Source organism: Mesorhizobium sp. M5C.F.Cr.IN.023.01.1.1, from assembly GCF_003997585.1.
Lineage (GTDB): Bacteria > Pseudomonadota > Alphaproteobacteria > Rhizobiales > Rhizobiaceae > Mesorhizobium > Mesorhizobium wenxiniae.
The window spans coordinates 1-42,802 of the sequence record NZ_RZSU01000056.1 but is presented as its reverse complement, the minus strand read 5'-3'; the positions used below and the strand labels follow the sequence as shown (position 1 = coordinate 42,802).

Below are 42,802 nucleotides of genomic sequence, written 5' to 3'. Positions count from 1 at the left end.
AAACGCGGCACATCGGCGGCGGTGATCACCTCGATATGCTCGACCCGATGCCGGCTGTCGCGCCTGCCATTCGCCTTTTGCGCTGCCTCGTAGCCGTCGAGCACGGCGCGCACTGCGCCGTCGCCAATCGAGTGCACCGCCATCTGCAGCCCGCGCCTGTCGACGGCCACGGCAACGTCGATGAATTGCTGCGGCGTGAAAAGCGGCTCGCCCACCCAATCCGGACGATCCGCATAGGGCTCGACCATCACCGCCGTCCATGAATCGAGCACGCCGTCGTAGAACACCTTGACCATGCCCGACGACAGCCATTCGCCATGGTAGCGCTCAGCCATCACTGAGGCTTTGTCGAGCATGTCGAGCGTCATGAAATTCTTATAGTGGAACGGCACCTGCACGCGGCACAGCAAGCCGCCTTCGGCCTCGATCTCGGACAGGATTTCGAGCTGGTGCAAATTGCCGTCCATGTTCTGGATCGACGTGATGCCGTGCCTGGCACACCATTCCAAACCGCGGCGCATGATCGCCCGGTCGGAGGCCTGCTCCGCCGGCGTCGGCTTCGGGTCCGGCTCGCCGCCGGTGGCCAGGCCGAGCCGCACGCGATCCTCGCCGGCCAGCGCGATCAGCGGCCCGAAGGCCTCGCCCTCACGCAATTCGCCACTGGCCAGCCCGTCGTCGCCCATGACGATCTCATTGCCGGGACCAAGCCGCTTGCCTCTAAGCAGGCCGGCCAATTCCAGCGCCTTGGTGTTCGCCCACATTGTGTGGTGGTCGGGCGCCGCCATAACGAAGGGCCGGTCCGGCAGGATGCGGTCGAGGTGATGGCGGCTGACCCGCTCAGTCGCCGACAGGATGGTATAGTCGGCGCCTTGCGCTTGCAGGACGGATAGATCCGGCCGCTTTGCTGCATAATGGCGAACAGCATCGCAAAGCGCATCGAAACCGTGGATGCCCATCAGCTGGAGGTGATCGAGCTCGGCCGCGCCGGCGAAAAGATGCATATGCGATTCGATGAAGCCGGGGACGACCGAGCCGCGCTCGGCGTCGATAACGCGCGTGCCGGATCCCTTGTGCTCCAGTACGGTCGCGCGATCTGCGATCGCAATGATTTCGCCGTCCCTGATAGCTATGGCTTCGGCGCGGGGAGTATCGGGATCCATCGTCAATATGCTGGCGTTCTCGACGATCAGATCGGCCGATTGCGGCATAAATTTCTCCCGTTTGAGCTTAGGCTAGCAGAGTATTGGCGCCTGGCAAGCCGTCCGCTGGCACTCGCAACAGCGGTCCGGAATGCCTCTTGGCGGCGCTGAAACTCTCTGCGACAAAGCAGTCCGTCAACGACAGATACGCAACTCGAAGAGCGAACCGGCCGCCAAAATGAAGACTGTTTTCTCCCCTCTCCACGCCGGCCACGCCGGCAATTTCGAACTCATTTCAGGCGCCATCGTGCCGGCCTTCGAAAAGCCCTCGCGCGCCGAGTTCATCAAGGCGAGGGTGGAGAGCGAAAAGCTCGGCCCGATCCTGCCACCCGAGACCCACGACCTCGCCGCCGCCAGGAGAGTGCATACCAGCGACTACATCGATTTCCTGCCGACCGTATGGCCGCTCTGGGAAGCGTCGGGCCGGACAGGTTCGGCCATCCCCTTCACCTGGCCGACGCGCGGCTTGCGCGGCGATGTACCACCCAGCACCATCGATGGGCTGCTTGGCTTTTACTCCTTCGACGGCGGCGCCACCTTCGTCAAAGGCACCTGGGAGGCGATCAAGTCGTCCTATGACGTGGCGCTGACTGCGGGCGCCCTGGTCAAGGACGGCGAGATATCAGCCTTCGCGCTCTGCCGCCCGCCCGGCCATCATGCCGGTGCTGCCTTCATGGGCGGCTATTGCTACATCAACAACGCTGCGGTTGCCGCGCAATGGTTCCGCGACCAGGGCGCCAAGCGCGTCTCGATCCTCGATGTCGACTACCATCACGGCAACGGCACGCAGGAGATCTTCTACGGCCGCGGCGACGTGCAGGTGCTGAACCTGCATGGCGACCCGATGACCGAATATCCATTCTTCCTTGGCCATGCCGACGAGCGCGGCTCAGGGCCCGGCGAAGGCTTCAATGTCAACTACCCCATGCCGTTCGGCACCGCATGGGACGCCTGGAATGCTTCGCTGGAGGACGCCTGCGCGAAACTTGCGGCTTACGCTCCCGATGTCGTTGTCGTCTCGCTTGGCGTCGACACGTTCGAGAAGGACCCGATCAGCAAGTTCAAGCTGAAAAGCGCCGACTATCCCAAGATTGGCCGTCGCATCGCCAAGCTCGGCCTGCCGACGCTGTTCGTCATGGAAGGCGGCTATGCCGTCGAGGAAATCGGCATCAACGCGGTCGGCGTGCTCACCGGATTCGAAGATCGGTAATGCATGTCGCCCATAGCCTGCCCTCGGGCGTTTTGATCCGAGGGTGCGCGGCGGTTTTGAGATAACGACATTCGTAAAAATTTAGTAGGCAGCGGTCGCATCGGCTGGCCCAAACTCCGCCCTCACCGAAGCGCTTCACGCCGCCTGCAAGGGTGGCCGCTGACTTGTTCCAGCGTACGCTATCCTGTTGTTGGACCATGATCTCCTTTGAAAAGGCCTTCGCCCTTTGCAAAGTCATGCTCTACCTTGAAGGAACGATATGAGGGCATCGATTCTGGAAGAAGGCAGCATTTGAAGTCGGGGAAGCATCGATGATCGACGACGAGCCGGACAGCGAACGCGTCTCGGCGCTGGCGCCGTTCCGGCACGGCATTTTCCGCGCGGTATGGTCCGCCAGTCTGGTTTCGAATTTCGGTGGCTTGATCCAGGGCGTCGGCGCCGCCTGGATGATGACCACGATCGCCACCTCGTCCTATCAGGTCGCGCTGGTCCAGGCCTCGACCACCTTGCCGATCATGCTGTTTGCGCTCGTTGCCGGTGCCATCGCCGACAGCTTTAACCGGCGCAAGGTCATGCTGATTGCCCAGATCTTCATGCTGGTCGTCTCGGTTCTGCTGACCGTGTTCACCTATCTTGGCTTGATAACGCCGTGGACGCTGCTCGCCTTCGCCTTCCTGATCAACAGCGGCACGGCGCTTTACAACCCATCGTGGCAGGCTTCTGTCGGCGATATGGTGCCGCGCGCCAAGCTGCCGGCTGCCGTCGCGCTCAACTCCTTGGGCTTCAACTTGACGCGCAGCGTCGGCCCGGCGATCGGCGGCATCATCGTTGCCGCCGCAGGTGCTGCAGCGGCTTTTGCCGCCAACGCTTTGAGCTATGTCGGGCTCCTCATCGTGCTTGCCCGCTGGAAGCCGGACCTGCCAGCCTCGACACTGCCGCGCGAGACGTTGGGGGCGGCGATGGGCGCCGGCCTGCGCTACGTCGCCATGTCGCCCAATATCGGCAAGGTGCTGGCCAGGGGTGCGGCTTTCGGCTTCAGCGCCGGCGCGGTTCTGGCGCTGCTGCCGCTGGTGGCGCGCGATGTCGTCAAGGGCGATGCCTTGACCTACGGCATCATGCTCGGTGCGTTCGGTATCGGTGCCGTCGGCGGCGCGCTGATCAGCGTCCGGCTGAGGCAGATCCTGTCCAGCGAGACGATGGTGCGCATGGCATTCGCCGGCTTCGCGCTTTGCGCCTTCAACGCCGCCGTCAGCGACCACGCCTGGCAGACGTCGCTCGGGCTGCTCATTGGCGGCGCCTGCTGGGTGATCGCGCTGTCGCATTTCAACGTCACGGTGCAGATGTCGACGCCGCGCTGGGTGGTCGGCCGGGTGCTCTCGGTCTATCAGACGGCGACCTTCGGCGGCATCGCGCTCGGCAGCTGGATTTGGGGTGTCGTCGCCGATGCGCATGGCGCCGAATTCGCGCTGATCGCGGCTGCCGTCGCGATGCTGGCGGGCGGCGCGATTGGCCTCTTGCTGCCTTTGCCGCAGCAGGCAGTTCTCAACCTCGATCCGCTGAACCGTTTCAAGGAGCCGCATCTTGCGCTCGACCTAAAACTGCGCAGCGGCCCCATCGCCATCATGATCGAGTACATCATCCGCGAGGAGGACGTGCCGGAATTCCTGGCCACCATGGCCGAACGCGGCCGCATCCGCCGCCGTGACGGCGCCCGCAACTGGACGCTGGCGCGCGATCTCGAAAATCCCGCAATATGGATCGAGCACTATCACACGCCGACATGGCTCGAATACATCCGCCACAACAAGCGGGCCACCCATGCCGACGCCGTTGTCGGCGAGCGCGTACGGGCACTGCACAGCGGCGCCGAGCCGCCGCGCGTCCGCCGCATGATCGAGCGTCCGACAACCGCCGGCACGGCGATCGTCATGCCGAAAGGACCGATCGAGCATTAGGCCCTGCCGGTGTGTCCAGTTGGATGAGCACATGACGCTCTAAGCTGATGGGTCACACGTACTAATCGGCGCAGCCCACCCGCGACTTAGGATGCAGCGCGCAGGCTCGTACGGACGCGCCGCCTGCTTGTGGCGCGGGCCTTCTCCGCCACGACACCGGTGATCTCGACCACGCCGTTCTCATGCGGTCTGGCGTTTGTGACCTTGTGGAGACGCTCATAGGGCAACAGTTCCTTGACCCGAGCATCGAGCAACGCGACTTCGGCTCGCAGATCCTCGCATTCCTGCCTCTGGACATCGAGCTGTATCTGTTCGGATGCCTGCTGCAGGGAAAGCTGCGAAAAATTCGCACTCACCGTCGAAAGGTGCATCTTGTCGTTTTCGTTCTCCTGTCTGAGAGCGGACAATCTTTCCTCCGCAATTTGCTTTTCGGCCACAGCGTCGCTCCATTGAGCCTTGAGATTGGCGATCTCGCTGGCGGCTTGACTGTTCTCGTTCGAGGCAATTTCCAATCGTGATTGGAGGTTGCGAATTTCAGAACGCAGGCCGCCGATCTCCGTGAAACTACGCGCCCGCTCGGCTTCCCTGTCACTTTCCATGATACGGGCCGCTTCCGTCATTTCCGACAGCTTCGCTTGCGCGATATCAAGCGATTTCTGCAGCCGCATCTCCTCTTTCTCGCTCTTGCCAAGCGCAGCCAGCAGTTCCGAAATTCGCGTCGCATCACTGGCATGAATTGTCGAGAGTTCATCCAGCCTGTGCCGCGCCTCGGCTTCCCGTTTCAGCGCCTTGTCGAGATCGATCGACAGGCTGACATGCTTTTCCCTTAGTATGTCGTTCTCGCGTGCGCATCTGTTGGCCTCGGCCGTTCTGGCCGAAAGCGTGTTGACGAGATCGCCGAACTCCGCTTCGCGTTCTGCGCTCGCATTGCCTGCCACAACGAGTTCCAGCCTTGCTGCAGCCAGCGCAGCGCGAAGTGCCTCCTTGTCCTCGACCAGGCTTGTCTCGCGCTGCTGCAGGGCCTCGACAGCACTTTGACGCTCGCGCTGCTTTTTGGTCGCGTCATGGAGCTGCTCCGACAGCACTCTTTGCTGCGTGGTCAGGCTGACATTTGCCAGTTCCAGTTCGTTGGCGCGAAGAATGTCCCCGTGAAGCAGCTTCAGGAATTCGCCTGTCAGATGATGCGAGGTCGCGATCTCCGACAGTTTCGTGTTGATCTCCTCCAGATACTCCCGCGCATCGTCAAAGAGCCCATCAACTGCATTTAACGCAGCCAGTCGGGTTTGGGCGTGGGAAGTCAGCCGTAATGCGATCTCGGGAGTGTTCGTATTGTCCTCAGGCTGAGAGTTGTCATTCTTTGCCGCGAGATTCTCATCCGGGACGTCATTCAACGGCGATTGGTCGTCCAGCTTGAGACACTCATCGAACGCATCCGCCAAATCGGCTTCGAGCTCCTTGAATGCTCTGTCCACCTTCTCGGCACGCTTGATCAGACTTTTGATTCTCATGACTGAACATCCCCCTCTTGTAGCGCCACCATGGGGTTTTGATCCTCGCCTGCCGGATACGGGTTCATCCTACCTCCCCTGACGCGGTCGCCGCGTGAGATGACCGCTCTTGAATCTGCTGTCATGGTCCGTTTACACCACCCTGAGCGCATGAGGCCGAGTCCACGCTAGGGACAGGCTTGCCTACTGTCCTCGTCTGTTTGAATGACGTAAACCGTTTGCCGCCGGCTTTGGAAACAACCCACCGGAGGAACGTCCGCCAGAGTTGCAGGCACGACGTCACAGGCGGGCGGCTGGGCGCGCCCTGACCTTCGCCCGACAGATCTCGCGGAGCAGCTTCACTGCGGCGATAAAACCGTCTTCATCTCGGGGAACCGCGTTGACGTAAACGTCAACCCAAAGCTATATGCGCCAGCGACCGTGATCGCGAAATGCGCAAGACGGCGACTTCGGCCAGATCGAAGTGCCATTCTGCGACAAACGCAACGAGACGAGGAGAACGGCCATGGGCGTTCAGGAAATTGCCGACAAGATCAGCGCGCGCGTGGCGAGTGCCGGGTTCAATCGTTCCGTGAAATTCGACACCGGCGGCGACGGTGTCATCGTCATCGACGGCGCTGATGTCTCGACCACCGACGCGCCAGCCGACTGCACCATAAAGCTTTCGGTCGACGATCTGGAGTCGCTGATATCAGGCGATCTCAACCCGACTATGGCGTTCATGTCCGGCAAGATAAAGGTCGAAGGCGATATGAGCGTCGCCATGGCACTGAGCCAGCTGATCGGCTGATCCAACCAATTCGGGATGGAAACAAGCCGCCGCCCGATGGGCGGCGGCTTGTTTCCGATCCATCAGGCAGCGAGCGGCAGCCGCTGTGCCTTCAGCTTGCGCCCAGCCGCCCTCAGCGTGCCCCGCGCCTCGGCGAGCGCGCCTTCCACCAGTTCCAGCGCCAGCAGGCGGTGCCGCTCATAAGGTCCGGGCATGGCCAGCGAGCCGGTTTTTTCGGCCGAAAACCCGAAGCGCTCGTAATAGGGCGCATCGCCGACCAGCAGGATCGCCGCGTGGCCGAGGCGCGCGGCTTCAGCGATCGCATGGCGCATCAGCGCCGAGCCGATACCGGCATTCTTGATTGTCGGATCGACGGCGAGTGGGCCAAGCAGAAGGGCTGACCTACCGCCCTCGCCCAGCACCACATCCCATAGCCGCACGGTGCCAGTGACCCCGCCCGAAGCGTCGCGCGTGACAAAGGCCAGGCCTTCCGAAGGCCGGCGGCCGCGCCGCAGCTTTTCCGACGATTTTTTCCGGCGCTTCGGCCCCATGGCGCGATCGAGCAAAGCCTCGCGCGCCGAAACGTCGGCAGCGGTTTCGGCGACGATGACAAAGGCTGGCGAGCCGCCCACGATTTCAACTGGCATTTCCATTTCCGCGATCCTTCACGAGCGGATTGTTCCACAGGCGAACCGAAGCGGGCGATCTCGTCGCCCGCACCGGGTGATCTGAGGGCCGAAGCCGTCAGATCACGTAGGATCGGAGAGGCTCGAAGCCGTTGAAGGCGACCGAGGCGTAGGTCGTCGTGTAGGCGCCGGTGCCCTCGATCAGCACCTCGTCGCCGATGGTCAGCGACAAGGGCAGCGGATACGGCGTCTTCTCGTACATCACGTCGGCCGAATCGCAGGTCGGGCCGGCGAGCACGCAGGGTGCGGTCTCGGTGCCGTCATGCGCGGTCATGATCGGGTAGCGGATTGCCTCGTCCATCGTCTCGGCGAGACCGCCGAACTTGCCGATGTCGAGGAACACCCAGCGCACATTGTCGTTGTCGGCCTTCTTCGAGATCAGCACGACTTCCGACTTGATGACGCCGGCATTGCCGACCATGCCGCGGCCCGGTTCGATGATCGTCTCGGGAATCGCGTTGCCGAAATGCTTGCGCAACGCTGAGAAGATCGCCTGGCCATAGGCCTGCGCCACCGGCACATCCCTGAGATAACGGGTCGGAAAACCGCCGCCCATATTGACCATCTTCAGGACGATGCCTTCCTCGGCGAGCGTGACGAATACCTTTTTGGCGTCGCCGAGCGCGCGGTCCCAGGCGGTCAGGTCGGTCTGCTGCGAGCCGACATGGAACGACACGCCATAGGCGTCGAGGCCGAGCGTCCTGGCATGGCGCAGCACGTCGACCGCCATCGCCGGCACGCAGCCGAACTTGCGCGACAGCGGCCATTCGGCGCCTTCGCCGTCGGTCAGCACGCGGCAGAACACACGGGCGCCGGGTGCAACGCGGGCGATCTTCTCGACCTCCTCGACGCAGTCCACCGCGAACAGCCGGATGCCAAGCTGATAGGCGCGCTGGATGTCGCGCTCCTTCTTGATGGTGTTGCCGAAGGAGATGCGGTCCGCCGGCGCACCGGCGTCCATCGCCATCTCGACTTCGGCAACGGAAGCGGTGTCGAAGGACGAGCCCATCGCAGCAAGGAGGCGCAGGATTTCCGGCGCCGGGTTTGCTTTCACCGCATAGTAGATTTTCGAATCGGGAAGCGCCTTCTCGAAGGCGCGAAAATTGTCGCGCACGACATCGAGATCGACGACGAGGCAAGGGCCGTTCGGACGTCGGGTGGCGAGGAAGTCAAGGATGCGCTGGGTAGCCATCGGGGTCTCTCCATCAGCGCCTTTCGGCGCGCACAAAGGCTGCGGGACGCGGGTCATCGACCTCGCGAACACGCGGTGGACAAAGGCGGGACGTCAAATCATGGAACCAGCCGGTGGAGACCCCGGAACCATGAAACGCCGTCTCGCGGCGGTGAACCTTGGCCTTGCCCGGCCTCGGTTCGCTTTGTCTGCCTTGGCTTGGATGGGAGACCCGTCCGCACTGCCGGCAATGAAGGTGTGCCTCTTCAGTAACCCCGGTCTTTGGACGACCGGCAGAACACCAGAAAGGCCCGCACCGTCGTTGCTTCAAGGTGTCCTCGGTCTGGCGGTTGGCCGCTAAACCGACTGGAGGGGTTGGCTCCAGTTACCTTACCGATTGCCCTCACCATTCGAGGATCGGCGGACACCCACAGGCACGTGCGACTTTGGGCAAGCGCGATATAAGAGCGAAGGGTTTCACAATCAATAAAAATCGGCAGCAAGGTTGTAAAATTTCCGCCGTCGCACAATGTTGGACAGACTGTATCCGGATATCGAACGAATGACAGGCACTCGTGGCCCTCTGAACGCTTTTCTCGACCTTGGCGATATCCCTGTGTCCAATGCGCAATCCGGCCCGCTTGCCGGCCTGCGGCTGGCCGTCAAGGATATTTACGACGTCGCCGGCTACCGCACCGGCTGCGGCAATCCGCAGAAACACCGGGAGGCTTCACCCGCCTCGGCGACAGCGCCGGCCGTCCAGGCGCTGCTTGATTCGGGCGCGCGCTTTGTCGGCAAGACACAGACCGACGAGCTGGCCTTCTCCCTGATGGGGCTGAACGCGCATTTTCCGTCGCCGGTCAATCCGGCAGCGCCGGACCGCGTCATCGGCGGCTCATCCTCCGGTTCCGCCGCCGCGGTTGCCGGCGGGCTGGCCGATATCGCCATCGGATCCGACACCGGCGGCTCGATCCGCGCGCCGGCAAGCTTTTGCGGCTTGATTGGCCTGAGGACCACGCATGGCCGCATTTCGCTTAAAGGCGCCATGCCGCTGGCCCCTTCACTGGACACGTTCGGCTGGTTCGCCAGGGACATGGCCACCTACGAAAAGGTCGGCACGGTGCTGCTCGGCGACGATCGGCAACGCCACGACTTGGCACGCGCCCTCGCCCTCGACGCGCTGGACGGCCTCGTGCTCGGCCCGCAGCAGGCCGACGAATATCGCGCCATGGTCCGCACTGTCGCTTCGGTGCTGGGCGCGCCGCGCACCGTTGCCCCGCTGTCGCATTCCACCGATGATCTCTATTGGTGCTTCCGCAAGCTGCAGGGGTACGAGGCTTGGCAAAATCATGGTGCCTGGATCTCGCAGGGTCACCGGATGCTCGGCCCCGGTGTCAAGGAGCGTTTCGAGCATGGCGCGACCATTGACCTCGCAACCGCACAATGCGAAACGGAACGTCGCGTTTCGTTTCGTCTTGAACTTGCCGACCTGCTTGGCGAGGACGGTGTTCTTGTGCTGCCGACCGCTCCAGGTGCCGCCCCCCTCAAGGCCGCCTCATTTGACGATTTGCAGACCTATCGCGAGCGCGCGCTAAGGCTGCTGTGCCTTTCCGGCCTGTCCGGCTTTCCGCAGATCACCCTGCCGCTGGGCAAGGCCGACGGTGCGCCATTCGGCCTGTCGCTGCTCGGACCTCAGAACAGCGACCGGCAGCTGATGACGCTTGCCGCGCGTATCCTTTCAGCCCACCAAGGGAGCGCATGACATGGACACGCTGACCCGCATGCGCGCCTTTATCGACGTGGTCGAGGCCGAAGGTTTTTCGGCAGCGGGGCGCAAGATCGGCCGCTCCAAGGCGCTGCTGTCGAAATATGTGCGCGAGCTGGAGGACGAGCTCGGCGCGCTGCTGCTCAACCGCACCACCAGGCAGTTCTCGCTGACCGAGGCCGGCCACACCTATTACCGCCGCGCCTCGGAAATCGTCCGCGAGGTCGACAGCCTGGCCGATGCGGTGCGTGAATCCTCCGGCGACGTTCGCGGCAGGATCAAGCTGTCGGCGCCGCGCACTTTTGCTGACGCACCGATCGGCCAGTCGCTGATCGACTTCGCCAAGCAGCATCCCGACATCGTGCTCGACATTCATCTCGACGACCGCTTCGTCGATCTGGTCGAGGAAGGTTTCGATCTCGCCGTGCGCATTTCGCGGCTGGAAAACTCCTCGCTGATCGCGAGGCGCCTGGCGCCGTTTTCGGTGCGGCTCTGCGCATCTCCCGAACTGATCGCCAAGCATGGCATGCCGGTGCGCCCGCAGGACCTTGGCCGCGTGCCCTGCATCATAGACACCAATGGCCGCTGGCTGACCAACTGGCCGTTCAAGGGCGACAGCGGCGATACGGTAACCGTTTCGGTCTCCGGTCCGATCGAGGTCAACAGTCCGATGGCGGCAAGGGCCGCCGCCGTGGCGGGATTGGGATTTTCCATCCTGCCGGATTTCATCGCAGCGCCCGACATCGAAAGTGGCCGGCTGGTGGCCGCGTTGGATGACCGCATCCTACCGGGTGGCGGCATCTTCGCCGTCTATCCGCACCGGCGCTATTTGCCTGCGAAGGTTCGCGTCTTTGTCGATTTCCTGGTGCAGTGGTTCAAGACGATTGACAACGCATGAGCTTTCAGCCGCCTTGCGGTCCCATTTTCGCCCCCTTTCTGGTAACTCTCGATATTTAACCCAAGCTGATGGAATCGCGACCGAGAATGCACCTGAAACGGCAAGCAATCATGATGGCTTCGGCCATGGCGGCGACATTTGCCTCGGTCGGGCCAGCCGAGGTGCATCCCCACGTCTTTGCCGAGGCTCGCCTCGAAGTGGTCTTCAGTCCGGATCACCAGACTGTGAAGGCTTTGCGCCATCTCTGGCGCTTCGACGATTTGTTTTCGAGTACGGTTATGATGGAATTCGACAAGAATTCCGACCTGAAGCTCGACGACAAGGAGCTGAAGGAAGTCGCCGACACCGTCCATGCTTCGCTGGCGGAGTTCAATTACTTCCAGCTCGTCACCGTCGACGGCAAGGACGAGGCGATGAACCCGCCGCCGCAGCTGATGGCCAATTTCGAGAATGATCAGCTCATCATCCTGTTCGAATCCGAACCGAAGGCGCCGATGAAGTTGGCCGGCAAGATCGATATCGGCGTCTACGACCCAACCTTCTACACGGCAATCGATTTCACCGAGGATGCCAATCTGCAGGTCGATGGCATGCCGTCGACATGCACGAGCAAAGTCGTTCGTCCGAACCCCGACGAGGCGCTCGCCGAGAACCAGAAGACCCTGACGGACGCCTTCTTCAACGATCCGACAGGCACCGATATGAGCAAGATCTTTGCGACCAAGCTTGAACTGAACTGTCAGCCAGAAGGATAATCCGGTGACGAAACCGTCCCTGCGTTTGGCCTTCGGCCTTTTGGCCGTCGCACTTGTGACGACGCACTTCCTCGGCGCCGCCCACGCTCAGAGCTCGCTCGGCATAGGCACCAATGACGGGATGGCTCCCACCACCGGCCCATTCGCCCACATCCTGATGTGGATCAACCTGCGCCAGCAGGAATTCTACCGCGCGCTTGCCGGCGCAATGAAGGCGATGCGCGAGGACGGCAACAAACTGTGGCTGCTTATCGGCCTGTCCTTCGCCTATGGCATTTTCCATGCTGCCGGCCCCGGGCACGGCAAGGCGGTGATCTCGTCCTACATGGTCGCGAACGAAGTCGCGCTCAAGCGCGGCATCGTGCTGTCCTTTGTCTCGGCCCTGCTGCAGGCGCTGACGGCGATCCTGGTGATGATGCTCGCCTACTTCGTCCTGCGCGGCACCACCATATCGATGACCGATGCGGCATGGTTCCTCGAAGTCACGAGCTTTGTCTTCGTCACCCTGTTCGGCGCCTGGCTTTTGTGGCGCAAGGCCGGCCCCGCTATCCTCCGCCTGTTCGGCGCCAACCCTCCCTACAGCCTGTCGGCGGCCCATGCCGGCCACTCACATGCAGGCCACTCACATACGCATTCAGTGCATGCGCTTCACGCACATGGCCATGACGGTCACGACCATGATCACGGCGCACGCGACCATCACCATGACCATGGCGGGCACGATCACCATCACCATGCGGCGGGCGAAGTCTGCGAGACGTGCGGACATTCACACGCGCCCGACCCGGCGCTGCTTTCCGGCGACCGCTTCGACTGGCGCACCGCCTGGTCGGCGGTGGCTGCGGTCGGTATCCGGCCCTGCTCGGGCGCGCTGATCGTGCTGAGCTTTGCCATGCTCAACGGGCTGTGGTTCGGCGGCATCCTGTCGGTGCTGGCGATGGCACTCGGCACCGCGATCACGGTTTCGATCCTGGCGACGCTTGCGGTGACCGCCAAGAACTGGGCGGTCTATTTCGCCGGTGACGGCCGCATGGGAAACCGCATACATTCGATCGTCGAGATCGGCGGCGCAGCCTTCGTCTTCCTGTTCGGGCTGCTGCTGCTTTCGGCCAGCCTGACCGCTGGCGGATAACGCCTTCACCCGTCCGACCGAACGCGCGTTAGCTAACCGGCAATTTTGCCGTCCAGCTCGTCCTCGATATGGACGCGGATGATATCGTCGAAGCTGGTTTCGGCGGCAAAGCCAAGCTCCCTCGACCGCCGCGCTTCGAACCGTGTCGGCCAGCCCTTGACGATCGCCCAGATCGTATCGTCGGGCTCCTCGCGGATCAGTTTCACCGCCTCGGCGCCGGCAATGCGTTCCAAGGCCTCGATCTGCTCGCCGACCGTGACGGCGACACCGGGCATCGTCAGATTGCGGCGTGGCCCGACGGCGCTGCCGTCGATCCCTGCTGCGTGGATCAAAAAATTCACCGCGGAGCGCGGGCTGGCGTGGGTGTGCACGACAGAGCGCGGCACCGGCAATATCGCTTCCTGGCCGCTCAACGGCTCGCGGATGATGCCGGAGAAGAAGCCTGACGCGGCCTTGTTGGGCTTGCCGGGCCTGACGCAGATGGTCGGCAGCCTGATGCCGATGCCGTCGAAGAAGCCGCGCCGCGTATAATCGGCGAGCAATGCTTCGCCCATCAGCTTCTGCGTGCCGTAGGAGGTCAATGGCGTCGGGTGGAATTCGTCGGGGATGATGTCGGGGAACGGTGCGCCGAACACGGCGATCGATGAGGTGAAGACGACGCGTGGCGCAAACCCCGCCAGCCTTATGGCATCGAACAGCGCCCTTGTGCCGTCGAGATTGACGCGATAGCCGAGATCGAAATTGGCTTCCGCCTCGCCCGACACGACGCCGGCGAGATGGAAGATCACGTCGGGGCGCTGCGCGACCAGCCGTTCCATCGCGCTCGCCGCGGCGAGATCGCCTGTGTGGATGGTGACGCCGACGCCTTCCAGTGCCGGCGCCTGCGGCGGCACGATATCGTGAAGGTCGAGCGCTGCGATCTTCCGGCCGCTGAGCGTTCCGTCCTTCGCCAGCCGGGCGATGAGCTTACGGCCGACCATGCCTGCCGCGCCGGTAATCAAAACACGCATATCAATGATCCTTTTTGCGCTGGCTGCGGCCACGCAGCCAAAACACGACGAAAATGGCCACCATGAAGACAGCGGCAATAACAGCGGCAAGAATGGTCGAGACGCGGCCGACCGCCAGCATCACGGTTGGCAAATAGTAAGCGGCGATGCCGAACAGCAGCAGCACCCAGAGGGCGCCTATCGCCGCGTTGCGCGTGTCGCGATCCATCACGCGGCCCTGACGCGGCGGGAATTCATCAAGTTCGTTACCAATGCCATGGAGCTCCCGGTGTCAGTGATAGTGGCCATGATGCGGAGCCGCATCGTGCGCATGGTCGTGCTCGCCATCGTGCCCATCATGGCTGTCGGCGCAATGGCCGAATTCCGGTTCTACGGTGGCGTGGGCGATGCCATGCTCGGCGGCAAGCCGCTTCTTGATGGCGCTGACCGCTTTGTGGGCATCGACGCCATCGTTGAGGCAAGCATGCAAGGTCGCCATGTTGCTTGACCCGTCAAGCGACCAGACATGCATGTGATGCACCTCGCGCACGCCCTTGACTGTCCCCTCTATGTCCTTCGCGATCAGGTCGCGATCGAGGCTCGCCGGCACGCCCTCGAGCAGGACATGGGCTGCTTCGCGCATCAGCGACCAGGCCGTGGACAGGATCAGCAGCGAAACAAGGATGGACAGGATCGGATCGATAGGCGTCCAGCCCGTTGCCAGGATGATCAGCGCAGCTATGATCGCCGCCGCCGAGCCAAGCAGGTCGCCGAGCACGTGCAGGATGGCGCCGCGCATGTTCAGGCTGTCGCGGTCGCCGCCATGCAGCACGAAGAAGGAGCCGATATTGACCAGCAGACCGGCGATCGCGACGACCAGCATCGGCCCGCCGAGCACGGGCGCAGGCGCCAGCAGGCGTTCCCAAGCCTCATAGATGATCCACAGCGCAATGGCGAAGATGGCAATACCGTTGGTATAGGCGACCAGCGTTTTGACCCGGCCGAAACCATAGGTGAGGCGAACGGTGGCCGGCCGGCCGGCCAGATGAAAAGCATACCAGGCAAGGCCGAGCGCGATACAGTCGGCGAGCATGTGGCCGGCATCCGCCAGCAGCGCCAGCGATCCGGTGAAGAGACCGCCAAGCGCTTCCACGACCATGAAGCCGGCGGTCAGGCAGGCTGCGATCATCACCCGTTTCTTGTCGGTCGAGCCGTGCACATGACCGGCGCCGTGGCTGTGGTCATGCCCTTGCGAACCATGGTCATGGGTGTGCGCCATCTGCGAACTCCTGTTAGAGCCTGATCCATCCCGGCAGAATCGGGGTGGAGGCTTTATCTTCCTGTTTGACCATAATCCTGCCCGAACCGAAGGTCAGCGCAGCAAAAACCGGCTCCCACTTTTCGGGATCATGGTCCTTCCTGTTTGGCCATGATCTTGCCCGAAAACCGGCTTCCACTTTTCGGGATCATGGTCAGGCGCCGAACTCGGCGCGGAAATCCTCGAGCCGTCGCTTCTGGCGGCCGTCGCCATCGAAATTGGCCGGATCGAGCCATGCCTCATAGGCTCTGCGCAAAGCCGGCCACTCCTTGTCGATGATCGAATACCACGCGGTATCGCGGTTTTCCCCCTTGACCACAAGATGCTGACGGAAAATGCCCTCGAACTTGAAGCCGAAACGTTCCGCCGCGCGCTTCGACGGCTCGTTGCGGTTGTTGCATTTCCATTCGTAGCGGCGATAGCCAAGCTCGTCGAAGATGAATTTCATGAACAGGAACTGCGCTTCCGTGGCCGCCGGTTTTCGCGAGATCAGCGGACCCCAATAGATGTTGCCGATCTCGATGACGCCGTAGGCCGTGTCGATGCGCATCAGAGTCTGGCGCCCGGCGACCTTGCCGCTGGCCTTGTCGATGACGGCAAAGAACAGCGGATCCTCGCTGGCTTCCGCCTTGTCCAGCCACGGCTGGAAGGCGACGCGGCTCTCCGGCGGGTAGTCGAACAGCCAGGCGAAGCGGCCATCGATATCGGGCACCGACGAGGCATCGAACAGGCCGTCGCCGTGCTGTTCGGCGTTGAGCGGTTCCAGCCTGACAGTGCGCCCCTCCAGGACTTTGCGTTGGGGCCGCGGGCGCGGTTGCCAATTCTTGAGATTTTCCGACACCCAAAGCTCCAATCCGTTTGACTTTTGTGAGCGGACGCTCACAAAAACGCTCGCTCGGTGAAAGAACCACAGGGACGGGAAAAATGCTCCACACGATTTCGGCCTTCGATCGTCTCGGCGAGGAAAACGCCTTCGCGGTGTTGGCTCGTGCCACCGCGCTCGCCCATCAGGGCCGCGATATCGTCAATCTTGGCATCGGTCAGCCCGACTTCAAGACGCCGCAGCACATCGTCGAGGCGGCGATCAAGGCGCTGCGCGACGGCCACCACGGCTATACGCCGGCCAACGGCCTGCTGGCGACACGCGAAGCGGTGGTGCGGCGCACGCTGACCACCACCGGGGTCGAAGTTTCGCCCGAGGCGGTGATGATCCTGCCCGGCGGCAAGCCGACCATGTTCGCCGCGATACTGATGTTCGGTGAACCGGGCGCCGAGATTCTCTATCCCGATCCCGGCTTTCCCATCTATCGCTCGATGATCGAGTTCACCGGTGCTGCTCCGGTGCCGGTGCCGATGCGCGAGGAGAACGGCTTTGCGTTCTCGGCGCAGGAGACGCTGGCGCTGATCACGCCGAAGACCAGGCTGCTGATCCTAAACTCGCCGGCCAACCCGACCGGCGGGGTTACCCCCCGCGCGGAGATCGAGAAGCTGGTCAAAGGGCTGGAAGCGCACCCGGACGTCGCCGTCCTCTCAGACGAGATCTACGACGTAATGACCTATGACGGCGAGACGCATTGCTCCCTGCTGAATTTCCCTGAAATCCGCGACCGGCTGATCGTGCTCAACGGCTGGTCGAAGACCTGGGCAATGACCGGCTGGCGCTTGGGCTGGTCGATCTGGCCAAACGGCGACAAGGGCGCCCACCTCTACGACAAGGTGCGCAAGCTGGCAGTCAATTGCTGGTCCTGCGTCAATGCCCCGAGCCAATATGCCGGCATCGCCGCCATCGACGGTCCGCAGGACGACGTCGACAAGATGATGCGCGCCTTCGACCGCCGCAGGAAGGTCGTGGTCGAAGGGCTGAACGTCTTATCAGGCGTTTCCTGCATCACACCGAAGGGCGCGTTCTATGCCTTCCCCAATGTCTCAAAAACTGGCTGGAAGGCCAAGAAGCTGGCGTCTGCCTTGCTTGAGGATGCCGGCGTGGCGCTTATTGGCGGACCTGATTTCGGCATTCTCGGCGAAGGCTATATCAGGCTGTCCTACGCCAATTCCGAAGAGAACATCCTGCGCGCGCTGGAGCGGATCGAGGCGTTTCTGGGCAAGTGAGGACAAAACGTATGACCGCGAAAATCGGAATCGATTTTCGCTGGGGATCATGCGCAATCAAAGTGCTACAGCGCTCATTGCGCGTCCGGCGAAAGAATTCACGACCGAAGAAAGGTGACGTCAGATGTTTTATGCCATCCTCGCCTATCACGTTGAGGAAGCGATCACGGCGCTGACGCCGGAGGAGGATGCGGCGCTGATGACCGACCTGCTCCAGATCAACGAACGGCTATACCGCGAAGGCTCCCTTGGCCCGGCGGCGCGGCTCGGGGCGACACAAGACGCGTGTACCTTGCGCGGGCCGGGTGCCGGCATGGTCATTGACGGGCCTTTCGCCGAGACCAAGGAGCAATTGTTGGGGCTCTACGTCGTCGACTGCGCCACGCGTGATGCCGCGATCGCGATTGCACGCGACCTACGCCGCGTCAATCCAACCGCCGTCTACGAAATCCGCCCCATTTCGCTGTATCTTCCCGGCGTGCCGCTTTCGGCCACGCAGTCTTAGACCGCTCGTCGAGTCTTCGAGCGACTACCCTCGCCCGACATACGGCATCTTCGTCGCCATCACGGTCATGAACAGCACATTAGCGTCGAGCGGCAGGCTGGCCATATGGACGACGGCATTGGCGACCTGCTGTACATCCATCACCGCTTCGGCGGCGATGGAGCCATTGGCTTGCGGCACCCCGACCGTCATCGCCTGCGCCATGTCGGTCAAGGCGTTGCCGATGTCGATCTGGCCGCAGGCGATGTCGTAAGGCCGGCCGTCCAGCGCCAGCGTCCTGGTCAGCCCGGTAATGGCGTGCTTGGTCGCGGTATAGGGCACTGAGCCCGGCCGCGGTGCGTAAGCCGACACCGAGCCGTTGTTGATGATGCGGCCGCCCATCGGCTGCTGCCTTCGCATGGCGCCGAAGGCGGCGCGGGCGCACAGGAACGAGCCGGTGAGATTGACCCCGACGACTTCGTTCCACACCTCGACGGGGATCTCGTCGATCAATGTCGACTTGTAGCTTGTGCCAGCATTGTTGAAGAGCAGGTCGACACGACCGAAAGCCGCCGCCACGGTTTCGAACATCTCGTCGACCCGGTCGGCCTTGCTGATGTCGCAGGCGACCGCCAGCGCCTTGGCTTGTGTCGATCCGGCGTCGGCGATCGCCTCGTCCAGCACCGGCTTGCGGCGTCCGCAGAACACCGTGTTCCAGCCGGACCTGAGCAGCGCCGTAGCGACGGCTTTGCCGATGCCCGTGCCGGCGCCGGTGACGATGGCCGTTTTGTAGTCTGTCATAACTGTCCTCCTACAGCGCCGCGTGTCCGCAAGGACGCTATAGCAGCTTGATTTCGAGCAAGTTGATTTTGCGCATGATCGCTTCCAAAAATCGATTCCGATTTCGGGTTATGCGCCAGCCGGCTTCAACAGAAGGGCGGCCATTGGCGGCCGCCCTGATCTGAACCGGACTTGGGAGGAGGAAAGCCGATCCGACTACCTAAAGTTATGCGCTTCCTAGGTAAACGAGGCATTAACGCGAGAGCGGCGCCCGGATCGCCGCCCTCCGCGGCCCCTGAAGCCTACCAGCGCGAGCTGGCGGTTGTCTTGTCCGACTCTGGCACCCCTGACTCCGGCACCTTTGACTCCGGCACCTTTGCCGCTGACACCGTCGCCTCGACATGGTCGACCAATGCGTCCGGCAGCCCGAGGCGGCCGGCGAGCAGATCGAGATAGCCGCGTTCGGCACGCGTATCCGGATCGATGGTGAGGCGCGAGGCGGTGTAGAGTTCGAGCTTCTGCGCGTCGGTTTGGGCGCCGGCGACCAGCGTATCCAGGTCGAGCGGCGTTTCCAGCTCCGACATCAGGAACTTCTCCGCGTCGGAGCCGATGCCCGAGAGGCTGAGCTTGCCGGCGATCTTTTGCCGTTCGTCGTCGTCGATATGGCCGTCGGCCTTCGCCGCCGAAATCATCGCCCGCACCAGCGTCAGCGTGAATTCGTCCTCGCCTTGCGGCGCTTGCGAGGGATGGAAGCTGGTGTCGGCGGGCGGCGGCAGCAATTCCGGCGAGCCGGCTGCGGCCGTTTCCGCAGGCGCCTTGCCGTTCTTGTAGTTCTGGTAGGCCTTGTAGGCGAGACCGCCGATCATGGCCAGGCCGCCGAGCTTCACCGCAGTGCCGGTGACCTGACGGCCAGCGCCGGTTCCGAGCAGCACCGCGGCCAGTGCGCCGGCCGCCAGCGGATTGTCCTTGGCCATCTGCACCGCCTGACCCCCTTTGTCGCGGACGGTCGACCCCGTTCCGGGAATTTGCGAGCCGAGCAGATCGTCGAGGAGCTTCTTGGGATCGAACATCAATGCCTCCAGAATTGGCCCGGCCGAACGTGGACGGGCGGGTTTTCGGACGTTGAAGAGGTAGGCCCCGCATATTGACATTACAATGACCGATGAGCGCTTTGCCAATGATCGCGGAAACGAGATGATGTCAGGATCTGCCGTGTCCTAACCCATCGGCCCGAAAATGAATTTTGTGCGTCCAGCGGACGCATGTCGCTCTAACGTCCGATGTGCGGAGCCCTGCCTTGCGCTTCTGCAAGCTCGACCTGGCGCTGACGCTCGGCGTAGCGCGCGCGATCCTCGTCGGAACGGGCATCGAAGCAATGCGGGCATGAGATGCCGGCGGCGTATTTCGGCGATAACAGGTCCTGCCCGATCAGCGGATGCCGGCAGGCGCGACACAGTTCCGCCTCACCCTCGACCAGCCCGTGCGACACCGAGACGCGCTCGTCGAAGACGAAGCACTCGCCCTGCCAGAGGCTCTGTTCGGCGGGCACCTCTTCGAGATATTTCAGGATGCCGCCCTTGAGATGGAATACATCCTCGAAGCCGAGCGACTTCACATAGGCCGTTGCCTTCTCGCAGCGTATGCCGCCGGTGCAGAACATGGCCACCGTCCGGCCGACGAGCTCGGCCCGGTGCTGCTCGACCCAGGCCGGGAATTCGCGAAAGCTCGTCGTGGCGGGATCGACCGCGCCCTTGAAGGTGCCGATCGATACCTCGTAGGCATTGCGCGTGTCGATGACGATCGTGCCCGCATCCGAGATCAGTGCGTTCCAATCGGCCGGTGCCACATAGGTGCCGGCGCTTGCCGCCGGATCGATATCGCTAACGCCCATGGTGACGATCTCGCGCTTCAGCCGCACCTTCATGCGGTGGAACGGCGTCTGCGCGGCGCTGCTGTACTTGACCTCGAGACCGGCGAGACCTTCGATGGATTGGAGATGATCGATGAGCGCGGCGATGTCAGCTTCGCTGCCGGCGACCGTGCCGTTGATACCCTCATGCGCCAGAAGCAGCGTGCCCTTGATACTGCGTCCGCAGCAAAAGGCGGCGAGAGGTGCGCGCAACGCCTCGAAGCCGTCGAGCCGGGCAAACCTGTAGAGCGCGGCAACGCGGAAAGGTTGATTGGGCAGTGTCATCGCCGAAGCCACTAAACGCTCGTGAAAGCCGATTCAAGGCTGACGCGTGGATCAGCCTCTCCCTGGTGGCTTTGACGGCCGGTGCCGACGGCATTGCCGGCAGTGCGTGACATCGCGACACGCTTCGTTTCGTGGACAGAAAAACGGCCTTCTGCTAACCGGTTGAACGGATCAATACCGGAGAGACGACAATGCCCAGCAAGACCGAAAAACTCCTGTCGCTCCTCAACGGCCAACCGGTTATCCCGGTGCTGAAGATCGCCAACATCGCCGATGCCGTGCCGCTGGCGCGTGCCCTGGCGCGCGGCGGCCTGCCGGCGATCGAGATCACGCTGCGGACAGCTGACGCGCTGGAGGCGATCCGGCTTGTGGCAAGCGAAGTCGAGAACGCCATCGTCGGCGCCGGCACCATTCTGGACGCTCGCCAGTTCGGCGAGGCGGCAGCAGTCGGCTCCAAGTTCATCGTCAGCCCCGGCATCACCCGCGAGCTTCTGGCGGCGGCGAAGGACAGCGACGTTCCGTTGCTACCCGGCGCCATCACGCCGGGTGAGATCATGGCCGCCCGCGAGGCAGGCTTGCGTTTCCTGAAATTCTTCCCGGCGGAACAATCCGGCGGCATCGCGTCGCTCAAGGCATTCGCCTCGCCGCTGGCCGATGTGCAATTCTGCCCGACCGGCGGCATCACCGGCAAGAACGCCGCCGACTATCTGAGCTTGCCCAACGTCATCTGCGTCGGCGGCTCCTGGGTGGCGCCGGACGATTTGGTCAAGGCCGGCCGGTGGGACGAAATCGAGGCGTTGGCGCGCGCGGCGAGCAAGCTCGGGCGGTAGAGAAACTCTTATCCCCAAGCGGACTGGCTGCATCGCGGCGTTTTTGTTTTTCGAACAGCAAAAAGCCGCGCGGGTTGTCCGGCGCGGCTTTGTTTTGCTTGGTCGATCCGCTACTTGGTCTGGAAGCGGGCTACCGACATGAACTTGACGGCATTGCCGGTGAACCGGTTGGCGTCGGCCAGCTGATCGTTCGGCTGGAAGCCCGCCGTGTAGACCTCAGTCGGCGGCGTGTGCACGATATTGTAGGCATAGCGCGGCGCGGTCGTCGCGCTGGAGACGGTGGCGACATTCTCGCCGCTGTTCAATGCCCAGCGCGCGGCCTTCGGCTCGGCGGCGACCACCACGGACTTGGGACCAGGCTTCAGGTCACGGGCGGTTGCCCTGGCTGCCTTGCGGGTGGTCTTCACAGCCGCACCGATCGCCGCGGCCGGATCCGAGCCGGCCGGACGGGCAAAGACAGCCTCGCGCGGCGATGCGGCATTGCCGTTCGCCGGACCGCTGAGAATCGAGCTCGGCTGGGAGAGCGAAGCGACCTGGTATTCGTCGGTTGCGCTGACCCGCTCGAGGACGGCCTTGACCGCATCGGATGGAACCTGGTCCGTCTGGGCCAAATCGGGCCGCTCCAAGTCGGGCTGGGCCAAATCAGGCTGGGCCAAGTCAGGCTGGGCCAAGTCAGGCTGCGCTAGATCGGGCCGAGCCGAAGGCAGCACCGAGAACGCATCGGTAGCGGTCTTGCCGTGCCCGGCCGTATCCGCCAGCGCCAAAAGCACCTCCTTGTCCTGCGGCGCAAGGTCGGCCGCTGCAAGGTCGGCCGGCAGCGAGTGATCGGGACGCCAGGTCGGCAACGGAACGTTGTTGGCCGCAACCTGCGCCGCATCGGCGACAGCGGACGGCTCGGCCATGCCGAAGGGAGCGCTTGCCGGCGCTTGCGCGGTCGCCACCGCCTGTTCAGTGGTGGCAGTGGCATCCGCCACGCCGAACGGAACGTTTTCGGGCGGCTGAGCGCCGATATCGGTCTTCGGACGCGGGGCGAAATCAGGCAGCGGCACACTGCGCGCCGGCAGCGCCGCGATGATCGTTTCCGGCGTGTCCTCCTCCGGTTCCGGAGCAGGCGCATCGGCGATTTGCGGAATCTCGGCGCGCTTCGCATCCTGAGGCGACACGATGGCAATGCCCGGAAGCTTGCTGTTCTTGGCCGCCGGCGCCGGCTTCGCGGTCGCCAGCTTCACGCTCGCCGGCGGCTTCACGTTGGTTGACTTCGGCGCTGGCGCGGCTGCCACATCGGCGCTGTCATCGGCCTCGTCTTCACCGCCGCCGAAGAAAGCCGCCAGCAGACCGCCGGACTTCTTGAAACCGCCACCTGCGCTGGCCAGTTCGATGGCGGGAGCGCCGGCGCCCTTGCGCGCCTTGTAGGAGGCGAGCGCCTGTGAATAGCCGGGCAGCGGCTTGCCGTCGCTCGGCACATGCAGCGTCTTGCCATTGGGGAACACACGCGCCAGTTCCTGGCGGCTGATGCCCGGCCAGTGGCGCACATTGCCGACATCCATGTGGACAAAGGGCGAGCCGGACCTCGGATAATAGCCGACGCCGCCGCCCTGCATCCGCAGACCGATGTCGCGCAGTTTCTTCAGCGGCACGCCGGGAATGTAGAAGTCCATGGCCTTGCCAAGCATATGCTGGCTTTTCTTGGCGACGCCCCTGCTGCGGCTGCGCAGCATCGAGTTGGTTGACGACGAGCGATAACCGCACACGACCTGGATATAGTCGGTGGCACCGCTCTGGCGGTAAGCCTCCCAGACCAGGTCCAGCAGGCGCGGATCCATCTTGGTCGGCTCGTTGCGGCGCCAGTCGCGCAGGATGACGTTGATCTTTTTCAGACCCGCCTGGTCGTAGCGGCCGCCGCGCTTGAAGACGATCTCCGCCTTCTCTTTGGTGTGGAGGTTATAGAGTTTCAGCGAACGTGTCTGGGCGCTGGCGCCGGTCGCAGCCGCCGTAAGGAAGCCAAAGGCGAGAATCACTGCTGCCAGCCATCTCGGCCAGACGCTCATGTGATAATGCCGCCCGTTTGTGTGTCGTTCGACTTTGTTCAAATCAAAAGGCCTTGCAGGCTGCCGTTTGTCCCCGGATTTGACCAACGGATGCGGTGGTGTTCGCATCCGAATATCGATCCTAATGGTTAATCATCGCTTATTGAAGCCGAAATGCGGTAACACCGTGGCAATATCCCGTCAAAAATATTGCGCGGGGTTTCGTGGTAAACTGCTGGTTTAGATCATGTTTCGGCCTTTGCCTGAACACGATCTGTTACCGGCCGCCTCAATGCGTGAACACTGCCGGCTAGCGCGTCACCCCGACGTGCGTCACGCCCGGTCGATGACTGTCGATTGTCTGGTGCCAGGCTGACAAGCTGGTCCGGACTTGCTTAGTCAGGAAGCAAGCCGGTCGATACGGCCTGTTTCCGGATCGATGCCGTACTCCTTGAGCTTCCTGTAGAGCGTGGAGCGGCCGATGCCGAGGCGGCGGGCAACTTCGCTCATCTGGCCGCTGTAATGGTCGATCGCGAGCTTGATCATTTCGAATTCGACGTCGGCCAGCGCGCGCACATTGCCGCGTTCGTCGAGTGCCCGCAGCGTGCCGAAGCGGGGCTGCGGCCTGGCCGGCGGATCGAGCTCGGTTGCAGCGATGCCGTTATCGGCCGGCACGTCCTCGCCAGGCGGCTCGATGACCAAAGGCGACGCGAGCAACGCGCCATCCGCATCGAGGTTGACGGTGCCCTCGACCTGCGCCCGGATCTGCGGAAACTCCTCTTCGGTCAGCACATCGCCTTCGCAAAGCACCGAGGCCCGGAAGACGGCGTTTTCCAGCTGCCGGATGTTTCCCGGCCAGTCGTAGGCCTGCAGCATGGCGAGCGCCGCAGCCGAAATGCCGTGCAGGCGGTGACGTGGATCGGTGGGCGCAACCTTCTCCAGGAAGTGCTCGACCAGATACGGGATGTCGTCGCGACGATCGCGCAGCGGCGGCACGAAGATCGGATAGACGTTCAGGCGATAGAACAGATCCTCGCGGAATTTGCCGTCTTTGACCTGCTGCAGAAGATTGCGGTGTGTCGCCGAGATCAGCCTGATATCGACCCTGACGGTCGAACGCCCGCCGACCGGATCGACCTCACCGTCCTGCACGGCGCGCAGCAGCTTGACCTGCACGTCGAGCGGCAGGTCGCCGATCTCGTCGAGAAAGAGCGTGCCCGAATGCGCTTCGACGAACTTCCCGGTGTGTTTTTCGGTGGCGCCGGTGAACGAGCCCTTCTCGTGGCCGAACAGGATCGATTCGACCAGATTGTCGGGAATGGCGCCGCAATTGACGGTAACGAAGGGTTTTGAGCGGCGATCGCCGCTGCCCTGGATGGCGCGCGCCACCAGCTCCTTGCCGACACCGGATTCGCCCTCGATAAGGATCGGGATGTTGGACGCGGCCGCCTTCTGGCCGAGACGGATCACCCGATCCATCGCCGGGCTGTGCGTGATCATGTCCTTGAAGGTCAGATGGCCGCCGCGACGCCGCGACGAGCGCTTCACTTCGCCCTCGACCGCCTCGACCTTGAGCGCATTGCCGATCGATGCCTGCAGCCTGTCGGGAGATGCCGGCTTGACGACGAAATCGAAAGCGCCGTGACGCATGGCCGAAACGACGGTCTCGATGCCCCCTTGGGCGGTTTGTACGATGACCGGAACTTGGATGCCACGCTCACGCATCGCCTTCAGCACGCCGATGCCGTCGAGGCCCGGCATGACGAGGTCGAGGATGACCACCGACACGTCGCGCGCATCGGGCCCGTCGAGCGCGTCGAGACCGGCCTCGCCGCCATCCGTGATGATAGCGCTGTGGCCGAATTTCGTCACGGCCGCCTCGAGCAGCCTGCGCTGCACGGGATCGTCATCGACTATGAGTATGGAACCTGTCATGACTGGTTCAACGATGCTCGCCCAATATGCCCACCCAAGGCAATCCACCCTATGGATCATCTTGGCACAGGGTTCTAAATAAGGTTTCAAAAAACCCGGTGAACGAATTCCTTAGGATTTGACCGGCTTTCTCATCCCCTTTTGAATCTTTGAGTCTGACCGCTTGGGCCCTGCAATCTGGAAAGTATCGGCAATGCGCATGGTTTTTGGTCGGCAGCTTGCGGCGGCAGCGTCCGGTCAGGGCGCGGCGGACCTTGGCGACCTGCCGGAATGGGATCTCGCCGATCTCTATTCGGGGATGGACGCCCCCGAGCTGAAGCGCGACATCGCCAGGGCGGCGGCCGATGCCATCAGCTTCGAGAGCCGCTGGAAAGGCACGCTCGCCGCCGAGGCGGAGCGTGCCGACAGCGGCAGGCTGGGCGAGGCGCTTGCCGCCTATGAGGCGCTGGAGGAACTGATCGGCCGGATCGTCTCCTATGCCGGACTGATCTATGCCGGCAACACCGCGGATCCGCTGCGCGCCAAGCTCTATGGCGACATTCAGGAGAAGATGACCGATGCCAGCGCGCATCTTCTGTTTTTCGCGCTCGAACTGAATATCATCGACGACGCCGCGATCGAAACCGCGCTTGCTGCCGATCCCGCCTTCGCTCACTACCGGCCGTGGGTGCTCGATCTGCGCATGGACAAACCCTACCAGCTGGAAGATCGCGTCGAGCAGCTTTTCCATGAGAAGTCGATTACCGGACGCGGCGCCTGGAACCGCTTGTTCGACGAAACGATGACCGATCTGCGCTTCGACATCGATGGCGAGGAGCTTACCCTGGAGCCGGCGCTGAACCGCCTCCAGCACGCCGATGGCGAGGTGCGCCGCCGGGCTTCTCAAGCACTGGCCGCAACCTTCCGCAAGAACCTGCGCACGTTCACGCTGGTCACCAACACGCTGGCCAAGGACAAGGAGATTTCCGACCGCTGGCGCGGCTTCGAGGACATCGCCGATTCTCGCCATCTCGCCAACCGCGTCGAGCGCAGCGTGGTGGATGCGCTGGCCTCAGCCGTTCGCGACGCCTATCCGCGTCTGTCGCACCGCTACTACCAGATGAAGGCGCGCTGGCTGGGCATGGAGGTGATGAACCACTGGGACCGCAACGCGCCGTTGCCAGAGACCCCGCAAACGATCATCGGCTGGGACGAGGCCAAGAACACGGTGCTTTCCGCCTATCAGCGCTTTTCACCTGACATGGCGGAGATCGCCCGGGTTTTCTTCGAGCGCAACTGGATCGACGCGCCGGTAAGGCCTGGCAAGTCGCCGGGCGCCTTCGCGCATCCGACCGTGCCGTCGGCGCATCCCTATGTTCTGCTCAACTACATGGGCAAGCCGCGCGACGTGATGACGCTGGCGCATGAGCTTGGTCACGGCGTGCATCAGGTGCTGGCTGCAGGCCAGGGCGCGCTGATGGCTTCGACGCCGCTGACTCTGGCCGAGACGGCATCCGTCTTCGGCGAGATGCTGACCTTCCGCTCGCTGCTGGACCAGACCACGGACAAGCGCGAGCGGAAAGCCATGCTCGCCCAGAAGGTCGAGGACATGATCAACACGGTCGTGCGGCAGATCGCTTTCTATGAATTCGAACGCAAGGTGCATGCCGAGCGCAAGAACGGCGAACTGACATCCGACAGGCTCGGCCAGTTCTGGCTGGAAGTGCAGGCGCAAAGCCTCGGGCCGGCGATCAAGCTGCGCGACGGTTACGAGGTCTTCTGGACCTATATTCCACACTTCATCCATTCGCCCTTCTACGTCTACGCCTATGCTTTCGGCGACTGCCTGGTGAATTCGCTCTATGCGGTCTATCAGAATGCGGAGCGTGGCTTTCAGGAGAAATATTTTGCCATGCTGCGCGCCGGCGGCACCAAGCATCATTCCGAGCTCCTGGCACCCTTCGGCCTTGACGCCACAGACCCTGCCTTCTGGCAGATCGGACTTGGCGTGATCGGCGGGCTGATCGACGAGCTCGAAGCTTTGGACAATTGACGCATAGCGCTGAACATCCGGGGCTGACAGAACAATTTAGACGCAATGCATATTGAGACCATTCTATTCTTGCCCTAAATATGTGTTCTTAAATAACTCTCCGTGGAATTTTTCCGTTAGCTTTCCGGAAGCTGTATGATAGCGTCCCGCCTCAAGCTCAGTCGGGCGCGGGGCTCAGGCCAGGAAAAAATCTCGGTCCGGTCACGGCGCTTCGGCAAATGCGACAGCGGCCGTTGGCCATGGCAGGAAAAGCCGGTCGCCGACAGCTCGATCTAAGCCGGCTGTTCCGCGAACAGCGGAGCCACCAATGAATGGTCCTTGTGCCAAGGTCACCACTCCAGGCCACGGCAGATGGATCGTACTGGAGAGAAAGACAATGGGCACTTTTTTCTACATGCTCCTAGCGTTCCTGGTAGGTGTGTTGGTTGGCTGGTTCATCTGGGGACGCCTGCGTGGCGAGTTCGACAGCCTGCGCGGTGACATGGACCGCACGCGCAGCGAGCGCGACAGGCTGCGAGCCGACGCCGACCGCCTGACCGGTGAGCTGGAAGTATGCCGCGGCGCCCGCGCCGACCTGGAGCGCCAGTTGAGCGAGGTACAAGGCTCCAAGACCGGTGCGACAAAGGCAGCAATCCCGGCACCGTCGGCATTGATGGCGACATCCGCGCCGGCCAAGTCGACGCCGGCCAAGACGACGCCGGCCAAGAACGGGCCAGCAAAGACCGCGCCAGCCAAGACCGCGTCCAAGAAACCGGCGGCCGCGAAGGCCGCAGCCGCGCCGAAGGCCGGTGCGTCGAAAGCGGGCGCGCCGAAGGCAAGTGCGCCAAAACCTCCCGCATCGAAAACGGGTGCTGCACCAAAGAGCGCTGCGCCAGCGGCAAGGAAAGCCGCGACAAGAAAGGCGGCGCCGGACAAAGCCAGCAATCTGCGCCGCCTGATCGGCATCGGCCCGGCCAACGAGCGGCTGCTCAACGAGCTCGGAGTCACAACCTTTGCGCAAATCGCCGCCTGGACGGCCGCCGACGTCAAGCGGATCGAGGAGACGTTGAACTTCGACGGCCGCATCGAGCGTGAGCGCTGGATCGAACAGGCGAAACTGCTTGCCGCCGGCGATGAGGAGGAATTCGCGCGTCGCTTCCCGACCGGGGGAACCGCGAGCAACACCTGAATTGCCTGCCGGTATCGAGCACATGACAGACCGGCGGTGCCTTCGAGGTGCCGCCGGTTTGCTTTTCACCACGGCTGCCTTTGCGTCTTGAGACGCCGCTCTCTCGATTGCGCGCGATCGAGCCCCCATATAGAGCGATAGCTGGCGTCATCGACCGCAGCATCCGAGTCCTATGTCCCTGCCCTCTGCAATTTTCCGGAATGACGAGCGCGCGCATCAGCTCGTTTTCGACCGCCCGGCCGGCATCATCGTGGCGCATGAGGCGGAGGATTTCCTGCCGGCGCTGGAAATTGCGCAGGCCGCGCATGACGCCGGCAAATGGCTGGCCGGATATTTCTCCTACGAGGCCGGCTACCTGCTCGAGCCGAAGCTCGTTCCGCTGCTGCCGGGCGGACGCCGCGCCCCGCTTGTCTGCCTGGGGATCTTCGACGCGCCTGTCGAACAGGCGGTCGTGCCAAGCAATGCGCCGGCGACCAACGGTCCGATCTTCGACGCAAGGGCTGCCTGGTCTTCAGAAGACTACGCAAAACGCTTTGCGCGGCTCCACAATCACATTCGCAAGGGCGATTGCTATCAGGGCAATCTGACCTTTCCGGTTCATGCGCAGTGGTCGGGCGATCCGCTGGCCGCCTTCGACGCGCTGACGGAGCGCCAGCCGGTGAAATACGGCGCGCTGATCGCGCTCGGCGATCCGGTCGTTTTGTCGCGTTCGCCGGAACTGTTCTTCGAGGTCGACGCCGAAGGCATGATCGAGACCCATCCGATGAAGGGCACCGCCCCGCGCGGCGCGACCAAGGCGGAGGACAAGCGGCTGAAGGCGTTCTTGCTCAATGACGAGAAGAACCAGGCTGAGAACCGGATGATCGTCGATCTCCTGCGCAACGACATCTCGCTGATCAGCGAGGTCGGCACGCTGGAGGTGCCGGAGCTTTTCCGCATCGAGAGCTACCCGACCGTCCACCAAATGGTGAGCCGCGTGCGGGCCAAGCTCTTGCCCGACCTCACCATCCGACAGATCTTCGCTGCGCTGTTTCCATGCGGATCGATCACCGGCGCCCCAAAAATCCGCGCCATGGAAATCCTGCACGATCTGGAAGCCACGCCGCGCGATGTCTATTGCGGCGCCATCGGCTGGATCGCGCCCGGCGGCACGATGCGCTTTTCGGTGGCGATCCGCACCATATCGCTCTTTTCCAGTGGCGAGGCCGTCTACAATATCGGTGGTGGCGTCGTCTTCGATTCAACGGCCGAGGAGGAGTATCAGGAGTGCCTGCTGAAAGCGCGCTACGCGACGGGAACACCGCCGATTTCGAGCTGATCGAAACCATGCGCTGGCAGCCGGGCCAGGGCTTCCTCCGTTTCGACCGCCATTTGGCTCGCCTTTATGGCTCGGCAGCCGAACTGGGTTTTGCCTGCGATCCGCAAAAGGTCGGCGAGATGCTCAGGAATGCCGTCGACCGGCCGGACATGGCCTTGCGCACACGCCTCGTCCTGTCGCGCAGCGGCAAGGTGACGGTCTCGGCGCTGCCTTATGAGCCGCATGCAGCCGACAAGGTGTGGAGGCTGCAACTGGCGCGGGTGCGGCTCGATTCGAGCGACACGCTGCTGCGCCACAAGACGAGCCGCCGGGACACCTATCAGCGGGCGCGAGCCGAATATCTGATCAGCCGGGCCGACGAGGTGCTGCTGGCCAACGAGCGTGGCGAAATCTGTGAGGGCACGATCACCAATCTCTTTGCCGATTTCGGCGACGGCGCGCTGGCAACTCCGCGGCTCGATTGCGGCCTGCTGCCTGGCGTATTGCGCGGCGAATTGCTGGACGAAGGCCGCGCCCATGAGGCAATCTACACCTTGGATGATTTGAAGTCGGCCAAAGCGCTGTTCGTCGGCAATTCCCTGCGCGGATTAATCCCGGCGCGGCTGGGCTGATACGCAACCGAAAAGGCGCCGGACGATAGCCGCTGGAGTGGCGACAGCCGACCCACGCGCCCATGGCTGTGCCTCAGCAGCCAAGGTTTACCTTGCGAGTTGCTGAAGATGCGTCCGGCCCGGGAAAGAATGGGCCGGACGCGCAGGCGAGAGCGACGGGCGCCGCGGTCAGTGCGCCATCATCTCGCTCACGATTTCCTTCGCGCTCAGGGAGGACGGATAGTAGGTCGGCCAGTTCGTCACCTCCTCCAGCAGAGCGGCGCGATCATTACCCCAGTAGAGGTGATAATGGTCGGCTGCCTCAGGCGCTATTCTGTGGTCGCTGAACTGAATGTACTGCGGGGCGGCGGCATCTCCTTCGGTCTTCTTGAAGATGAAGCGGACGCCACGGTTGCCCTTCTTGTAGGTCAGGATCTCATAGCCGTCGCTGGCATAGCGAGCCTTAAGCGGCTGCCCGTCCTTGAAGAAGGTCACGGTGTCGCCATCGATCGTGATGCGCTCGACGTCGGTCTTGTAGCCGATCTCGTAATAGGCCTTGTACTCGTCGGCGGTCTGGTCGCCGCTCTCCGCCTTGTGCGCCATGACCGGATCGAGCGTCCCGTCCTGCAGATGGGGATAGACCGACTGCCAATCGCCGGCCCAATCGGAAAGAACACGCTCCTTGATCTGACTGTCTTCAAAGTAGCCTTTGTAGATCTGGTCATCACCGTGGCTGTGGCTGTGTGCCTCCTTGCCGTCGGTATCGTGGACCTGGCCAGAGCCGCCGACTGCGACGATGTTGAAGGGCTTGCCCTCGACGGCGATTTCACCGGCCTTGGCGAAAGACGCCGCGTCGACGAGATGCAGCTTGCCCTGAAGAGGATCGGTCACGACGACCTGGTCACCGGCGACCGCGATGCGCGGGCGCGGATCGTTCCAGTGACCGTCCATCGAATAGGGATCGGTAAGCTTGAGCGAGTTTGCGATTTCCCCTCTCACCACGTCGAGCTGGTGACGCTGCCCGTCCTCGGTGAAGACATAGGCGAACTTCGCGCGAACCGGATCGACCGCGAAATGCACGCGGCGGGTCGGAAGGCTGATCAGCCGGAATGCGTCGCTCTCGAACGTCGGATCGATCAGCACCACCTTGTCGGCGCCGTAGTTGCCGAGGAAATATTGCAGGCCTCTGCCGCCGATCAGCGTCGTCGTTTTGCCGTCCGGCAGGCTGTCGGCATAGGGCAGATGACGGATCGCCGGGGTGCCATCGCCATGGCTGACGACAAGCAGGCCGGTCGCGCAGGCGAAAGCCAGGATATTGCCGGAAGACGCCTCGCCGTGGAGGTCGGGGCAGGCGTGGATGCCGCCGGTCGGCGCGCCGGCTTCGTCAGCAACCTTGATGCCGACCGGGAGTTCATCCGGCTTTTCCCTGTTCGGCTCTGACAGGAGGACATGGGAGCCATAGGCGACTGCGACGCCGTGCTGCGGCGCGTCCGTCTTCACGTCCCTGTAATCCGATTTGCCTTCCAGGACCGCCTTCTCGGAAAGGATACGGGCGACACCTTCGCCGTCGAAAAAAGCGGCGAAGTCTCCGTCATGCTCGACGAAATGCGATGGCTTCTTGCCTGCGATCTCGACGCCGGCAAGTTTTGGCGCTTCAACGTCGATGTCGCCGTGTTCGCCGTGGTCCTCGAAGGAGATGCCGCTCGCGATCCCGGTAACGACGCCGGCCGCGCCCTGCACGGCGAACACGGTCCGGCCGCTTTCGCTGCGGTGGAGCGACGCCGGCCCTTTGATATGGAACGTGTCGAGCCTTCCGCCATCGACCGCATCGATTACGTCACCTTCGGATCCGCGTGATCCGAGATGAAGAGGCGCCAGGCGGTCATCTCCTCGGCATGGGCCGCACTTGTTGATAGAGACAGAAACAGCGCGATGGCCGTGGCTGACGCCCAATTTGTCCTCACGGTATTCTCCTTGATGTTATTACATAACTGACTGTGATCGACGAAACGGCGGATTGCCTCGCCTTTCCATCGTGGCGATCAGCTCCCGAGGATCGCGCCTTTGATCGCCGTGATGTTGTGCCGCATCATCTCGAGATAGGTCGCCGCCGGGCCGTTCTCGTCCGACAGGGCATCGGAGTAGAGTTCACCGCCGATTTTCAGACCCGTCTCGCTGGCGATCTGCTCGATCAGGCGCGGATTGGTGACGTTTTCCACGAAGATTGCCGAAGCCTTGTCTTGCCTGATCTGTTTGATGAGGGCCGCGACGTCGGAAGCTGAAGCCTCAGATTCGGTGGAGACGCCCTCCGGCGCGAGGAATTTTATGCCGTATTCGTGCTCGAAATACCCGTAGGCGTCGTGCGAGGTGATGATCGTGCGCTTGTCCTCGGGGATCTCAGCTACAGCAGCCTTGATCTCCTCTTCCAGTGCCTCGAGCTGCTGGCCGTATGATTCGGCATTGGCCCGATAAGTGTAACAGCCGGCTGCATCGGCGGCACAGAAGGCATCGGCGATGTTCTTCACATAGAGTTCGGCATTGTGCACCGACTGCCATGCATGGGGATCAGACTCGCCGTGATGATGGTGCCCTTCCTCATGGCCCTCTTTCGCCTCCGCGGCGTGCCCTGCCTCACCCTTGGCGGCTTTATCCTGATCGTGGTGACCTTCTTCCTCGGTGTTGCGCAACACCTCGCCGCCTTTGGTCAATTCCACGACTGGCGCTTTCGTCGCGCTCGCCTCGACGAGACGCTGGAGGAAGCCCTCGAACTGGAGGCCGTTGACCAGCACCACGTCGGCAGAACCGACGGTGGCCGCGTCGGCCGGCTTCGGTTCGTAGACATGGGCGTCACCATTCGGGCCGACCAGCGTGATGATGTCGACACGGTCACCGCCGACATTCCTGGCGAAATCGGCAATGATCGAGAAACTGGCGACAACCTTGAGGTTCTCGGCCGCGGCCACCGACGGGATGATTGGCAACGATGTTATGACGCCCATCGCGGCGGCGAGCTTCAGCGTCTTGGACATTCGATCAACTCCTTTGTTCAATCGGTTCTGTGGGAGATGTGCCGGACGCGTGGCGAGCAGCCGCGCGTCCCGGCAGAGATGGAAGAAACGTACATCGTGCCCGCCGACAGATGATCGCCGGGCCGGACGATCCCATCGAGGTGATGCACGGCGGGATGGCTGTTGTAGTCCAGCGTCAGGTCTTGAAAGATCACACAGGCAGCCATTCGATCCGTCTCCGCGGCAGCCACCAAGGTCAGCCCCGCTCTTGACGAGCCGTATGTTATGTTATTACGTTCGTCAATCGAAAAGTGTCGCACGGCTCAGAGTGCTGGCCCTGTCTAAAATCGAGGCAAGGCCTGGCAGCAGGATCGCGGGCGTCCACATTTGCACCGAGGGCGAAAACCCGCTGAACGGTTGGCGCATCACGGACGGGCAACGCTCGGCGCATCTTTGGCCGCGCAACCGCCGGCGCTCGACTTTGCCCAACGCGACTACAAGATTCTGACGGCCACGATCGGGTGGTCGTCCTCCTTAACCACATGACGAATGCAGCGTAGCTCGCGGCTTTTCGCTGGTTTATGACAATGATCTGTGGTTGTAGCGCGTGGCGGTCGGGCAGAAAAATGCTCCGCTTTGCGTCTGTTTGCCCGGTTTTTCAGCCTATCTGAGGGAGTAATCGATAAAATGGCGAATGAAAACTGGCCCGTTTACGGCGAGATTACCGGCCCTGTCGTGATGATCGGCTTCGGCTCGATCGGACGGGGAACGCTGCCGCTGATCGAGCGCCATTTCAAGTTCGACAAGTCGCGCATGACGGTCATCGACCCACGCGATACCGATCGCAAGCTGCTCGACGAGCGCGACATCACCTTCATGCAGGATGCGGTGACCAAGAAGAACTACAAGACGCTGCTGACGCCGCTGCTGACCAAAGGCGGTGGCCAGGGCTTTTGCGTCAACCTCTCGGTCGACACCGGCTCAGTGGATTTGATGCGGCTCTGTCGCAAGCTGGGTGTGCTTTACATCGACACCGTCGTAGAGCCGTGGCTCGGCTTCTATTTCGACACCAAGGCCGACAATGCCAGCCGCAGCAACTACGCGCTGCGTGAATCCATGATCGAAGAAAAGCACGCGCATCCCGGCGGGGCGACCGCAATCTCCACCTGTGGCGCCAATCCAGGCATGGTCTCGTGGTTCGTCAAGCAGGCTCTGGTCAACCTCGCCACCGATCTTGGCCTCGAGTTCTCGGAGCCCGCGCAGCACGATCGCGAAAGTTGGGCCAGGCTGATGAAGAAGGCCGGCGTCAAGGGTATCCACATCGCCGAGCGCGACACACAGCGCACCAAGAAGCCGAAGCCGATGAACGTGTTCTGGAACACCTGGTCGGTCGAAGGCTTCATCTCGGAAGGGCTTCAACCGGCCGAGCTAGGCTGGGGCACGCATGAGACGTGGATGCCGAAGAACGGCAAGGAGCACAAGAATGGCTCGAGGGCCGCAATCTATCTGGAGCAGCCGGGCGCCAACACGCGTGTGCGCAGCTGGTGCCCGACGCCCGGCCCGCAATACGGCTTCCTGGTGACGCACAACGAGTCGATTTCGATCGCCGACTTCTTCACCGTGCGCGGCAAGAAGGGCAAAGTCCAATATCGCCCGACCTGTCACTATGCCTACCATCCCTGCAACGACGCCGTGCTGTCGCTGCACGAGATGTTCGGTGCCGCTGGCAAGGCACAACCCGTGCATCACGTGCTCGATGAAAACGAACTGGTCGACGGTGTCGACGAGCTCGGCGTGCTGCTCTACGGCCACGACAAGAACGCCTATTGGTATGGTTCGCAACTGTCGCTGGCGGAAGCGCGCAAGCTGGCGCCGTATCAGAACGCCACGGGCATGCAGGTCACGTCGGCAGTGCTGGCGGGCATGGTCTGGGCGCTGGAAAATCCCGAGGCCGGCATCGTCGAGGCCGACGAGATGGACTACAGGCGCTGCCTGGAAGTGCAGTCCCCCTATCTGGGGCCGATCAAGGGCTATTACACCGATTGGACGCCGCTCGATAACCGCCCTGGTCTGTTCCCGGAAGACCTCGACAAAAACGACCCATGGCAATTCCGCAACATCCTCGTTCGATAGTGCAACATCCTCGTTCGATAGCAATGTTTCGCTGCCTTGCAATCGCCTGGAAATCGGGCGATTGAAGGAAAGGTGGCGGCCTAGAGCGACGTGCGTCCATTTGGACGCACTAAGTATAGCGCTTTGAATGTGCGCATCGTGCTTTCCGAAAAATCGGAGCGATTTTCCGGCCGATGCGAGAGGAGAGGATTTGATGATGACGATTGCGCGCAAATTGCTTTCGGCCGGCATTGTCGCGGCCGCTGCCGCCTCGGCGGCGTGCACCACCGCCGGCCCGGGCGGGCCGCCATTGGCCGCGCGGAGCGCGGTCGAAGGCTCATGGATCGACGCGCAAGGCACGGGCCTGTCGACCTTCGCCGGCGGCAGCTTCAACACCGTCGCGACCGACACCGGCCAGAAACTTGCCGACGGCAGCTACACCATGACCGGCGGCACCTCGGTCGAAATCCAGGGCACTTCGCTGATCCGCCAGACGCCGATCAGCTTCAACTGCTTGTTGATCTCCACCTCGCAGCTTAATTGCACCAGCGCGAGCGGGCAGAACTTTGTGCTGACGCGACGCACCTGAGCCCGTACTGAACTGCTTTTGCAAAGGACGGCGGCTTGAGGCCGCCGCCCTTTTTGTGCCGGCAAAGCTGGCCCCGATTCCGCTTGCATCACCTAAAACGCGATGTGAACATGGACGAAAAGCTGGCTGTTATGTTCCAGTCGAGCAAGGGCGTTAAACAGATCATCCGGGAGACGAAGATGAAGAAGATCGCCGCCATTGCCGCCCTGTCGGCGTCTACGCTTGGCCTGTCAGCCGGCGTGTCCTTTGCCGACTACACGCTGAACATCCTGCACATCAACGACTGGCATAGCCGCATCGAAAGCAACAACAAATATGAATCGACCTGCTCTGCCGAAGAGGAGGCCAAGGGCGAGTGCACCGGCGGCGCGGCGCGGCTGATCACGGCGATCGCCCAGGAGCGCAAGAAGCTGGAAGGCCAGAACGTGCTGCTGCTCAACGCCGGCGACAATTTCCAGGGTTCGCTCTTCTACACCACCTACAAGGGCAAGACCGAAGGCGAATTCCTCAACCAGATGAAATTCGACGCCATGGCGGTCGGCAATCACGAGTTCGACGACGGCGAGGCGGCGCTGGCGCCGTTCCTGGATATGATCAAATTTCCGGTGCTCGGCGCCAATGTGAAGGCCAACGCGCAATCCAAGCTCGGTGACCGCGTGAAACCGTCGATCGTGATCGAGGTCGGCGGCCAGAAGATCGGCGTCGTCGGCGCGGTCACCAACGACACGCCGGAGCTCGCTTCGCCAGGCCCTAACGTCACGATCGAGGACGACGTCAACTCGATCACGTCAGAGGTCGAGAAGCTGAAGGGAGAAGGCGTCAACAAGATCATCGCGGTCACCCATATCGGTTACAAGCGTGAGCGCGACGCCATCGCCAAGATCCCGGGTGTCGACGTGGTGGTCGGCGGCCACAGCCATTCGCTGCTGTCCAACACCGATCCCAAGGCTGAAGGCCCCTACCCGACGATGGTCGACAATCCGGACGGCTACAAAGTGCCGGTCGTCCAGGCGGCGTCCTATTCGAAGTATCTCGGCGAGTTCAAGGTCGTGTTTGACGACAACGGCGTCGTCAAGCAAGCCAGCGGCGACCCGATCTACCTCGACAAGTCGATCACGCCAGATCCCGCGGTGCTTGCCCGCATCAAGGAGCTCGGCGCGCCGATCGAGGCGTTGAAGAACCAGGAGGTCGCCGAAACCACCAAGGCGATCGACGGCAGCCGTGAGTACTGCCGCACCCGCGAGTGCGAGATGGGCAATCTCGTCTCCGATGCCGTCCTTGACCGCGTCAAGGACCAGGGTGTGGAGATCGTCATCACGAATGGCGGCGGTCTGCGCGCTTCGATCGACCAGGGCACCGTCACCATGGGCGAAGTGCTGAACGTGCTGCCGTTCCAGAACACAGTGGCGACCTTCCAGATTTCCGGCAAGGATCTGATTGCCGGGCTCGAGAACGGTCTCAGCCAGATCGAGGACGGCGCCGGACGCTTCCCGCAGGTTGCCGGCCTGAAGTACTCATTCGACAAATCGGCTGCCCCGAATGCCGGGCGCGTCAAGTCGGTCGAAGTCATGCAAGGCGGCGCGTGGACCCCGATCAATCCGGACAAGGATTACCTGGTCGCCACCAACAACTATGTGCGCCAGGGCGGCGACGGCTACAAGGTGTTCGCCGACAAGGCCAAGAACGCCTATGATTACGGACCGGGCCTCGAACAGGTAGTCGCGGATTATCTCAGTGCACATCGGCCCTATACGCCGAAGCTCGACGGCCGCATCACCGAGATCACGGCCGCCGCCGCGGCGGAACCGGCCCAGGAACGGGCCCAGGAACCGGCGAAGCCGGCCGAGGCTGCGCCCGCTCCGGCCGAGCCCGCAAAACCAGCAGAAACGGCTCCAGCCGCGACTGCGGAGCCGGCGATGCCCGAACCGCCGGCTGGTTCGGACGATATCGCCACGACGCCGCCAGCCGTGCCGGCGGAACCCGCCCCGGCAACGCCGGCACCTGCCGAGCCGGCAAAGCCAGCCGAGACGGTGCCTGCGGCACCCGCTCCTGCGGCGGAACCAGCCCAGGAACCAGCCAAGCCAGCCGAAGCTGCGCCTGCCGAGCCGGCAAAGCCGGCCGAAAGCAGCCATGTGATCGTTGCCGGCGACACCTATTGGGATCTGGCGGAAAAAGCCTATGGCGATGGCGCCAGGTGGAAAACGATCTCCGACGCCAACAAGGACTATGAGCCGCGCCGCCTTCCCGTCGGCGTGACCTTGACCATCCCGGCCGCAAACTAAATTCTTCCGTCATTGTTGGAAAACCCGTCCGGGTAACCGGGCGGGTTTTCTGCTTTCCGCCTGAGGTAAGATAAGGTGCGGCCAGACGCTGCATTGAAAACCGGCGCGGCATCGCTAGTTTCGCGCAGTGTCCGGAGATCCCTTATGACGCTTTCCAACCCTGTCGATCCCAAGGCTGCGAAGGTCCTCGGCCCGCCGCCGGCAGGACAGCCGCCGGTCGGGGCGGGCAGGATCGGCGTCATGCTGGTTAATCTCGGCACGCCCGACGGCACGGAATTCAAGCCGATGTGGCGCTATCTCAGGGAATTCCTGTCCGATCCGCGCGTCATCGAGCTCAACAAGGCGATCTGGTACCCGATCCTCTACGGGCTGGTTCTCACCACGCGGCCGAAGAAGTCGGGCGCCAACTATGCCAGGATCTGGAACCGGCAGCGTAACGAGTCGCCGCTGCGCACCTACACCCGCGCCCAGAGCGAAAAGCTGGCCGAGGCGCTGCGCGACCTGCCCGGCGTCACCGTCGACTGGGCGATGCGTTACGGCAATCCTTCCACCGAGAGCGTCGCCAAGGGGCTGGTCGCGCAGGGCTGCGACCGCATTCTCTCTTTTCCGCTCTATCCGCAATATTCCGCGACCACGACCGCGACCGCCAACGACCAGCTGTTTCGCGCGCTGATGAAGATGCGCCGCGCCCCGGCGATCCGCAGCGTGCCGCCCTACTATGCCGAACCGGTTTATATCGAGGCGCTTGCCCGTTCGATCGAGCGCCATCTTGCGAGCCTTGATTTTGAGCCGGAGGTGGTCATCGCCTCCTATCACGGGATTCCGAAACCCTATTCCGACAAGGGTGACCCCTATCAGGCCCATTGCCTGGAGACGACCCGGCTGCTGCGTGAAAAGCTCGGCTGGGATGAGAAGAAGCTGATCACCACGTTCCAGTCGCGCTTCGGTGCGCAGGAGTGGCTGCAGCCTTACACCGACAAGACGGTCGAGAAATTGCCCGGAGAAGGCGTGAGATCGATCGCCATCGTCAATCCGGGCTTTTCCGTCGACTGCATCGAGACGCTGGACGAGATCGGCAGGGAGGCGGCCGAGACCTTCCATCATGCAGGCGGCGAGAAGTTCGCGCACATCCCTTGCCTCAATGACAGTGCCGAGGGCATGGCGGTGATCGAGGCGATGGTGCGGCGCGAACTGTCGGGCTGGATCTGAAGCGGATACAATCGAGCGCCGCTAGCCTGCTTTCTATGCACCGGTAATCCATTATCACCTGATTGTAACGTTCCTGAAACACACTTAAGTGATTGGTGAAGTCGGCCGCGTGAAACATTTCCGTGGCCGGCATCTGAGGGAGAGCCAAATGGATTTCAGTGGTTTCGATATCGCGCTTCTTGTTCTTGTTGCTCTTGTCGTGCTCGTGCTTTTCAAGGGCATCCGGACAATTCCGCAAGGCTACAATTATACCGTCGAACGCTTTGGCCGCTATACCAAGACATTGAGCCCCGGCCTCAACATCATCGTTCCGTTCGTCGATCGCATCGGCGCCAAGTTGAACATGATGGAGCAGGTGCTCGACGTCCCGACCCAGGAGATCATCACCCGCGACAACGCTACCGTCGCCGTCGACGGCGTCGCCTTCTACCAGGTGCTCAACGCCGCGCAGGCCGCCTACCAGGTCGCCGGGCTGGAGAACGCCATCCTCAACCTGACGATGACCAACATCCGTACCGTGATGGGCTCGATGGACCTCGACGAGCTTTTATCGAACCGCGACGCCATCAACGAACGCCTGCTGCGCGTCGTCGACGAGGCGGCGCATCCCTGGGGCATCAAGATCACCCGCGTCGAGATCAAGGACATCAATCCACCCGCCAATCTCGTCGAATCGATGGGTCGCCAGATGATGGCCGAGCGCAACAAGCGCGCGCAGATTCTCGACGCCGAAGGCCTCAAGCAATCGCAGATCCTGGAAGCCGAGGGCCGCAAGGAAGCCGCCTTCCGCGACGCCGAGGCGCGCGAACGCTCGGCCGAGGCCGAGGCCCGCGCCACGCAGGTGGTGTCGGAAGCGATCGCCATGGGCGACGTGCAGGCGCTCAACTACTTCGTTGCCCTGAAATACACCGAAGCGCTGACCAGGATCGGCTCCGCCACAAACAGCAAGGTCGTGCTGATGCCGATGGAAGCTTCATCATTGATCGGCACGCTCGGCGGCATCGGCGCGATCGCCAAGGAAGTCTTCGGCAGCGAGGGCACTGCCGGCACGCCGCGGCAAGCTTCACGCCCGCCGGCAGTTCGCCCGAGCGAGAGCTGAGGCCGATCCGATGTTCGACCGTATCATTTCCGAACTCGGTCCCTGGAATTGGATGGTTCTCGGCTTTGTCCTCCTGGTGATGGAGGTCATCGCACCGGGCATATTCATGCTGTGGATCGGCATCGCCGCGCTGCTGATCGGCGTGGTGTCCCTCCTCATCTGGGACGCCGGCTTCTGGACCTGGCAGATCCAGGTTCTCGCTTTCCTGGCGATGTCGCTGGTTTCAACCTATGTCGGCAAGAGACTGGTGGGCGAACGCCATGACCTGACCGACCAGCCGCTGCTCAATCGCCGCGGCGAACAGATGATCGGCAGGATCGCGACACTTGCCGAGCCGATCAAGGACGGGCGAGGCCGCATAAAGCTGGGCGATACTCTATGGCGCGTCTCAGGCCCCGATCTGCCGGCCGGCACGCAGGTGCGCGTGACGGGCGCGGCCGACACCGATCTGGAGCTGACGGTCGAGGCGGTCTAGGACCGATCCCACCCATCTCGGCGGGCGACTTTTCAAAGAGGCCTGAGGTCTGTCAGGCCGCGCCGATGCGCAGCAGGTCGTGCAGATGGACAAGTCCGACCGGCCGTCCGCTCTCGACAACCATCAGGCTGGAAATGGCCGAATTGTTGATCGTCTGCAGCGCCGTCGCCACCAGCGTATCCGGCCCGGCTGTCTTCGGCTCCTTGGTCATGACCTCATCGACGCTCATCGTCAAAAGATTATTGCCGATGTGGCGCCTGATATCGCCATCGGTGACGATGCCGATCAGCGCACCATCCGCGGCGGTTATCGCCACGCAGCCAAACCCCTTGCGCGACAATTCGAGGATCGCTTCGCGCATTCCGGTGCCCGAAGGCACCAGCGGCAGCCTGTCGCCGACATGCATGATGTCGCGGATCTGCGTCAGATTGGCGCCAAGTTGCCCGCCGGGATGGAAGGTGCGGAAATGATCCGGCGTGAAGCCGCGCGCTTCGAGCAACGCGATGGCCAGCGCATCGCCGATCACCAGTTGCAGCAGCGTCGATGTCGTCGGTGCCAGGCCGTGCGGGCAGGCTTCCGGCGCACGCGGCAGCAGGAGCACCACATCGGCCGCACGCGCCAGCGCCGATCGCTCTCCGGCGGTGACCGCGATCAGCGGAATCGAGAAGCGCCTGGAATAGGCGATGATGCCCTTGAGCTCGCGGCTCTCGCCCGACCACGACATGGCGATGATGGCATCGTCCTTGGCGATCATGCCGAGGTCGCCATGATTGGCTTCGGCAGGATGGACGAAGAAAGCCGGCGTGCCGGTCGAGGCGAGCGTTGCGGCGATCTTTGAGCCGATATGGCCGCTCTTGCCGACGCCGGTGACGATGACGCGGCCCTCGATTTGCGACACCATGTCGACGGCGTGCGCGAACGGTTCGGTCAATCCGTTTTCGAGCGCGGCCGCCAGCGCCGCGACACCGGCCTGCTCGGTCGCTACCGTTCTAAGCGCCGAGGCGATCGAAGCTTGCCCATCGAGCCGCTTCTTGTCTGGGGATCTCGCATGCATGGGTGATGCGATTAGCGCTTTGCCGCGCGCCTGTCCAACGGAATTGCCATCCAGCGAGGCCTGATCCACCGCTGCCTCAACCCTCCGTTAACCATCCCCATTTACGGTTCGGTAAGTATGGCGCGCGCGCGCCGCGCACGCAGTGGTGGCCA

37 protein-coding genes and 2 pseudogenes are annotated in these 42,802 nt (G+C 62.8%); 20 read left to right on the top strand and 19 right to left on the bottom strand.

All coding sequences use genetic code 11. From position 1 onward, the window contains the following. Positions 1-1,208 (bottom strand): amidohydrolase (locus EOA78_RS21460; protein WP_164783864.1); only part of this gene is annotated, 1,208 nt, incomplete at its 3' end. A 169-nt stretch (positions 1,209-1,377) separates the two neighbouring features. On the opposite strand from EOA78_RS21460, the gene EOA78_RS21455 reads away from it, so the two are divergent. Further along, positions 1,378-2,409: a histone deacetylase family protein gene (locus EOA78_RS21455; protein ID WP_127316866.1), complete on the top strand. Its 1,032-nt coding sequence runs from the start codon at positions 1,378-1,380 to the stop codon at positions 2,407-2,409. Between the two features lie 311 nt (positions 2,410-2,720). After that, a complete protein-coding gene (locus EOA78_RS21450; protein WP_127316865.1) occupies positions 2,721-4,364 on the top strand; it encodes an MFS transporter in 1,644 nt (547 codons plus the stop codon). Between the two features lie 86 nt (positions 4,365-4,450). Here EOA78_RS21450 and EOA78_RS21445 read toward each other — a convergent pair whose 3' ends face one another. After that, positions 4,451-5,872: a hypothetical protein gene (locus tag EOA78_RS21445; RefSeq protein WP_127316864.1), complete on the bottom strand. Its 1,422-nt coding sequence runs from the start codon at positions 5,870-5,872 to the stop codon at positions 4,451-4,453. 505 nt (positions 5,873-6,377) lie between these two features. On the opposite strand from EOA78_RS21445, the gene EOA78_RS21440 reads away from it, so the two are divergent. Continuing rightward, complete coding sequence (locus EOA78_RS21440) at positions 6,378-6,662, top strand: SCP2 sterol-binding domain-containing protein (protein WP_127316863.1); 285 nt, start codon at positions 6,378-6,380, stop codon at positions 6,660-6,662. Positions 6,663-6,724: 62 nt separating this feature from the next. On the opposite strand, the gene EOA78_RS21435 is transcribed toward EOA78_RS21440, so the two are convergent. Further along, entirely contained in the window at positions 6,725-7,294 is a 570-nt protein-coding gene (locus EOA78_RS21435; protein ID WP_127316862.1) for an N-acetyltransferase, read from the bottom strand. Between the two features lie 91 nt (positions 7,295-7,385). Continuing rightward, entirely contained in the window at positions 7,386-8,519 is a 1,134-nt protein-coding gene (odc2, locus tag EOA78_RS21430) for an ornithine/lysine decarboxylase (RefSeq protein WP_127316861.1), read from the bottom strand. 541 nt (positions 8,520-9,060) lie between these two features. On the opposite strand from odc2, the gene EOA78_RS21425 reads away from it, so the two are divergent. From EOA78_RS21425 to EOA78_RS21410, 4 genes are all read left to right on the top strand, one after another. Further along, entirely contained in the window at positions 9,061-10,260 is a 1,200-nt protein-coding gene (locus EOA78_RS21425; protein ID WP_127316860.1) for an amidase, read from the top strand. A 1-nt stretch (position 10,261) separates the two neighbouring features. After that, positions 10,262-11,161, top strand: coding sequence for a LysR family transcriptional regulator (locus EOA78_RS21420; protein ID WP_127316859.1), 900 nt, complete (start codon positions 10,262-10,264; stop codon positions 11,159-11,161). A gap of 86 nt (positions 11,162-11,247) precedes the next feature. After that, positions 11,248-11,916 carry a DUF1007 family protein gene (locus EOA78_RS21415; RefSeq protein ID WP_127316858.1) on the top strand — a complete coding sequence of 223 codons (669 nt, stop codon included), beginning with the start codon at positions 11,248-11,250 and terminating at the stop codon, positions 11,914-11,916. 4 nt (positions 11,917-11,920) lie between these two features. Then, entirely contained in the window at positions 11,921-13,048 is a 1,128-nt protein-coding gene (locus EOA78_RS21410) for a nickel/cobalt transporter (protein ID WP_127316857.1), read from the top strand. Positions 13,049-13,080: 32 nt separating this feature from the next. On the opposite strand, the gene denD is transcribed toward EOA78_RS21410, so the two are convergent. The 4 genes from denD to EOA78_RS21390 all read right to left on the bottom strand — a co-directional run bounded on the left by denD (position 13,081) and on the right by EOA78_RS21390 (position 16,196). Further along, entirely contained in the window at positions 13,081-14,058 is a 978-nt protein-coding gene (gene denD, locus EOA78_RS21405; RefSeq protein WP_127316856.1) for a D-erythronate dehydrogenase, read from the bottom strand. 1 nt (position 14,059) lies between these two features. Then, positions 14,060-14,266 carry a hypothetical protein gene (locus tag EOA78_RS21400; protein WP_029349698.1) on the bottom strand — a complete coding sequence of 69 codons (207 nt, stop codon included), beginning with the start codon at positions 14,264-14,266 and terminating at the stop codon, positions 14,060-14,062. Positions 14,267-14,329: 63 nt separating this feature from the next. Next, positions 14,330-15,316 carry a cation diffusion facilitator family transporter gene (locus EOA78_RS21395; RefSeq protein WP_127316855.1) on the bottom strand — a complete coding sequence of 329 codons (987 nt, stop codon included), beginning with the start codon at positions 15,314-15,316 and terminating at the stop codon, positions 14,330-14,332. A 193-nt stretch (positions 15,317-15,509) separates the two neighbouring features. Further along, positions 15,510-16,196, bottom strand: coding sequence for a GNAT family protein (locus EOA78_RS21390; RefSeq protein ID WP_127316854.1), 687 nt, complete (start codon positions 16,194-16,196; stop codon positions 15,510-15,512). Between the two features lie 83 nt (positions 16,197-16,279). Between EOA78_RS21390 and EOA78_RS21385 the strand changes: the two genes are divergently transcribed. Both EOA78_RS21385 and EOA78_RS21380 read left to right on the top strand, forming a co-directional pair. Then, the gene (locus EOA78_RS21385) at positions 16,280-17,464 is read left to right on the top strand and encodes a pyridoxal phosphate-dependent aminotransferase (RefSeq protein ID WP_127316853.1); all 1,185 of its coding nucleotides are present in this window, start codon (positions 16,280-16,282) and stop codon (positions 17,462-17,464) included. Positions 17,465-17,588: 124 nt separating this feature from the next. Continuing rightward, positions 17,589-17,969, top strand: coding sequence for a YciI family protein (locus EOA78_RS21380; RefSeq protein ID WP_127316852.1), 381 nt, complete (start codon positions 17,589-17,591; stop codon positions 17,967-17,969). Between the two features lie 24 nt (positions 17,970-17,993). On the opposite strand, the gene EOA78_RS21375 is transcribed toward EOA78_RS21380, so the two are convergent. From EOA78_RS21375 to EOA78_RS21365, 3 genes are all read right to left on the bottom strand, one after another. Next, entirely contained in the window at positions 17,994-18,749 is a 756-nt protein-coding gene (locus tag EOA78_RS21375) for an SDR family oxidoreductase (RefSeq protein WP_127316851.1), read from the bottom strand. A gap of 281 nt (positions 18,750-19,030) precedes the next feature. After that, the gene (locus EOA78_RS21370) at positions 19,031-19,798 is read right to left on the bottom strand and encodes a tellurite resistance TerB family protein (RefSeq protein ID WP_127316850.1); all 768 of its coding nucleotides are present in this window, start codon (positions 19,796-19,798) and stop codon (positions 19,031-19,033) included. 200 nt (positions 19,799-19,998) lie between these two features. Beyond that, entirely contained in the window at positions 19,999-20,922 is a 924-nt protein-coding gene (locus EOA78_RS21365; protein WP_127316849.1) for a rhodanese-related sulfurtransferase, read from the bottom strand. Between the two features lie 191 nt (positions 20,923-21,113). Between EOA78_RS21365 and EOA78_RS21360 the strand changes: the two genes are divergently transcribed. Further along, the gene (locus tag EOA78_RS21360) at positions 21,114-21,752 is read left to right on the top strand and encodes a 2-dehydro-3-deoxy-phosphogluconate aldolase (protein WP_127316848.1); all 639 of its coding nucleotides are present in this window, start codon (positions 21,114-21,116) and stop codon (positions 21,750-21,752) included. Positions 21,753-21,862: 110 nt separating this feature from the next. On the opposite strand, the gene EOA78_RS21355 is transcribed toward EOA78_RS21360, so the two are convergent. Both EOA78_RS21355 and EOA78_RS21350 read right to left on the bottom strand, forming a co-directional pair. Beyond that, complete coding sequence (locus EOA78_RS21355; protein ID WP_127316847.1) at positions 21,863-23,800, bottom strand: DUF882 domain-containing protein; 1,938 nt, start codon at positions 23,798-23,800, stop codon at positions 21,863-21,865. A gap of 378 nt (positions 23,801-24,178) precedes the next feature. Further along, positions 24,179-25,714 (bottom strand): sigma-54 dependent transcriptional regulator, encoded by a 1,536-nt coding sequence (locus EOA78_RS21350; protein WP_127316846.1) that lies wholly within the window; start codon positions 25,712-25,714, stop codon positions 24,179-24,181. A gap of 193 nt (positions 25,715-25,907) precedes the next feature. On the opposite strand from EOA78_RS21350, the gene EOA78_RS21345 reads away from it, so the two are divergent. From EOA78_RS21345 to EOA78_RS21330, 4 genes are all read left to right on the top strand, one after another. After that, a complete protein-coding gene (locus EOA78_RS21345) occupies positions 25,908-27,746 on the top strand; it encodes a M3 family oligoendopeptidase (protein ID WP_164783863.1) in 1,839 nt (612 codons plus the stop codon). Between the two features lie 376 nt (positions 27,747-28,122). Beyond that, complete coding sequence (locus tag EOA78_RS21340) at positions 28,123-28,914, top strand: proton-conducting membrane transporter (protein ID WP_127316845.1); 792 nt, start codon at positions 28,123-28,125, stop codon at positions 28,912-28,914. A gap of 172 nt (positions 28,915-29,086) precedes the next feature. After that, the gene (locus EOA78_RS21335) at positions 29,087-30,232 is read left to right on the top strand and encodes an aminodeoxychorismate synthase component I (RefSeq protein ID WP_127316844.1); all 1,146 of its coding nucleotides are present in this window, start codon (positions 29,087-29,089) and stop codon (positions 30,230-30,232) included. Further along, entirely contained in the window at positions 30,181-30,843 is a 663-nt protein-coding gene (locus EOA78_RS21330) for an aminotransferase class IV family protein (RefSeq protein ID WP_127316843.1), read from the top strand. Before EOA78_RS21335 ends, EOA78_RS21330 begins: the two co-directional genes overlap by 52 nt. A 168-nt stretch (positions 30,844-31,011) precedes the next feature. On the opposite strand, the pseudogene EOA78_RS37160 reads toward EOA78_RS21330, so the two are convergent. The 5 genes and pseudogenes from EOA78_RS37160 to EOA78_RS36485 all read right to left on the bottom strand — a co-directional run. Continuing rightward, positions 31,012-31,542 (bottom strand): annotated as a pseudogene (locus tag EOA78_RS37160) (metal-binding protein ZinT); the annotation flags it as partial. A gap of 120 nt (positions 31,543-31,662) precedes the next feature. After that, positions 31,663-32,616, bottom strand: a pseudogene (locus EOA78_RS37155) (hypothetical protein); the annotation flags it as partial. 38 nt (positions 32,617-32,654) lie between these two features. Continuing rightward, positions 32,655-32,786 (bottom strand): hypothetical protein, encoded by a 132-nt coding sequence (locus EOA78_RS37960; RefSeq protein ID WP_348628496.1) that lies wholly within the window; start codon positions 32,784-32,786, stop codon positions 32,655-32,657. 78 nt (positions 32,787-32,864) lie between these two features. Next, entirely contained in the window at positions 32,865-33,851 is a 987-nt protein-coding gene (gene aztC, locus EOA78_RS21320; protein ID WP_127316842.1) for a zinc ABC transporter substrate-binding protein AztC, read from the bottom strand. 17 nt (positions 33,852-33,868) lie between these two features. Further along, complete coding sequence (locus EOA78_RS36485; RefSeq protein WP_206533473.1) at positions 33,869-34,057, bottom strand: hypothetical protein; 189 nt, start codon at positions 34,055-34,057, stop codon at positions 33,869-33,871. A 460-nt stretch (positions 34,058-34,517) separates the two neighbouring features. Between EOA78_RS36485 and EOA78_RS21310 the strand changes: the two genes are divergently transcribed. The 6 genes from EOA78_RS21310 to EOA78_RS21285 all read left to right on the top strand — a co-directional run bounded on the left by EOA78_RS21310 (position 34,518) and on the right by EOA78_RS21285 (position 41,596). Then, complete coding sequence (locus EOA78_RS21310) at positions 34,518-35,963, top strand: homospermidine synthase (protein WP_127316841.1); 1,446 nt, start codon at positions 34,518-34,520, stop codon at positions 35,961-35,963. Positions 35,964-36,159: 196 nt separating this feature from the next. After that, positions 36,160-36,531, top strand: a complete 372-nt coding sequence (locus tag EOA78_RS21305; protein ID WP_127316868.1) for a hypothetical protein — start codon at positions 36,160-36,162, stop codon at positions 36,529-36,531. A gap of 179 nt (positions 36,532-36,710) precedes the next feature. Beyond that, positions 36,711-38,813 carry a bifunctional UDP-sugar hydrolase/5'-nucleotidase gene (locus EOA78_RS21300; protein WP_127316867.1) on the top strand — a complete coding sequence of 701 codons (2,103 nt, stop codon included), beginning with the start codon at positions 36,711-36,713 and terminating at the stop codon, positions 38,811-38,813. A gap of 144 nt (positions 38,814-38,957) precedes the next feature. Beyond that, positions 38,958-40,022, top strand: a complete 1,065-nt coding sequence (gene hemH, locus EOA78_RS21295) for a ferrochelatase (protein WP_127316840.1) — start codon at positions 38,958-38,960, stop codon at positions 40,020-40,022. Positions 40,023-40,170: 148 nt separating this feature from the next. Further along, on the top strand, positions 40,171-41,121 hold the full coding sequence (locus tag EOA78_RS21290; RefSeq protein ID WP_127316839.1) for an SPFH domain-containing protein: 951 nt from the start codon (positions 40,171-40,173) through the stop codon (positions 41,119-41,121). 10 nt (positions 41,122-41,131) lie between these two features. Continuing rightward, positions 41,132-41,596 (top strand): NfeD family protein, encoded by a 465-nt coding sequence (locus EOA78_RS21285; RefSeq protein WP_127316838.1) that lies wholly within the window; start codon positions 41,132-41,134, stop codon positions 41,594-41,596. A gap of 52 nt (positions 41,597-41,648) precedes the next feature. Here the strand turns inward: EOA78_RS21285 and EOA78_RS21280 are convergent, their stop codons facing one another. Next, positions 41,649-42,650, bottom strand: a complete 1,002-nt coding sequence (locus EOA78_RS21280; RefSeq protein WP_127316837.1) for a KpsF/GutQ family sugar-phosphate isomerase — start codon at positions 42,648-42,650, stop codon at positions 41,649-41,651. Positions 42,651-42,802 lie beyond the last annotated feature (152 nt).

What these genes read in the sequence shown, in the direction of transcription:
- EOA78_RS21420 (WP_127316859.1), top strand. Translation starts at nt 10,262, where the DNA reads ATGGACACGCTGACCCGCATGCGCGCCTTTATCGACGTGGTCGAGGCC.
- EOA78_RS21445 (WP_127316864.1), bottom strand. Translation starts at nt 5,872, where the DNA reads ATGAGAATCAAAAGTCTGATCAAGCGTGCCGAGAAGGTGGACAGAGCA.
- EOA78_RS21355 (WP_127316847.1), bottom strand. Translation starts at nt 23,800, where the DNA reads ATGAGCGTCTGGCCGAGATGGCTGGCAGCAGTGATTCTCGCCTTTGGC.
- EOA78_RS21400 (WP_029349698.1), bottom strand. Translation starts at nt 14,266, where the DNA reads ATGGATCGCGACACGCGCAACGCGGCGATAGGCGCCCTCTGGGTGCTG.
- EOA78_RS21360 (WP_127316848.1), top strand. Translation starts at nt 21,114, where the DNA reads ATGCCCAGCAAGACCGAAAAACTCCTGTCGCTCCTCAACGGCCAACCG.
- EOA78_RS36485 (WP_206533473.1), bottom strand. Translation starts at nt 34,057, where the DNA reads ATGGCTGCCTGTGTGATCTTTCAAGACCTGACGCTGGACTACAACAGC.
- EOA78_RS21455 (WP_127316866.1), top strand. Translation starts at nt 1,378, where the DNA reads ATGAAGACTGTTTTCTCCCCTCTCCACGCCGGCCACGCCGGCAATTTC.
- EOA78_RS21350 (WP_127316846.1), bottom strand. Translation starts at nt 25,714, where the DNA reads ATGACAGGTTCCATACTCATAGTCGATGACGATCCCGTGCAGCGCAGG.
- aztC (WP_127316842.1), bottom strand. Translation starts at nt 33,851, where the DNA reads ATGTCCAAGACGCTGAAGCTCGCCGCCGCGATGGGCGTCATAACATCG.
- EOA78_RS21380 (WP_127316852.1), top strand. Translation starts at nt 17,589, where the DNA reads ATGTTTTATGCCATCCTCGCCTATCACGTTGAGGAAGCGATCACGGCG.
- EOA78_RS21365 (WP_127316849.1), bottom strand. Translation starts at nt 20,922, where the DNA reads ATGACACTGCCCAATCAACCTTTCCGCGTTGCCGCGCTCTACAGGTTT.
- EOA78_RS21285 (WP_127316838.1), top strand. Translation starts at nt 41,132, where the DNA reads ATGTTCGACCGTATCATTTCCGAACTCGGTCCCTGGAATTGGATGGTT.
- EOA78_RS21375 (WP_127316851.1), bottom strand. Translation starts at nt 18,749, where the DNA reads ATGACAGACTACAAAACGGCCATCGTCACCGGCGCCGGCACGGGCATC.
- odc2 (WP_127316861.1), bottom strand. Translation starts at nt 8,519, where the DNA reads ATGGCTACCCAGCGCATCCTTGACTTCCTCGCCACCCGACGTCCGAAC.
- denD (WP_127316856.1), bottom strand. Translation starts at nt 14,058, where the DNA reads ATGCGTGTTTTGATTACCGGCGCGGCAGGCATGGTCGGCCGTAAGCTC.
- EOA78_RS21335 (WP_127316844.1), top strand. Translation starts at nt 29,087, where the DNA reads ATGTCCCTGCCCTCTGCAATTTTCCGGAATGACGAGCGCGCGCATCAG.
- EOA78_RS21425 (WP_127316860.1), top strand. Translation starts at nt 9,061, where the DNA reads ATGACAGGCACTCGTGGCCCTCTGAACGCTTTTCTCGACCTTGGCGAT.
- EOA78_RS21435 (WP_127316862.1), bottom strand. Translation starts at nt 7,294, where the DNA reads ATGGAAATGCCAGTTGAAATCGTGGGCGGCTCGCCAGCCTTTGTCATC.
- EOA78_RS21300 (WP_127316867.1), top strand. Translation starts at nt 36,711, where the DNA reads ATGAAGAAGATCGCCGCCATTGCCGCCCTGTCGGCGTCTACGCTTGGC.
- EOA78_RS21415 (WP_127316858.1), top strand. Translation starts at nt 11,248, where the DNA reads ATGCACCTGAAACGGCAAGCAATCATGATGGCTTCGGCCATGGCGGCG.
- EOA78_RS21370 (WP_127316850.1), bottom strand. Translation starts at nt 19,798, where the DNA reads ATGTTCGATCCCAAGAAGCTCCTCGACGATCTGCTCGGCTCGCAAATT.
- hemH (WP_127316840.1), top strand. Translation starts at nt 38,958, where the DNA reads ATGACGCTTTCCAACCCTGTCGATCCCAAGGCTGCGAAGGTCCTCGGC.
- EOA78_RS21450 (WP_127316865.1), top strand. Translation starts at nt 2,721, where the DNA reads ATGATCGACGACGAGCCGGACAGCGAACGCGTCTCGGCGCTGGCGCCG.
- EOA78_RS21440 (WP_127316863.1), top strand. Translation starts at nt 6,378, where the DNA reads ATGGGCGTTCAGGAAATTGCCGACAAGATCAGCGCGCGCGTGGCGAGT.
- EOA78_RS21395 (WP_127316855.1), bottom strand. Translation starts at nt 15,316, where the DNA reads ATGGCGCACACCCATGACCATGGTTCGCAAGGGCATGACCACAGCCAC.
- EOA78_RS21340 (WP_127316845.1), top strand. Translation starts at nt 28,123, where the DNA reads ATGGGCACTTTTTTCTACATGCTCCTAGCGTTCCTGGTAGGTGTGTTG.
- EOA78_RS21310 (WP_127316841.1), top strand. Translation starts at nt 34,518, where the DNA reads ATGGCGAATGAAAACTGGCCCGTTTACGGCGAGATTACCGGCCCTGTC.
- EOA78_RS21290 (WP_127316839.1), top strand. Translation starts at nt 40,171, where the DNA reads ATGGATTTCAGTGGTTTCGATATCGCGCTTCTTGTTCTTGTTGCTCTT.
- EOA78_RS21385 (WP_127316853.1), top strand. Translation starts at nt 16,280, where the DNA reads ATGCTCCACACGATTTCGGCCTTCGATCGTCTCGGCGAGGAAAACGCC.
- EOA78_RS21345 (WP_164783863.1), top strand. Translation starts at nt 25,908, where the DNA reads ATGCGCATGGTTTTTGGTCGGCAGCTTGCGGCGGCAGCGTCCGGTCAG.
- EOA78_RS21305 (WP_127316868.1), top strand. Translation starts at nt 36,160, where the DNA reads ATGACGATTGCGCGCAAATTGCTTTCGGCCGGCATTGTCGCGGCCGCT.
- EOA78_RS21280 (WP_127316837.1), bottom strand. Translation starts at nt 42,650, where the DNA reads ATGCATGCGAGATCCCCAGACAAGAAGCGGCTCGATGGGCAAGCTTCG.